The 48,031-nt window shown below is 49.2% G+C and carries 39 protein-coding genes and 1 pseudogene; 24 read left to right on the top strand and 16 right to left on the bottom strand.

Going from position 1 to position 48,031, the window contains the following annotated elements:
• Positions 1-242: 242 nt before the first annotated feature.
• From IEY34_RS29595 to IEY34_RS29585, 3 genes are read right to left on the bottom strand one after another with little or no spacing between them, the layout of a single operon-like run.
• The gene (locus IEY34_RS29595; RefSeq protein WP_189018880.1) at positions 243-1,250 is read right to left on the bottom strand and encodes a FecCD family ABC transporter permease; all 1,008 of its coding nucleotides are present in this window, start codon (positions 1,248-1,250) and stop codon (positions 243-245) included.
• On the bottom strand, positions 1,247-2,245 hold the full coding sequence (locus IEY34_RS29590; protein WP_189018878.1) for a FecCD family ABC transporter permease: 999 nt from the start codon (positions 2,243-2,245) through the stop codon (positions 1,247-1,249). The genes IEY34_RS29595 and IEY34_RS29590 overlap by 4 nt, the downstream gene beginning before the upstream one ends.
• Before the next feature lie 21 nt (positions 2,246-2,266).
• Positions 2,267-3,223, bottom strand: coding sequence for an iron-hydroxamate ABC transporter substrate-binding protein (locus tag IEY34_RS29585; RefSeq protein ID WP_189018876.1), 957 nt, complete (start codon positions 3,221-3,223; stop codon positions 2,267-2,269).
• A 265-nt stretch (positions 3,224-3,488) separates the two neighbouring features.
• Between IEY34_RS29585 and IEY34_RS29580 the strand changes: the two genes are divergently transcribed.
• The 5 genes from IEY34_RS29580 to IEY34_RS29560 all read left to right on the top strand — a co-directional run bounded on the left by IEY34_RS29580 (position 3,489) and on the right by IEY34_RS29560 (position 7,382).
• Positions 3,489-4,538 carry an NAD(P)/FAD-dependent oxidoreductase gene (locus tag IEY34_RS29580; RefSeq protein ID WP_189018874.1) on the top strand — a complete coding sequence of 350 codons (1,050 nt, stop codon included), beginning with the start codon at positions 3,489-3,491 and terminating at the stop codon, positions 4,536-4,538.
• Between the two features lie 78 nt (positions 4,539-4,616).
• Positions 4,617-5,408 carry an amino acid ABC transporter substrate-binding protein gene (locus IEY34_RS29575; protein ID WP_373291370.1) on the top strand — a complete coding sequence of 264 codons (792 nt, stop codon included), beginning with the start codon at positions 4,617-4,619 and terminating at the stop codon, positions 5,406-5,408.
• 11 nt (positions 5,409-5,419) lie between these two features.
• A complete protein-coding gene (locus tag IEY34_RS29570) occupies positions 5,420-6,100 on the top strand; it encodes an amino acid ABC transporter permease (RefSeq protein WP_189018906.1) in 681 nt (226 codons plus the stop codon).
• Positions 6,101-6,117: 17 nt separating this feature from the next.
• Complete coding sequence (locus IEY34_RS29565; RefSeq protein ID WP_189018870.1) at positions 6,118-6,867, top strand: amino acid ABC transporter ATP-binding protein; 750 nt, start codon at positions 6,118-6,120, stop codon at positions 6,865-6,867.
• 167 nt (positions 6,868-7,034) lie between these two features.
• Positions 7,035-7,382 (top strand): hypothetical protein, encoded by a 348-nt coding sequence (locus IEY34_RS29560; protein WP_189018868.1) that lies wholly within the window; start codon positions 7,035-7,037, stop codon positions 7,380-7,382.
• Positions 7,383-7,541: 159 nt separating this feature from the next.
• On the opposite strand, the gene IEY34_RS29555 is transcribed toward IEY34_RS29560, so the two are convergent.
• The gene (locus IEY34_RS29555) at positions 7,542-8,411 is read right to left on the bottom strand and encodes an arylamine N-acetyltransferase family protein (RefSeq protein WP_189018866.1); all 870 of its coding nucleotides are present in this window, start codon (positions 8,409-8,411) and stop codon (positions 7,542-7,544) included.
• 371 nt (positions 8,412-8,782) lie between these two features.
• Between IEY34_RS29555 and pdxR the strand changes: the two genes are divergently transcribed.
• Positions 8,783-10,216 carry a MocR-like pyridoxine biosynthesis transcription factor PdxR gene (gene pdxR, locus IEY34_RS29550; RefSeq protein ID WP_189018864.1) on the top strand — a complete coding sequence of 478 codons (1,434 nt, stop codon included), beginning with the start codon at positions 8,783-8,785 and terminating at the stop codon, positions 10,214-10,216.
• A gap of 101 nt (positions 10,217-10,317) precedes the next feature.
• Here the strand turns inward: pdxR and IEY34_RS29545 are convergent, their stop codons facing one another.
• Positions 10,318-10,737: a hypothetical protein gene (locus IEY34_RS29545; RefSeq protein ID WP_189018863.1), complete on the bottom strand. Its 420-nt coding sequence runs from the start codon at positions 10,735-10,737 to the stop codon at positions 10,318-10,320.
• 203 nt (positions 10,738-10,940) lie between these two features.
• Between IEY34_RS29545 and rlmN the strand changes: the two genes are divergently transcribed.
• The gene (rlmN, locus tag IEY34_RS29540; protein WP_189018861.1) at positions 10,941-12,023 is read left to right on the top strand and encodes a dual-specificity RNA methyltransferase RlmN; all 1,083 of its coding nucleotides are present in this window, start codon (positions 10,941-10,943) and stop codon (positions 12,021-12,023) included.
• Between the two features lie 97 nt (positions 12,024-12,120).
• On the opposite strand, the gene IEY34_RS29535 is transcribed toward rlmN, so the two are convergent.
• Positions 12,121-12,630 carry a hypothetical protein gene (locus tag IEY34_RS29535; RefSeq protein WP_189018904.1) on the bottom strand — a complete coding sequence of 170 codons (510 nt, stop codon included), beginning with the start codon at positions 12,628-12,630 and terminating at the stop codon, positions 12,121-12,123.
• 198 nt (positions 12,631-12,828) lie between these two features.
• Here IEY34_RS29535 and IEY34_RS29530 point away from each other — a divergent pair, with 198 nt between their 5' ends.
• Positions 12,829-13,485 (top strand): glycosyltransferase, encoded by a 657-nt coding sequence (locus IEY34_RS29530; RefSeq protein WP_189018844.1) that lies wholly within the window; start codon positions 12,829-12,831, stop codon positions 13,483-13,485.
• 51 nt (positions 13,486-13,536) lie between these two features.
• Here the strand turns inward: IEY34_RS29530 and thrC are convergent, their stop codons facing one another.
• Both thrC and IEY34_RS29520 read right to left on the bottom strand, forming a co-directional pair.
• Positions 13,537-14,925, bottom strand: coding sequence for a threonine synthase (gene thrC, locus IEY34_RS29525; RefSeq protein WP_189018841.1), 1,389 nt, complete (start codon positions 14,923-14,925; stop codon positions 13,537-13,539).
• 141 nt (positions 14,926-15,066) lie between these two features.
• The gene (locus tag IEY34_RS29520; protein WP_189018839.1) at positions 15,067-16,131 is read right to left on the bottom strand and encodes a copper amine oxidase N-terminal domain-containing protein; all 1,065 of its coding nucleotides are present in this window, start codon (positions 16,129-16,131) and stop codon (positions 15,067-15,069) included.
• Positions 16,132-16,302: 171 nt separating this feature from the next.
• Here IEY34_RS29520 and IEY34_RS29515 point away from each other — a divergent pair, with 171 nt between their 5' ends.
• The 9 genes from IEY34_RS29515 to IEY34_RS29475 all read left to right on the top strand — a co-directional run bounded on the left by IEY34_RS29515 (position 16,303) and on the right by IEY34_RS29475 (position 28,826).
• Positions 16,303-18,045: an ABC transporter ATP-binding protein gene (locus tag IEY34_RS29515; RefSeq protein ID WP_189018837.1), complete on the top strand. Its 1,743-nt coding sequence runs from the start codon at positions 16,303-16,305 to the stop codon at positions 18,043-18,045.
• 24 nt (positions 18,046-18,069) lie between these two features.
• Complete coding sequence (locus IEY34_RS29510; RefSeq protein ID WP_189018835.1) at positions 18,070-19,833, top strand: ABC transporter ATP-binding protein; 1,764 nt, start codon at positions 18,070-18,072, stop codon at positions 19,831-19,833.
• Positions 19,834-21,573: 1,740 nt separating this feature from the next.
• Positions 21,574-22,017, top strand: coding sequence for a MarR family winged helix-turn-helix transcriptional regulator (locus IEY34_RS29505; protein ID WP_189018833.1), 444 nt, complete (start codon positions 21,574-21,576; stop codon positions 22,015-22,017).
• Between the two features lie 83 nt (positions 22,018-22,100).
• Positions 22,101-22,502: a DoxX family protein gene (locus tag IEY34_RS29500; protein WP_189018831.1), complete on the top strand. Its 402-nt coding sequence runs from the start codon at positions 22,101-22,103 to the stop codon at positions 22,500-22,502.
• 76 nt (positions 22,503-22,578) lie between these two features.
• The gene (locus tag IEY34_RS29495) at positions 22,579-23,532 is read left to right on the top strand and encodes a ring-cleaving dioxygenase (protein ID WP_189018829.1); all 954 of its coding nucleotides are present in this window, start codon (positions 22,579-22,581) and stop codon (positions 23,530-23,532) included.
• Positions 23,532-24,140: an alpha/beta hydrolase gene (locus IEY34_RS29490; protein WP_189018902.1), complete on the top strand. Its 609-nt coding sequence runs from the start codon at positions 23,532-23,534 to the stop codon at positions 24,138-24,140. The genes IEY34_RS29495 and IEY34_RS29490 overlap by 1 nt, the downstream gene beginning before the upstream one ends.
• Positions 24,141-24,172: 32 nt before the next feature.
• Positions 24,173-24,784 (top strand): flavin reductase family protein, encoded by a 612-nt coding sequence (locus IEY34_RS29485; RefSeq protein WP_189018827.1) that lies wholly within the window; start codon positions 24,173-24,175, stop codon positions 24,782-24,784.
• A 997-nt stretch (positions 24,785-25,781) separates the two neighbouring features.
• Positions 25,782-27,677, top strand: coding sequence for a heparinase II/III domain-containing protein (locus IEY34_RS29480; protein ID WP_189018826.1), 1,896 nt, complete (start codon positions 25,782-25,784; stop codon positions 27,675-27,677).
• 21 nt (positions 27,678-27,698) lie between these two features.
• A complete protein-coding gene (locus tag IEY34_RS29475; RefSeq protein WP_189018824.1) occupies positions 27,699-28,826 on the top strand; it encodes a glycoside hydrolase family 88 protein in 1,128 nt (375 codons plus the stop codon).
• Between the two features lie 296 nt (positions 28,827-29,122).
• Here the strand turns inward: IEY34_RS29475 and IEY34_RS29470 are convergent, their stop codons facing one another.
• From IEY34_RS29470 to IEY34_RS29440, 7 genes are all read right to left on the bottom strand, one after another.
• Complete coding sequence (locus tag IEY34_RS29470) at positions 29,123-30,136, bottom strand: extracellular solute-binding protein (protein ID WP_189018822.1); 1,014 nt, start codon at positions 30,134-30,136, stop codon at positions 29,123-29,125.
• Positions 30,137-30,214: 78 nt separating this feature from the next.
• Positions 30,215-31,291 carry an ABC transporter ATP-binding protein gene (locus IEY34_RS29465; protein WP_229757905.1) on the bottom strand — a complete coding sequence of 359 codons (1,077 nt, stop codon included), beginning with the start codon at positions 31,289-31,291 and terminating at the stop codon, positions 30,215-30,217.
• A 48-nt stretch (positions 31,292-31,339) separates the two neighbouring features.
• Positions 31,340-32,998 carry an ABC transporter permease gene (locus tag IEY34_RS29460; RefSeq protein ID WP_189018820.1) on the bottom strand — a complete coding sequence of 553 codons (1,659 nt, stop codon included), beginning with the start codon at positions 32,996-32,998 and terminating at the stop codon, positions 31,340-31,342.
• A 92-nt stretch (positions 32,999-33,090) separates the two neighbouring features.
• On the bottom strand, positions 33,091-34,125 hold the full coding sequence (locus IEY34_RS29455) for an ABC transporter substrate-binding protein (protein WP_189018818.1): 1,035 nt from the start codon (positions 34,123-34,125) through the stop codon (positions 33,091-33,093).
• Between the two features lie 24 nt (positions 34,126-34,149).
• Positions 34,150-34,938 carry a DUF3919 family protein gene (locus tag IEY34_RS29450; RefSeq protein WP_189018816.1) on the bottom strand — a complete coding sequence of 263 codons (789 nt, stop codon included), beginning with the start codon at positions 34,936-34,938 and terminating at the stop codon, positions 34,150-34,152.
• Between the two features lie 43 nt (positions 34,939-34,981).
• The gene (locus IEY34_RS29445; protein ID WP_189018814.1) at positions 34,982-36,418 is read right to left on the bottom strand and encodes a HAMP domain-containing sensor histidine kinase; all 1,437 of its coding nucleotides are present in this window, start codon (positions 36,416-36,418) and stop codon (positions 34,982-34,984) included.
• 3 nt (positions 36,419-36,421) lie between these two features.
• The gene (locus IEY34_RS29440) at positions 36,422-37,096 is read right to left on the bottom strand and encodes a response regulator transcription factor (protein ID WP_189018812.1); all 675 of its coding nucleotides are present in this window, start codon (positions 37,094-37,096) and stop codon (positions 36,422-36,424) included.
• 227 nt (positions 37,097-37,323) lie between these two features.
• Here IEY34_RS29440 and IEY34_RS29435 point away from each other — a divergent pair, with 227 nt between their 5' ends.
• From IEY34_RS29435 to IEY34_RS29405, 7 genes and pseudogenes are all read left to right on the top strand, one after another.
• Positions 37,324-38,232, top strand: coding sequence for a polysaccharide deacetylase family protein (locus tag IEY34_RS29435; protein ID WP_189018810.1), 909 nt, complete (start codon positions 37,324-37,326; stop codon positions 38,230-38,232).
• Positions 38,233-38,404: 172 nt separating this feature from the next.
• On the top strand, positions 38,405-39,451 hold the full coding sequence (gene desA, locus IEY34_RS29430; RefSeq protein ID WP_189018808.1) for a Delta(5) desaturase DesA: 1,047 nt from the start codon (positions 38,405-38,407) through the stop codon (positions 39,449-39,451).
• Between the two features lie 130 nt (positions 39,452-39,581).
• Positions 39,582-40,175, top strand: coding sequence for a TetR/AcrR family transcriptional regulator (locus IEY34_RS29425; protein ID WP_189018806.1), 594 nt, complete (start codon positions 39,582-39,584; stop codon positions 40,173-40,175).
• A gap of 64 nt (positions 40,176-40,239) precedes the next feature.
• Positions 40,240-43,350 carry an MMPL/RND family transporter gene (locus tag IEY34_RS29420; protein ID WP_189018804.1) on the top strand — a complete coding sequence of 1,037 codons (3,111 nt, stop codon included), beginning with the start codon at positions 40,240-40,242 and terminating at the stop codon, positions 43,348-43,350.
• 1,025 nt (positions 43,351-44,375) lie between these two features.
• Positions 44,376-44,660, top strand: a pseudogene (locus IEY34_RS29415) (TetR/AcrR family transcriptional regulator); the annotation flags it as partial.
• Positions 44,661-44,820: 160 nt separating this feature from the next.
• The gene (locus IEY34_RS29410; RefSeq protein WP_189018801.1) at positions 44,821-45,783 is read left to right on the top strand and encodes an ABC transporter permease; all 963 of its coding nucleotides are present in this window, start codon (positions 44,821-44,823) and stop codon (positions 45,781-45,783) included.
• Between the two features lie 16 nt (positions 45,784-45,799).
• Positions 45,800-46,681, top strand: coding sequence for a carbohydrate ABC transporter permease (locus IEY34_RS29405; RefSeq protein WP_189018799.1), 882 nt, complete (start codon positions 45,800-45,802; stop codon positions 46,679-46,681).
• Between the two features lie 101 nt (positions 46,682-46,782).
• Here the strand turns inward: IEY34_RS29405 and IEY34_RS29400 are convergent, their stop codons facing one another.
• Entirely contained in the window at positions 46,783-47,829 is a 1,047-nt protein-coding gene (locus IEY34_RS29400) for a DUF7309 domain-containing protein (protein ID WP_189018797.1), read from the bottom strand.
• Between the last annotated feature and the right edge of the window lie 202 nt (positions 47,830-48,031).

Raw genomic sequence — 48,031 nt, 5'->3', positions numbered from 1 at the left:
TCGGTGCCGTCGGCGCAAATAGAAGTCCCCAAAGACTCCTAACAGCACCCAAATTGACATTTTGAGCGCGATAAGAGTCTTTAGGGGCCGTTATTCGCTCGAACATCGGGCAAATCGGTGCCGTCGGCGCAAATAGAAGTCCCCAAAGACTCCTAACAGCGCCAAAATTGACATTTCGAGGGCGATAAGAGTCTTTAGGGGCCGTTATTTGCCCGCGAACAGCGGGCTCAAGGGGCGCTTGGTTATTTTTTCAGCAGCAAATACATGAAGTAAGGCGCGCCAATCAAGGCAACCATGATCCCCGCAGGAATCCCATCGGTTCCAATGATATTGCGGCCGATGGTGTCCGCTAGCAGCAGGAGCCACCCGCCAAGCAAGATAGCAATCGGGATGAATAATTGATTCCTAGGCCCAACCAAGGCCTTGGCAATGTGTGGAGCCATTAGGCCAATGAAGGTAATGCCGCCTGTCACCGACACGGCAGATGCGGCCAGGGCAACGGCGGTTAAGAGCAGGATGATGCGCTCTTTTTCAACAGATACGCCTAAACCGACGGCCACAGGCTCGCCTAGTCCGAGCAGGTTTAAGCGATTCGCTTTATACAAGGTGAAAGGAATCAAGATCACAAGCCACGGAAGAATGGCCCAGACGAACGGCCAGTCCGTCCCCCAGATGTTCCCCGCCAACCATTTGGCGATGAAATCCACTTTGGACCGTTCCGCCGATGAGATGACAACAATCATAATGCCCGACAGCGCCAGGGAAAAGCCAACCCCGATAAGGACTAAACGAACGGGCTGCAGACCTGTTTGCCGACTATAGGAAAGAGCATATATGCAAGCTGCCGTAAGAATTGCCCCGACAAAAGCGACTAACGGAAGCAGATACACGAAAGTTCCTTCCTGGATCGGGAAAAAGAGGAAGAAAATCGCCACGGCGACGCCTGCGCCGGAATTAATCCCAATGATACCGGGATCAGCGAGATCATTGCGGGTAATACCTTGCAGTATCGCCCCCGACAAAGCCAGTGCCATGCCTGACAGCACGGTAATTGCGATCCGGGGTAAACGGATGGAGAAGAGGACGAACTCCTCCTTGAATGTTCCTTGACCGAGCAGCGTGGGGATCAATCTGTCGTAAGATAACGAAGAGTAGCCGAGCCCCATTCCGATTATGATCGTAACGAGGATGAGGGCTAAGCCGCCAAGAACGAGAAGCCTTTGTTTTCTAAGGATAGCGGGATGAATCATGGGAATGCTTTGCCCCCTCTACGTACGATAAACAGGAAGAAAGGCAGCCCTAACATAGCAACAATCGCCACGATAGGCGTCTCGTAAGGCGCATGGATCGTGCGAGCCAGGGTATCCGCCAACAGCATGAAGGCCGCTCCCAGAACGGCTGACATCGGAATGATGAAACGATAGTCAGTGCCAACGATGGCCCGAACAATATGCGGAATCATCAAGCCGATGAAAGCCATATTGCCAACCAAGGCTACAGATGCGCCGGCAAGCAGAATGATGACGATGAAGAGGATGGTCTTGATTTGTGCCGTTTTTTGTCCCAGACCAACAGCGACCTCTTCACTTAAACTTAGGACGGTTAGCTGCCTGGAGAGCAAGATCGAGATCACAGTCCCAAGGATAATGAAGGGAGCGATGACCTGCAACTGGCCCCAGGAGGTGCCGATTAATCCGCCAGCTGTCCACATGGAAACTTCTTTGGAAATTTTAAACGCGAGACCGATACCTTCGGCAATCGCATAGAGGAACGCGGAAACGGCAGAACCGGCCAATACGATGCGAATGGGGGACAAGCCCCCTTTTCTCATAGCGCCGATACCAAATACCAGGATAGCCCCAATGGCAGCTCCGATGAAGCACACAATCATGATTCCGAAGTAATTGGTGGATGGCAGGAAGGCCACCGTGAAGGCTAACGCAGCATTGGCACCAGCCGTTAACCCAAGTAGACCGGGGTCTGCCAGCGGGTTTCGGGTGATGCCCTGCATAATAGCGCCGGAGACGGCCAAGGCCGCCCCAACGAAAATCCCTGCAACTTCACGCGGTAAGCGCAATTCGCGAATAAGTGTAATTGTATCTCCAGTTGCTGAAGAGGTGAGGGCCAGCCAGACGTCTTTGACCGTTGCATCAGCGGCTCCGAATACCATGGCGATAACAAAGCTGCCCACGAACACGATAAGACTGACGATGAGTTTAAGCAGAAAAGGAACCGATTTGTTCATTCAAGAACTCTCCTTGCTGTGTTATTTACCGAGTAAGTTCTTGATAAAGAAATTCAATTGAAAATCAAGCGTGAGGGGATCATTGAAATAGAACTCTTTGGCGTTAGCTTCGTAAACGTGATTGTTTTTGGCAGCTGACGTATTTTTGTAAGTATCTGTTTTTTGGAAGCTGTTATCCGCATCCGGGTTTTTACTGAAGATGACATAATCGCCCATGTACTGCGGTAGAACTTCAGCGGATAAGGCGTAGTAGCCGTCTTTCAAAGCCATTTCTTTCACTTTGGCGGGCATCGCCAGTTTCATTTCTTGGTACAGGATCTCCGTGCCGCGTCCCCAGTTGTCGCCGAAAACATAAAGCTGCTTATCAAAGCTCTCAATAACAGAAATGGTTTTATCCGCACCGATTTTGGCTTTAATGTCTGTGCCTGCTTGTTGTGCGCGTTTTTTGAAGTCATCGATCCAAGCCGTTGCTTCTTTTTCTTTGTTCAGCAGCTTGCCGATTTCCAGATGTTGTTTCAAATAATCGACTTTTCCGTACGTGTAGGTAACGGTTGGGGCAATTTGTTTTAATTTATCTACATTCTTAATATTGGAAAGGCCGATGATGAGATCAGGTTTTAATTCAATGATTTTCTCCAAATTTTCATCCGTTACTTCTTGTACATCTTTGAGGGTGGTTTGAAAGTTCGGGTTCATTTTGGACCAGGAGTCCACACCGACAAGATTCACTTTAAGCGCCATGACATTACCGGCAAAAGAGGAAAGGACGATTACGCGCTGCGGATTGCCTGGCACTTCTACAGGACCATTCTCCGATTGGTAGGTAATTTTCGCTGGTTTGCTTTCAGCTTTGGCATCCGTTTTGGCCGTAGCTGCGGCTGATGGTTGGGGTGAAGCACTGTCTTTCGGTGCAGTGGAGGAGCAGGCGCTAATGGCTAGCACCAAGATGAGCAGGAATGGGAGCAGCAGTTTTTTCATAGGTGTAATCTCCTTTTAATAAATAATAGGTAACGCACATCGGTTTGTTGGTTCGAGAATCTCGTCCAATTGCCGGCCTTGACGGACCAAGCCAGCACCTCTATTTCCAATTAATGATAATGATTATCAGTATCACACTTGAAACACTCTAAGGTATTTCTAGTGCGGTTGTCAACAGGTTTTTGTTGTAAAAAGAAAAAAATACACGTATATTTAATGTGAGAATGATAATCAATTGCACCATTATATAAAGGAGTGGGAAAATTTGAACCCGTCAGAATTATTTGATGTAACGGTTATAGGAGGCGGCCCAGCAGGCCTTTACTCTACTTTTTATAGCGGTTTAAGAGAAATGAAGACCAAAATTATTGAGTATCAAGATCAGTTGGGCGGCAAAGTCCATGTCTATCCAGAGAAAATGATTTGGGATGTTGGCGGACATACACCGCTTCCCGGAGCGAAGCTGATTGAGAAATTGGTGGAGCAGGGGCTGACTTTCCAGCCAGAAGTCGTTTTGGGTGAAAAGGTGGAGTCGATCAGACGCAACGAAGAGGGCATTTTCGAATTGCTGGGGGCGTCGGGTAAGACACATTTCTCCAAAACTGTGATCGTCGCGGTGGGGGGAGGCATTCTCAATCCCAAAAAGCTGGAGATCGAAGGCGCAGAGCGCTACGAGGTCTCTAATTTGAACTATACGGTGAAATCGTTAGAGCATTTCAAAGGCAAAACCGTTATTATCTCAGGCGGGGGAAATTCGGCGATTGATTGGGCGAACGAGCTCGAACCCGTTGCCTCCAAAGTGTATTTAACATACCGTAAAGACGGTTTAGCAGGTCATGAGGCGCAAGCGAGGCAGTTGATGGAGAGTTCTGTGGAGTGTTTCTTTAACACCTCGATCAGCAAGCTGATTGCCGGAGCCAACCATGAAGCCATTGAGCGGGTGGAGCTGGTGAATTCGGATACGGGCGATATCTCCTATGTGGCTGTCGACGAAGTCATTATTAATCATGGTTATGAGCGGGACACTACCTTGCTGCAGAATAGTGAAGTGGCTATCGCGATCAAAGATGACTATTATATCGCGGGGAATGCAGCGAGTGAATCTTCTATTCCGGGCATTTATGCGGCGGGCGATATTCTGAGCCACGAAGGCAAGGTGCATTTAATTGCCGGGGCTTTCCAGGATGCAGCCAACGCGGTTAATAAAGCGAAAATGTTCATTCAGCCCGATGCCAAAGGATATGGCATGGTCTCTTCCCACAATGAATTGTTCAAGCAGCGCAATCGTGAATTAGTGAAACAAATGATGAACTAAATGGATTCTTAAAAATTGGATAGATGGGGAATAATACCTCTCGTACGGCCAAAATGCCTAGCTACGGGAGGTTATATGTTGAGGAAAATCATCACATTTACGTGTATTTTAATGGGTTTATTCGCTATTATCGGCTGCAGTTCGAACAAGGACCAGAACGCGGGAACCAGCAGCGCACCGTCCGGCAACGCCAAGGGAGAAATAACGATTGGAACCGAAGGAACCTATGCGCCATTTACTTTTCATGATAAAGGAGGGACGTTAACGGGATTTGATGTGGAAATTGCCCAGGAAGTCGCCAAACGCATGGGTGTAACTCCGAAGTTTATCGAAACCAAGTGGGACGGCATGAATGCCGGGCTGGATGCCAAGCGGTATGACATGGTGGCCAATGAAGTGGCAGTGCGCCCGGATCGGTTGGAGAAATACGATATGTCGGAGCCGTATATTGTGTCTCGGGCTGTGCTCGTCGTTCAAGCCAACAATACCGATATTACCTCGTTGGATGGCTTGAAGGGGAAAAAGGTAGGCCAATCGCTAGACAGCAATTATCGCAAAATTGCGGAGGAGCACGGGGCGGTTAACACCGTAGTCGAGGGCTTTAATCAGGCTATCGACCTGCTGACCTCCGGCCGGATCGACGCTACGCTGAACGATAGCCTCTCGTATCTGGATTTGAAAAAGCAGCGCCCCGAGCTGGCTATCAAAACGGTATACGAGGAGCCGAACGCGACAAGCAACGCTTTTTTGCTGCGCAAAGGCAGTACGGATCTGGTCGCCAAAGTGAATAAAGCGCTGGCCGATATGAAATCAGATGGCACCTACCTGCAGATTTCGCAAAAATGGTTCGCCTCTGATGTTTCGAAGTAAGGCATCTCATGATGACATCGGAACGAACGGCACGTATCTTAGGAATCCTTGGCGATTCCTTTTTCCCGATCCTGAAAGCCGGCTTAGCCTACACCATCCCGCTCACGCTGATCACATTTGTTCTAGGTCTAAGCTTGGCATTTCTAACCGCGCTCGCTCGCTTGTCCGGTTTTACACCTTTCGTTCTTCTGGCGAAATTGTATGTGTGGATCTTTCGCGGCACCCCGCTGCTGGTACAGTTATTTATCCTTTTCTACGGTTTTCCGAGCCTTGGAATCACGTTGGACCCTTTTCCAACAGCCATTATTGGCTTCACGCTGAATAAAGGCGCCTACAGCTCCGAGATTATCAGGGCCGCAATTCTATCCATTCCCAAGGGGCAGAGTGAGGCTGCCTATTCGATCGGCATGACCAAATGGCAGGCCATGCGGCGCATTATTCTTCCGCAAGCGGTGCGTGTCGCGATTCCCCCGCTAGGGAACTCTTTTATCAGCTTGATTAAAGATACATCGCTGGCGGCAACGATTACCGTGACGGAGCTATTCCAGAAAGGACAGCAGATCGCCGCGGTTACCTACGAGCCCCTATGGCTGTATATGGAAGTTGCAGCTATTTATCTGCTGTTCAGTACGGTGCTTTCCTACGCTCAGAACAGGCTGGAAAGACGATACGACCGCAGTGTGGCAACGTAGGAGGAGGGCAGCGAAGCATGATTCAATTAGAGCACCTACATAAACAGTTTCATGGCGTACCTGTGCTGAACGGTATCGATCTGATCATTGACAAAGGGAAAACCACGGTGATTATCGGCCCCTCGGGCTCCGGCAAAACAACACTGCTGCGCTGTCTGAATCTACTGGAAATCCCGGAGAAAGGGAAGCTGACAGTAGGGGATTCAAGAGTTGCTTTTAAGCCTGGCGAGAAGCTGGAGCACCGTACGATGATGGCGATTCGCAAACAGACCGGTATGGTTTTTCAGAACTATAATCTGTTTCCGCATCTCACAGCGTTAGGCAATCTAATGGAAGGACAAGTGATCGTGCAGAGGAAATCGGTGAAAGAAGCGAGAAGCGTTTCCTTGGCTCTTTTGGAGAAAGTGGGCTTGAGAGATCGCGCCGACAGCTATCCCCACGAATTGTCCGGCGGGCAGCAGCAGCGGGTTGGCATTGCTCGTGCTTTGGCTTTGAATCCGCAAGTGATCCTATTCGATGAACCCACGTCTGCCTTAGATCCAGAACTGGTGGGCGATGTGCTGCAAGTGATGAAGGACTTGGCCGCTGAAGGGATGACGATGATTATCGTTACGCATGAGATGGGATTCGCGAGAGAAGTGGCTGACCAAGTTGTCTTCATGGATCAAGGGATCATTGTAGAGCGTGGCGCTCCTGACGACGTCTTTGGCCGGTCGAGGAATGAGCGTACTTTGCAGTTTTTGAGGAAGATTCAAGGCGACGCTTGAGGGGTGATTATTTCCCGGGAAAAGATGACGTCCTATCGACTTACAAAAGATGACAAGAAGCCGCGAAATTCCCTAAAAAGATGTATTTCTCTCTTCCCTCTCTTCGACAGATATTACAAGCAGGGTGTTGTACCATTTGAGGTACATCATCTGGGAGGTGCCGTCATTTGGTTGATAAGATTACGAAAATTAGAGCGATCTGTTTCATTGACCGGGAGATTGAGCGAGTTTTGAAGGATTTGGAAGGCGGGTCGGTAACTAGAGATCAAGCGATAGGCAGCTTGAATACGATGTTCAACATTTCCTCTGGCATTGAGGATACGCAGCATATGCAGATGATATGCAGGATCATTACATACCTAAGAAGCACGAATATCTATGTGCAGGTAAAAAAAATGTACCTGAACCGCTATTTTCATGAGTCGGAATCGGTGCTAGTGGATAGTAAGGAACTGGAAAATGAAATGGAAATGAAAATGCCGCGAATCAATAGGTTGGAGAAAATAGTTCGCTAACCAGAAAAGGATCGTTCCATAGCCGCGAAGCGGTAGGGACGATCTTTTTGCTTTGTTGTGCGCTGCCCTGCGCCTAAGCAGCCCGCTCTAGCCCGCGCAGCTAGGTGCTGCTGTCTAGCGCACACGCAGCTCCGCTCGCGCTGCGGTGTGCCAAGCAGCCTAGACGCGTTCCTCGCGCTGCCTCTTCCAGACCTCATGCTCCGCATGGATTCTCTGCCACAACGCATCTCGCTCGTGGCTGCTATAGGCAACCAAATGCTCGCCAAACACGTCGCCCAGCACTTCCAGCCACTGTGACTGTGTAGTCAGCTCCGTCTTGCGGATTTGATCCAGCTCGCGCTGGTGCCAAACGCATCCGCGCAGTTCATTGCCGCCTGTGGCGTGCCGCTGCCGGAGAAGGAAAATGTTCATCCAAGGCGAGTCGGGGGATAAGCTGTAATGCGCATGCTGCGGTTTGAACACGTCGATTGTGCTCACAACCTCGGGAGCGTAGTCAACGCCGACATAGGGTCCAAGCTTATCATGTTCCAAACGCCAGCCATGGGGGACTACGCCAGATTCCATGACCGTATAGGTGAATGGTGCTTGATCATAGCGCCCGTACAGCCATGGAATCGGCTCATACGGCATATCGCCGAGCCCGACATCGATAATCCAGCGATCCTCTTCCTGCGGATCCGTCGCAAGGTCGACGGTGAGTCCAAGGTGGAAGGAATTAATCCGCGGCTCCTGGCCAAGCGGCTGTACGCCCGCGCGGTGCATGGAAATCTTGTAGCCCAGAGATTGAAGCAGCGTGCTGAAAGCGCCATTCAGATGAAAGCAATAGCCGCTGCGCCCGCCAAGCATCAACTGGATAGCCTCTTGGGTATCGATACTCACTGGTTTGCCTGCATAGATATCCAGCGTCTGCCATGAAATCCTATCGACATGTGCTTGGTGCAGCGCAAACAAGTAGTCTTTCGTTGGACTCTCGATATCGGACACACCTAGTCGGTGCAAATACGTTTTTATTTCGGATTGGGTTAACATCACTTTATTTCACCTCAGTAGTCTGCTGTCATTTTTTTAATGTTCCCATGAAGTGAACAATTGTCGCAGCTCCTCCACAATAACATCTTGATATTCCGTTCCTGCATTGTAGATAGCTGCGATCTTGTTACGAGCCTCTCCAGCGATTGTTGGAAGGACGCTTGGTTCCTCGTCATTCCGTCTATGAATTGCCTAGGCGTCAGGCCAAGTCCACTATGTTGTTTCAAGTTTAACGCAATGTTCATAGTTGCACATCCTTCTTTTTAGCTATTGTTTCAAACGATATATTCAATCTATACTATATCTGACCACTCATAAATGGTCAGATATCAACATTTACAAAAGACAGATGAAGAAGGCAGGGATGAAGAATGTTCGATATTTTACTTTCCGATCAGAGCCATGATCCGCTGTACCTGCAGCTATACACGCAAATTCGCCAGCAGATTCGCAGCGGTCTAATTACGAATGGCACTCGCATGCCTTCAGTAAGGTCGCTGCAGCTTCAGCTGAATATAAGTAAAACACCTATTGAGACGGCCTATCAGATGCTATCATCCGAGGGGTATGTGCGGAGTAAGCCGCGTTCTGGCTTGTACGCAATTAATCCTTATGAATACGGGCATGCTGCAGGGCCTGTCGCAGCCGAGCATAACCTTGCTGTTAATCTCCGGCCTGCAATCCATCCGACAACTTTGCCTAAAGCTAATATGGATTTCAACCCTACCCATTTGGACGCATCGCTATTTCCGCTTCGCATCTGGAAAAAGATGCTGCATGATGCGATGGAGAATTCCGCGGAGCTCCTTTGTCAATATGGCGACCCTCAAGGGGAGTACGCTTTCCGCGCTGTCATTGCGGATTATATCCGGCAAGCGAGAGGCGTTGTCTGCACGCCTGAGCAGATTGTTATCGGTACAGGCATCACCTACAGTATCGGCATTCTGACTAAGCTGCTTGCGGACGTTGCGCATATTGCGATGGAAGAACCGGGGTTTACCAAGGTTCGGGAGCATTTCAGATTAGACGGGTTTGCGATGACACCGATCTCTGTCCATGACCAGGGTCTTTGTTTGGAAGAATTGGAGAGCAGTGCGGCTCAAGCGGTGTATGTTACCCCTTCGCATCAGTTTCCTACCGGAAGTGTGATTCCTTACGCTGAGCGTGAGCGTTTGCTCAATTGGGCAAGCACTAGGAAGGCTTATATCATTGAAGACGATTATGACGGGGAATTCCGTTACTTGGGCAAGCCGATCCCTTCCCTGCAAAGTCTTGATCAGCATGGCAGGGTAATCTATATGGGGACGTTTTCCAAGGCATTCACACCGGCCTTGCGGATGAATTATATGGTCTTGCCGATGCCTCTAGTCAGTGAGATGGAACGTATGAACCATTTGCTCGCCAGTCCCTCGCGAATCGAGCAGTGGGCGATGCAATCTTTTATCGAGCAAGGACATTGGTATCGCCATATCCGGCGGATGCGCAATACGTATCGGAAGAAACACGATAGATTGATTGAGCTGCTGAGCCATCATTTTGCAGACCATATCGAAATTACCGGGCATAGCGCGGGGCTTCATATTCAAGTCAGCGTCAAAACGCATGTGAAAGCTGAGCAACTAGTTGAAATGGCCGCAGAACAAGGCGTTCAAATCTATGATTTACATCGTACCTGGATGCATCAAGCGAATAGGCCGACAGGTTATCCTAAGGTTTACTTGGGTTTTGGCGGTCTCAGCGAAAATGACTTGGAAAAGGGGATTATGCTGCTGTTCAAAGCGTGGTCCATATTATGGAGAGAATAACGGTTTTGATCGCATCTGTCGATGTGGCAAATTATCAGAGTAAGTCATACCTCACATAGCAAAGGCACCTCGCGATCGAACGATCTCAGAGGTGCTATTTGTTATACCAGGATGATCGCCTCAGCAAACCAGCTGAATGTAGTTGATTGTGCAGATGCACGATCTCCTACGGTTACGAAGGTACCTGTCAGGGTGATGCCGCTGTCTAGGGCTGATTTTTGTATATAGCCTTCATACAGCTGATTGTTTATACCGTTGATCGTGCCCCCTGGGATGTATCGGACAAAGGTTATTTTACCTGAACGTTTATCATACCAACCGCGGACAGGATTCGCGTGCACCGATCCCGTCACCAACCCGTTCCGGGAGACATGCGTGATGAGCGTTTCTCTGGAACCATTCGTGTGGAGGGTCCAAGCTGCTGTCATAATAGGAATTTGTGCGGAGCGCAAACGGCGTTGCTTTAAGTAGAATTCTTGCTTTTTGAAATAGATGGGGATGTTTTGCACCGTAAATGCCATTCTGCTCACCTCCTTCTTCTATATTTTATGTATCAGATGTGAAATCGATTGGATTGATAGATTAGTAGATGAGCGTATTTTTGATAAAAGGGAACGGCCCTTGTTTTCAAGAGCGATTTTTGGCACAATAATAAACAGATGGTATGCTTCGGCTGCTTAGTAGAATAGGACTGCAAGTGAAAGTCTTGAAAAGAGGAAAACCAATGAATAAACAATCCATTTATGGATTAACGTTTGATCAGCTGACCGCGTCGTTGGCAGAACATGGACATAGAAAATCGCGCGCTCTCCAAGTATGGGATGGACTATATCGGAAGCGGGTCACCGAATTCTCTGCGATGACGGATCTGAAACAAGACTGCCTGGACACTTTGGAAGCTCACTTCGTCACGGAAACATTGACCGAACATTTAAAACAAGAATCAGCGGATGGCACGATCAAGTTTCTTTTTAAGCTGTACGATGGCAATTTGATCGAAACCGTGCTGATGCGACATAAATATGGCTTGTCCGTCTGTGTAACCACGCAGGTCGGTTGTAATATCGGCTGCAGTTTCTGCGCGAGCGGACTGCTGGCCAAGAGCCGCGACCTTACCAGCGCGGAAATCGTGGAACAAATCATGAAAGTCCAATTTCATCTGGACCGCAAGGGTGAGAACGAAGCTGTCAGCCATATTGTCGTGATGGGGATTGGCGAGCCGTTCGATAATTTCACAAACATGGTCGATTTCATCCGGGTTGTGAAAGATCAAAAGGGCTTGGATATTGCCGCACGGCATATTACGGTATCCACCAGCGGTCTTGCTGATAAAATCAGGGAGTTCGCGGATTCCGACTTGAAGGTGAATTTGGCGATCTCTTTGCATGCCCCGACGAATGAGCTGCGGACGCGGATCATGAAGATTAACCGCGGTATTCCGATTGAGAAGCTGATGGCTGCGATTGAGTACTATCTAGAGAAGACGAACCGCAGAATTACGCTGGAGTACATTTTACTGAAGGATGTTAACGACGGCAGGGAGCACGCGCTTCAGCTTGCTGAGCTAATTCAGCATATCCGCCAGCTCGCTAACGTGAACCTGATTCCCTACAATCCGGTGGATGAGCACAGTCAATATCAGCGGAGTGAGCGGGAGTCCGTACGGGCTTTCTACGATACATTGAAAAAGCAAGGCATCAGCTGCAGCGTACGCCTGGAGCATGGAACAGATATTGATGCAGCTTGTGGACAATTGCGCAGCAAGCAGATCAAACGCTCCACAGAGGATAGTCTGGTTGTGGGCTAAATAAAGCGCAGAAGAACCCGCGGTGTCGGCATTTGGCCGAGCGGGTTCTTCTGCGTGGTTGGCTAAGCCTAATAGGAAAACCGTAGGAGCAAGCGTGCTAGTACGATTTTTGGCGGTTGCGCATAATCATCATCAAGCCGCCGGCTATAATGAGGACAATCGCGATAATCGATTGATTGTGGAACAGGGTGCCGAAGAGGGTGCCAATGGAGAAAATGGCGAAGAACAACAGCGACATCACGGTCAAAATGTTGATCGGAATGAGCAGCCATTTGTTACGGCCACCGAACCAATATAATTCGAACAAGCCGACAGCTACAGCGAGCATGAAGCCTGGCCAAGTGAGATGCCAGATATCGAACAAGGCGGAGAGTTGGCAAACGACCCCGGCTGTCAGTATGATGCCGCCAGGAACCAGCATGCCGACTCCTTTGCGCTGTAGGATGAAGAAGTACATCCAATGGAAAAAGATACCGACGGGAATGACGAACAATGTCGGCCAGAAATACTCGAAAATCGTTCCGGTCGAGAAGGTGTTTTCCCCTTTTAGAAACATAAAAATACCTAAAAGAATCAAGATAGGGCCTAGAAAGGCGCTTCGATTCATGTTCAACATCGTCAACTCCTATTCGTATAGTCGCGTAATCCATTACTTTAAGAATAGCATGACAGCAAGATCATGTCTTCCGACTTAGGGGAGAACGGATATCGGTCGGAGGGCTGATTTTTCGTGCATGAAAATTTGGTAGAGGCTAACAATAAACGGACTGTTCACCAAATCATGCCTTAAAAGGAGAAGATGTAGATGCAAGGCAAGTTCCTCAAGGTAACATTGTTATCAGTAGCAATTGCTTTAAGCGTTGCGCCCATGCAGGCGGAGGCCAAAATGGACGAGCATGCGGTCGTCAAGAAGCAAAAATACACGCAATCGATGGTCAATCTCAAGAATGATCTCAGGAGGCTATGGATTGAGCACGCTCTATGGACGAGAAACTACATTATCAGCGATATCGCTGGCCTCGAAGATCAAGAGAAAACGCTGAATAGGCTGCTCAAAAACCAGCAAGATATTGGCAATGCGTTCAAGCCTTATTACGGCGAAGCGGCCGGCAATCAGTTGGCAGAACTATTGAAGGAGCATATTCTGCTGGCAGGCAAAGTGCTGGATGCCGCCAAAACCAGCAACAAGGCTGATTTCGAGAAATATAATAAAGAGTGGTATCGCAACGCGGATGATCTCGCTGTATTCCTGAGCAAAGCCAACCCCTATTGGTCAGAGAAAGCGCTCAAGGATATCCTCTATAAGCATCTGGATATGATCACGATCGATGTGACGGCGAGGCTGAAAAAGGACTGGGATGCCGATATTGCTGAGTTCGATAAAGGCGTGGACCATCTGATTATGCTCGCTGATTTCCTCTCGGAAGGCGTCATTCAGCAGTTCCCCAAGCAGTTTAAATAACAAGAGGCTGTCCCCAAGGTATACAACCTTGAGGACAGCCTCTTCTATTAGTTAGAAAAATTTCACGAGCTGATCCTTGATCTCGTCGTTCGAACCGCCAACAACCGTTTGGAATTGGGGTTTATCGAATAGGGCTTGGATTTGCTCTGGATAGGTTTGCTTAATGCCACGCAGGCGGATCGACTCATCGAATTTAGCGGGATGAGCGGTGGACAGCGCCACCGTGACTTCGCCGTCAGCGACGATTTGATCGGCAGCGGCAACGCCGCAAGCCGTATGCGGATCTAACAAATACGCATATTTCTCATAGTAAGTGCTGATAGTATCCAAGCACTCTTCGTTCTGCACGCCATATGCGGCAAAATCAGCTTGCACGACTTGCAGCTTGTCGGCAGGGATAACGACGCGGCCTTCGGCTTTGAACTGATCCATGATGGCCGTAACAGCCTGAGCATCCTCACCGTACAGATAGAACAAGTAGCGCTCAAAGTTGCTGGCGACTTGGATATCCATGGACGGGCTGTAGGTGCCGCGGAATGCGCCTGGTTGGTAGACGCCCTCTCGCACGAAACGCTCGAGAATATTGTTTTCATTCGTAGCGAGAATGAGTTTATGAATCGGAAGCCCCATCTTCTGAGCCAGATATCCGGCAAAAATATCACCGAAGTTCCCTGTGGGCACACTGAAGTTGACCTTCTCGGCTTGATTGTCCTTCGCCAATTGGAAGTAGGCGTAGAAGTAATACACCGTTTGCGCCAAAATACGAGCGATATTGATCGAGTTAATCGCGCGCAAATGGTAGCGATGCTTGAACTCAACATCGGCAAAAAGCTCCTTGATGATGCGCTGGCAGTCATCGAAAGTGCCTTCAACTGCAAGATTCAGCACGTTGGCATCGTCAACCGTTGTCATTTGCAGTTCCTGTACTTGGCTTACCTTTTGGTGCGGGTGAAGGATGCAGATACGAATGCCCTCTTTGCCGCGCACGCCTTCAATGGCCGAAGCGCCGGTATCGCCGGATGTTGCCCCAAGAATATGGATGATGGAGTTCGTTTTCCGAGAAACATAGCCGTAGAGGTTGCCTAGAAATTGCAGGGCAATATCTTTGAACGCAAAAGTAGGTCCGTGGAACAGTTCCAACACATACGTGCCATCGTTCAAACGTTTAACAGGTGTTACCGCTTCGTCGCGGAATGTCGCGTAGCTGTCGTCAACAAGCTGTTTCAGCTCATCGCGCGGGATTTCGTTGTTTACATACAGGGAGAAGATTTCAAGCGCTAACTCCGAGTAGGACAGATTCTGCCACTGTTGCAGTGTTTCCTTTGAGAGCTGCGGGATCGTTTTTGGTACAAGCAAACCACCGTCGTTCGCCAAGCCCATCAGGATGGCGTCGATAAAGCCGAGGGGTTCTACTTTTCCACGCGTGCTAATGTATTCCATATGAGTCCCCTTATTCGAATGAATTTTCAGTTATTGTACCAAAAATCGAGCCATTTGGACAGTGTGATACCTTGGGATGCACAAAGAATAGCAAAAAGAAATCCTCCAGCAGAAGCGCGGAAGATTTCTCACATCATATGCTTATTCGGATTTAGCAGCTACAATGACTTTCCATGCGTTGCCAATCGGCGGCAAGCTTTTCGTCAAGGCAGGACCGTAGAATCCGATGACGTTTGCGCCCTTCACGAGTTTGGCTTGATCCACTTTGTCCCCGTTTTTATCAACAATAGCGGTGTCGTTGGTCAACTGCAGAACCACTTCACCTGGAGCCGTTTCTGTTAGTCCTGTCCCCTTGATCAGGATGCTTTTGTTGCCTTTATCATCTGTACGCACTTCTTCGACCACACCCGCTGTGCCAATAGTGCCAACGTGCTTGGCCTTGTCCAGTACAGTGACTTTGGAAGTAGGCGTTTGCGGCGGCAAGCTAAGCGTTGCGATCATCGAATGTTCAGCGGAGACGGTTAAACCGATATGAAGATCGGACAAACTAAGCTTCGTGCCATCCAACATTTGAAACTCTGTATCTTTGCTTACATTAAGAACGAGACCTTCTGTGTTGACACCTTGAATTTGAATGGAGGCATCATTGCCATTGGTACGGATGGACGTAATAACGCCAGTCGCTTGCACTTTCTTTTGGTCTTCAGACAGAGCTACGGATACCGAAGTTCCCTCTGTTTTCACCGTTCCATGCAGCACTTTGCTGACAAAGGAAGCAGGCACATAAAGCTTGTTATCCACGAGCTCAGGCGCCGTGCCGAGGGTTGTAAGCATTTTATTAATGGCATAGCGATCTTCGCCTGTTTTAACGGTTGTGAAGACATTGCCTTTATTCAAATCAACGGACATCGTGGCTTGGTTCCAAGTCAAGGTGAAGCCTAAGCTTTCTGTCACTGCGCGCAGCGGCAGCATGGGCTCTGTCGCGGTTGCTTTCAGGTAACCATGTTCATTAATAGCGCCGCCATTTACCTGAACAGTGATTGTGGAGGAAGCTGGCGCGTTGATAGGCATTATAGAAATTGGAGCATTGATGGGCATTATGGATATAGGTTGAGCTGTTTCATCCGTTGCCGCATAAGCTGCACTTGTTGTCATCATGGCGGTTAGGGAGAGAACAGCTAGCGTTTTTTTCATCGTAGATTTCATTGGTTTTAATTCCTTCCTGTATGTAAGTTTTGTAGGTTGTCTATCTCTTCTAACGAGGGGAGTCTGAGAAATGTTGCAGGAAAGATTCATTATAAAACGAGATAGGTAGTAGACTTCCCCAAGATGAACCGATAAAATCAGGAAGTACGCATATGGAAAGAGGTGGAAAGCTTGTCTTTTGTGATCAAATTGCAGTGGTTCTTCAAAGAAAGATGGAAATACTATGTGCTTGCTATTGGACTTTTGATCGGCGTTAATTTATTAGCAACGATTCCTCCTAAAATGATCGGAAATACCATTGACCATATTCGCAACGGAGATTTAACGCAAACCAGTTTGAGTCATACCGTGCTTTTACTTGTGGGGCTGTCTTTAGTGCTGTATGTGATGGCGTTTATCTGGATTACGACACTGTTCGGCAATTCTGCGCTGATTGAGAAGGTGCTTCGAGGTCGTTTATTAACGCATTTGACGAAAATGTCACCGGCTTTTTTTCAGCGCAACAGCACGGGACAGTTAATGGCTTTGGCAACGAATGATGTGCTGGCGATTGGTCAGACTGCTGGTTATGGCGTGATGACGCTTGTTCATACCCTGGTTGGCGCCTCCGTGGTCATTATCACCATGGTTTCTCTAATTAGTTACAAATTAATGCTAGCTGCGCTCATTCCACTGCCTTTTTTGGTGTTGGTTATTAATAAGCTGGGCAAAAGCGTGCGAACACGCTTCCTCGCGGCCCAAGCCTCTTTCGGCCAAATGAATGATCATGCGCTGGAGTCGATCTCGGGAATTCGAGTTCTGCGCTCCTATGTACAGGAGGACCATGATCTAACGGCGTTCGATAAAGTGACGTCCGACGTGATGAATAAGAACAGACGCGTTTCTATGTTAAATGCACTTTTTCAGCCGCTTACAACGTTGATTGTAGGATTAAGCTATTCGATTGGGATCGGCTATGGCTCCTATCTGGTCTTCCATCAGGAAATTACGCTGGGGCAGCTGATTTCTTTCAATATTTATCTCGGTATGCTGATCTGGCCGATGATTTCGTTCGGGGAGTTTATTAATGTTCTTCAGCGCGGAAGCGCCTCGGCAGACCGTTTGGATAAAGCTTTGACGCAGCAAGCGGATATCGTTGATGTGCCTAAGCCAATCGCCGTCCATAAACCGGAGAGTATTGAAATGAAGGGGTTAAGCTTCACGTATCCGACGGCTAATCACCCAAGTCTCGCGAATGTCTCCTTCCAACTGGAACGCGGGCAGACGTTAGGCATTGTTGGTCGCACGGGCAGTGGCAAAAGCACACTTCTCAAACAACTGCTGCGCCAGTTTCCGATTGAATCGGATAAGCTGCGCATCTCTGGTGTTTCTATTGAACAGATCTCTTTGGATCAAGTGAAGGGCTGGGTAGCCTATGTTCCTCAGGAGCACTTGCTGCTGTCCAAATCAATCCGTGATAACGTGGCGCTAGGCAAGCACGACGCTTCGCCGGAGGAGATTGCGAGAGCGATTGAGATGGCTTCTTTTACACAGGATATTAGCCAAATGCCGGAAGGCCTGGGGACCATTGTAGGTGAAAATGGTGTGATGCTATCCGGTGGGCAGAAGCAGCGTCTAGCGATTGCCAGAGCCCTGCTTATCAACTCTGAAATCCTCCTGCTGGACGATTCGCTGTCCGCGGTAGATGCTCGTACGGAGAATCGCATCTTGGGCCACATCCGCCAAGAACGCGCAGGCAAGACAACATTGATCACGACGCACCGCCTATCGGCTGTGAGCCACGCGAACTGGATTCTGGTGCTCGATGAAGGGCGGGTTCTTGAAGAAGGGACCCACGAACAGCTTATGCAGTTCGGCGGCTGGTATCGGGAACAATGGGAACGCCAACAGATGGAAGCGAGTCTGGAAGAATAACGGAGCGAAAGAAGGGAGGATGCCATGAGTCAACTTCAGCATCCACAACAACCAACAACGACGAGACGGCTGATTGCTTATGCACTCGTCTATAAATTCAGAATTATCGGCGCTATGCTTATTCTATGTTGTGCCGTAGGCGCCGAGCTTGCAGGGCCCTACATAACCAAAACCATTATTGATCAGCATCTCACACCTGACGTTAGCCAAATGGGACCCGTCTTGAAGCTGATTGGCCTCTATATGGGCCTGCTGCTCATAGCCAGCGTCTGCAACTACTCGCAGGCGTATCTGCTGCAATCCACAGCGCTGCAAATCATCAAGAATATGCGCATGGATTTAATGCGCCACATTCAGCGTATCAGCCTGCGCTACTTCGATAACACGCCGATCGGGCAAGTGGTATCGAGAATTGCCAACGATACAGAAGCTGTCCGGGACTTGTTCATGAGCTTCATGGCCACCTTCGTCGTCAGCATGATGCAGTTAGTCGGTATTTATGTGGCATTATTCATTTTGGATTGGAAGCTGGCCGCTTTTTGCTTAGTACTGCCGCCTATTTTTGTGCTGATTATGAGGATTCATTTGAAATATTCGAAGATTTTCATCACCATCATGCGAGCAAGGCTTAGCGATATGAATGCTATGATCAATGAATCGATTGTGGTGATGCCGATTATTCAAGCTTTTCGCCGCGAGAAAGTGACGTTGGAAGAATTCGAAGTCCTGAATAAGGATCGCTATGTGAATCAGGTCAAGCAGTTCCGCATCTACGCCCTATCCTCTCGAAATGTTGTAGGTACGATTGGGAGCTTAGTGACCGCGATGGTCATCTGGTATTTTGGCCATGCCTCGCTGCAAGCGGTGATTTCGTTTGGGGTTTTCTATGCCTTTATTGATTATCTGGGGCGGATTTTCCAACCGATTATTGGGATTTTCGATCAATTGACGAATGCGCAGCGCGCGTTTGTATCCGCAGATAAAGTATTCACGATTCTGGACATGGAAGGTCAGGACGTCGAGAAAGTTGAACGGACCGCGCGCCCGGAAGGCATAGTGAAATTCGAAAACGTTACTTTTGCTTATAAAGAAGGGGAGAATGTGCTCAAGCACATTTCATTCGAGGCCCGCAAAGGGGAGACGGTCGCTCTTGTCGGGCATACGGGATCTGGCAAAAGCTCGATCATGAACCTTCTGCTTGGCTTCTACGAGCCTGCTGAGGGCCGTATCACGATAGATGGCAACGACATCACACAGATGTCGAAGCAGGCGCTGCGCAAGGATATGGGGATTGTGCTGCAAGATCCGTTCCTATTCGCGGGGGACATCAAGTTCAATGTCAGCCTCTATGAGGAAGATATTTCACTGGATCGTGTGAAAAGCGCGCTGCGAGATGTCGGCGCAGCGACGTTCATCGAGCAGCTGCCTAACGGTTATGATGAGCAGGTCGTGGAGCGGGGCAGCACGCTGTCCTCCGGCCAAAGGCAGCTTATCTCCTTCGCGCGAGCGCTCGCGTTCGATCCGTCGATCCTCATCCTCGATGAGGCGACAGCGAGCATCGACAGCGAGACGGAGGGGCTCATCCAGCAGGCGCTCAAGGTCGTCAGCGAAGGGCGGACGACGCTCGTCATCGCGCACAGGCTGTCCACGATCCGCGATGCGGATCAGATTCTTGTGCTGCACCGCGGCGAGATCGCCGAGCGCGGCAATCATGACACGCTGATGGCGCTGGGCGGCCGCTACGCGAAGATGTATCAGCTGCAGAAAGGCGAGGCTGTTGTGGGGTGAATAGGCTGCGATAGGGCAGCCTTCCGAGCGGCCGCCGGGCGGCCGCGCGCACCAGCGGCGTTCGGGCCGCGCGCACCAGCGGCGTTCGGGCTGCGTGCATCAGCCGCACCCCCGAGCCCCCGCACAACCAATCTGTCATTCTAATGAACTGCATGATGCTTATACACGAAAAACTGGCTACTTTGAAGATCTAATGAACTGAGTTGGCGTTATCGAGCAAATTTTAGGCGGAATGGAGATCGTTTTACTTGAATAACGCATCGGGGATTCGTTAGATTTTTTAAATGCCCTATTTTGGGCAAATAAAGGGTATTGAGTTCGTAAAGGGAGCTTGCCTCAAGGTTCATTGACTTGCGGCAACACCTACTTTCCGCGCAACAGCAGAACAGCAGAACTGAGTGCCGTTGGCGGCCGCTCTGCCTTCCAGCTCCGCGCGTGAGCCCACCTCCGAGTCTCCGCGCGCCAGCCCCACGCCCGAGCCCCACGCCCGAGCCTCCGCAGCCGTGCGCCCCCGCAGCCCTGCAGCCCCGCACAACCAAATCTGTCATTCTAATGAACTGCATGATGCTTATACACGAAAAACTGGCTACTTTGAAGATCTAATGAACTGAGTTGGCGTTCTCGAGCAATTTATAGGCGGAATGGTGATCATTTTGCTTGAATAACGCATCGGGGATTCGTTAGATTTTTTAAATGCCCTATTTTGGGCAAATAAAGGGTATTGAGTTCGTAATGGGAGCTTGCCTCAAGGTTCATTGACTTGCGGCGACACCTACTTTCCGCGCAGAACAGCAGAACAGAGTGCCGCTGGCGGCCGCTCTGCCTTCCAGCTCCGCGCGTGAGCCCACCTCCGAGCCACCGCGCGCCAGCCCCACGCCCGAGCCTCCGCAGCCCCGCAGCCCCGCAGCCCCGCAGCCCCGCAGCCCCGCACAACCAATCTGTCATTCTAATGAACTGCATGATGCTTATACACGAAAAACTGGCTACTTTGAAGATCTAATGAACTGAGTTGGCGTTATTGAGCAAATTTTAGGCGGAATGGAGATCATTTTGCTTGAATAACGCATCGAGGATTCGTTAGATTTTTTAAATGCCCTATTTTGGGCAAATAAAGGGTATTGAGTTCGTAAGGGAGCTTGCCTCAAGGTTCATTGACTTGCGGCGACACCTACTTTCCGCGCAGAACAGCTGAACAGCAGAACAGCAGAACTGAGTGCCGCTGGCGGCCGCTCTGCCTTCCAGCTCCGCGCGTGAGCCCCACCTCCGAGCCCCGCGCGTGAGCCCCACCTCCGAGCCTCCGCGCGCCAGCCCCGCGCCAGCCCCACGCCAGCCCCACGCCAGCCCCACGCCCGAGCCCCCGCAGCCGTGCGCCCCCGCAGCCCTACGTCCCCGCACAACCAAATCTGTCATTCTAATGAACTGCATGATGCTTATACACGAAAAACTGGCTACTTTGAAGATCTAATGAACTGAGTTGGCGTTATCGAGCAAATTTTAGGCGGAATGGAGATCATTTTGCTTGAATAACGCATCGGGGATTCGTTAGATTTTTTAAATGCCCTATTTTGAGCAAGTAAAGGGTATTGAGTTCGTAAAGGGAACTTGCCTCAAAAGTTCATTATCTTTTGGGACAGTACTTTTTTATAAAATACCTGTTGACATTTATCTTTAAATAAAGTATCTTTAATTCAAGATAGTTGCAACGCAGACGACGAACACTAGGAAATGAGGTGAACGAAGATGAGTGAAGCAAGGAATGATTCTTTAGATCTTTACATTGCACTTTCCAGAGCCAGTGAATGGGTGAATGCCCACGGGGACCGCGATATTCGAAGACATGGTTTGAACCGCACCGAGTTCGGTGTGCTCGAACTTTTATATCATAAAGGTGCACAAGCGATTCAACAGATTGGCAGCAAGGTGCTGATGAGCAGCGGCAACATCACTTATGTCGTGGATAAACTCGAGAAGAAGGAGTTCGTGAAGCGCAAGACATCAACCGAGGACCGCAGGCTCATTTACGCAGAGATTACGGACAAAGGAAAGCAGTATATCGAAGATATTTTTCCTCAGCATACCTTGGTTATTGAGAACGCAGTAGCGGGTCTTACGCAGGAGGAAAAGAAGGTTGCCAGTCAATTATTGAAGAAGCTAGGCAAGTTTGCTCAGGATGGTTTTAAGTAGTTGCCCTCGTCAAGAGGCGTTAACTGCTTAACCTTTTATCAAATATCTTAAAATAAAGATTCTTAAAATGGAGGAGAAAGATCATGAGTATCGCATTGGGACTTTTAGTTATTAGACTGGTTGTAGGATTAAGTTTTGTAGGGCATGGGGCACAGAAGCTGTTCGGTTGGTTCGGAGGCTACGGGCCCAAAGGAACCGGTGGTTGGATGGAGTCCATTGGCATTAAACCCGGTGTTGCAATGGCTGTCATCGCTGGATTGATGGAATTTGTCGGCGGTCTATTGTTCGCTGCTGGATTAGGAACGGTTGTCGCCGCGGCGCTGATTGCCATGACGATGATCGTCTCGATTGTCAAAATACACGGCAAGAATGGCTATTGGGCTACAGCCGGCGGTTACGAATATAACATGCTGTTGCTTGCCATTGCAGTAGCTGTTGCCATCATGGGCGCAGGTACTTACTCGATTGACGCGCTGCTCAACTAATTCCCGTTGGGTCTGGACATAACTAAAACTTAAATATTGTCATTCAAACAAACTAAATTCTAAGGAGCTGGATATCATGACACAACAACAAACTGCAGGGATTCACCATATAACCGCTTTCGTACAAAACGCACAGGAAACCGTAGACTTCTACGCGGGGATCCTCGGACTTCGCATGATCAAAAAAACAATCAATTTTGACGCACCGGAAGTGTACCATCTGTATTTTGGCAATGAAGCTGGAAGTCCCGGTACCATCATCACCTTCTTCCCTTGGGCTCATTCCCGCAAAGGACGCATAGGCGGCGGTCAAGTCGGCATTACGACATACGCTGTGCCTACTGGCAGCCTGTCTTTCTGGGAAGATCGGTTGACACAGTTCAGCATCGCTTTTGAAAAAACAGTCAGATTCAACGAGACATACCTGCAATTCGAGGACCGCGACGGCCTCAAAATAGAGATCGTTGAACGCGAACAAGGAGCGCTGAGCCAGTGGTCATTCGGCGGTGTGCCTGTGGAGAAAGCGATCAAAGGCTTCGGCGGCGCTGTTCTATACAGTACGGCTCCCGACAAAACTTCACAGCTGCTTGAGCAGGTCATGGGCCTTACGAAAGTTGGGCAAGAGGGAGCTTATGCCCGCTTTACGTCCTTCGGTGATCTGGGCAACGTGATTGATATCAATGTGACTCCGATGGCCTACGGTGTGGGCGGAGCAGGTACGGTCCACCATATTGCATGGCGCGCCAAAGATGATCAAGAGCACGCTCTCTGGAGAGCGCATGTGCAAGCGAATGGTTTCCAACCTACGCCTATTGTGGATCGTCAATACTTCAACGCGATCTACTTCCGTGAAGAAGGCGGCATTCTCTTCGAGATTGCTACGGATCCTCCAGGCTTTGCTCGTGACGAACAACCGGAAGCGCTGGGTGAAAAATTGATGCTGCCGGAATGGTTCGAAGAGAACCGTGCCCAAATTGAAAGCAATCTGCCACCGATTGCAGTGCGCGTATTGGAGGCGAATCAACAATGATGAAGCATATTTATCAGCAAGGAACGGATGCAGCGGCTCCGGTACTCGTGCTCTTTCACGGAACGGGAGGCACCGAGCGTGACCTCTTGCCCTTGGCTCAAGCGATAGCACCGACTTCGTCGGTGCTCAGCGTGAGAGGCAATGTGCTCGAGAATGGCATGCCGCGGTTTTTCCGCAGGCTGGCAGAGGGGATTTTCGATGAGGAAGATCTCATCTTCCGCACGAAGGAAGTGAACGACTTCCTAGACGAGGCAGCCGTGGAATATGGCTTTGACCGCCGCAACCTCTTAGCGATCGGCTACTCCAACGGCGCCAACATCGCCGGAAGCCTGCTGTTCCATTACCCGGATGCGCTGCGGGGGGCGATTTTGCACCATCCGATGGTGCCGCGGCGCGGCGTCCATCTGCCGGATCTGACGGGAACCCCGATCTTCATCGGGGCGGGGAAGAACGACCCGATTTGTTCCCCGCAGGAGACCGAAGAATTAAGTCAACTGCTGAGTGCAGCAGGGGCAGCTGTGGAGATCCACTGGGAGCAAGCGGGGCATCAACTGACACGCTCGGAAGTGGATGCGGCGGCGGTGTGGTATCAGTCTCATTTTGCATAAATCATCAGGTGAAAAGGGGGGGCGGAATGCTCATGATTCCTATAGATCCTACCAATCAGAGTGAAAGGGAGAATTATAAGCTCCTAATTGGCAGTATTATTCCAAGGCCGATCGCATTCGTCACCTCCCTGTCCACAGCGGGTGTGCTGAATGCGGCTCCGTACAGCTACTTCACAATTGTTACGGCTAATCCACCGATGGTAGCTATCTCAGTTCAAAGAAAGCAGGGCGTACGCAAGGATACCTCGCGCAACGCAGTGGATACGGGCGCTTTCGTCGTTCATATCTCTGACGAGTCTTATATAGAGCAGATTAATCAGACTGCTGCTGCGCTGCTGCCGGACGAAAGCGAAGTTGCTTTGGCAGGTCTTACGCCGGCAGCTAGCGTGAAGATCGCTGTGCCTGGCATCGCAGAGGCCAAGATTCGGATGGAATGCGTGCTGGAGCAAGCCATTCCAGTGGGCGGCAGCGAAGGGGTTCCGGCGGCTGACTTATTAATTGGCCGAGTCGTGCAATTTCATATTGACGAGTCGTTATATGAGCAAGGTCGTATCGACGCCGAAAAACTTCAGCCTGTGAGTCGGTTAGCCGGCAATTCCTATGCGAAATTGGGCGAGCAGTTTGAGATCGATCGACCTGTGTAATAGATGGAAGCTCTTCGAGCCTGTATCGATGAGCATAGAATAGAGCCTGTCCCGGTTGAAAAAACTGGGGGCAGCCTCTTATTTTGCGTGCAGAGTGTGTAGTGTATATCTATATTCCATAAGGCAGCTGCGGGTGCTTATTTGTGCGAATGGCTGCTGTTCTGGAGGATAAGCAAGCTGGGAGTGCTTATTGTTAGCCTCTTCCAGTTTCGATCCACCTCAGCCCTGCCTACTCAGGTACCTATCCGCGACGGACGAACTGATGGAAAATAACAGGGCTGCTCCTATAAAAAATGAATAAAGTAGGACCGCAAATTCTGAAAAGAAAAATTCTGATCTTCCTAAATAGCCAAAACCACCAAACATAAAAGGGACCATAGCAGCTGAAAACAAGCTAAACACTATTAACATAACTGTCTTTATTAATGTATTTACTATGATTGAACGAACCCTGAATAGGCGAAGAAATAGGATTATTACAAAATAAATCGGAAGAGCAAAGAATAAAAAAAAGAGGGTTACCCAGGGATATAGTAGATCGATCTCACTTTTTTCAGGTATTGCAAGTAGATTCTGTGTTGTTTTGTAAAATAGAACTCCGGAAAAGTAGCTTATGACGACAATTAGGGTATAAATCAAAAATCGTTGCATTGCTAGCTAAACTCCTTCCGTAAGACTAACTTTTAATTATGTGATCAAACTCTTTGGATACTATAAATTCCATTTTAACATATTATAGTAATTTTTTATCAAAAGCGCTGAATGAAGAATAGACGTTATGATCAAAAACTCGCAAGACCGCACACAAAAAATTATTGATTCAGCTAAGAAGTAGTTTCTGATATAGTCAAAATAGCTTAGATAAGTTGGGTTGTCCCTAAGGTCGTAAGATCTTGAGGGCAGCCCTGCCTGTTTCCCCATTAAGAGCCGCTAAGAAGCGTACACGACTGAGGGCAGATGCCTTCACATTTCATTCAGGAAAGTGGGTCGTAATACAGTGAATGTACCAACTGGGAACTTGGAAAGCTTGAAGACTGCCTTGCGGAATGTGAGTATGGAGCCATTGCAGCTGCTGTTAAACGGAGAAGCGCCGGAGCAAGTGAAGGCGCGTTTGCTGCAAGGCAGACACGGTGCGGAGTTGGTGGAGGAGATTCGGGCAGAGGGAAGCAAGCTGCTGGAGACATCGATGCCAGAGCTCAGCTACGCCTTGTTTCGCTTATACGCGGACAAGGGCTCGCGAATTGAATACGAGCAAGTATATTTCCGTCGTCGGAATCGCTTGACGACATTTGGTCTGTTAGCTTGGTTAGAAGAGGAGAAGGGCGTCTATACAGAAGCTCTTATGAATACAATTTGGTCCATCTTGGACGAGTATACGTGGTGTTTGCCGGCACATATTATGCAGGGGCCGGAGATGCGCGAACAAGGTGCTGAGGCAATAACGGGGAGTCCAAGTCCAGAAGGACTCAGCCGAGGTGCCGAGGAAGCTTTCACGATTGATCTGTTCTCCGCGGAGACCGCCTTCGCGCTGAGTGAAATCAGTGTGCTGCTCGGCGAAGCGCTGCCTGCTCTGCTTCGCGTGAGGATTCGCGAAGAGGTGCTGCGCCGCGTGCTGCGGCCGCTGATGACGCAGGCTCCCAGCAGGTGGGAGACGCAGACGCACAACTGGGCCTCTGTCTGCGGAGGCTCCATTGCCGCGGCAGCGATCTATCTGCTGCCGGATGAGGCTGAGCTAGCCGCGGTCCTGACGCGCGTGTTCCCTGCGCTGGCCTCGTACCTGAGCGGCTTCGAGGAAGACGGTGCCTGTACCGAAGGGTACATGTACTGGCAGTACGGTTTCGGCTACTTCACGTATGCCGCTGATTTGATTAAACAGCGAACCGGCGGTGCCGTGGACTGGTTCCAAGATGATAAGGTACGGCAGATAGCTTTGTTCCAACAGAAATGCTTCATGGATGGACGGAAGGTTGTGAATTTCTCCGACTCCCATTGGCAGGCGGGCATCTTCATGGGCCTCAGCAGCTATCTGAAACAGCTTTATCCGGAGATTGAGCATCCGGAGCTTTCCTTGCGCGCTGGCTTTAGGGATGACCACTGCAGCCGCTGGGCACCCGCGCTGCGGAACTTGTTATGGTCGCGCGAGGATGCGGGAGGCAGTCCGTGGCCGACAGCGTCTTATTATTTACCCGATGCGCAGTGGCTCATCTCCAAACAAATTCAGCCTGCAGGCACGTTCGTCTTTGCAGCCAAAGGCGGCCATAATGATGAGCCGCACAATCATAATGATCTTGGCAATTTCCTGGTGTACGCCCAAGGAGAGACGCTGCTTGCCGATTTGGGGAGCGGCCGCTATACGCGCGCGTATTTTGGGCCGGAACGCTACGAGATTCTGTGCAATGGGTCGCAGGGACATTCCGTTCCGATCCTCGATGGCTTGTACCAGCAAGCTGGGGCGGACTATCGGGCGAAAGTGCTCGAGAGCAGCCAAACCGACGCGCAGGATGTGTTTGTAGTGGACATTGCTGGAGCCTATGGCTTAGCTAAGCTGCAAGAACTAGTGCGACGCTTCACGTGGAGCAAGACAGTTCCGCCGACGCTGGAGGTGTCGGACAGCTTTCTTTATGCGGAAGCGCCGGAAAGCGTTGTGGAGCGCTTCCTATCATGGCATTCTCCGCGGCAGCTGGAGGATGGGCGGATCTTGATCGCGCCAACGAATGAGGCGCGGCTGTACATGACTTACGACCAGAGTCAATTCGATTGGTCAGTCCAGACGTTCATCCACGATGATCATTACGAGAATCGACGTGAGTGCTATGCCCTTGATTTCACATGGAAGTTAAGTCAGCAGGGAAATTTAAGCGTTTCAACTACATTTCAATTTACGTTCGAATAATGAGGCAGGGAGTGAGCTTGCATGAGTATACAGGCTGGTTGGGCGCAGGAAGCTTGGCAGAAGACTGCTGCCAAGGTTGCAAGAACAAGTAAACGAATCGGGGACGGTTTCCCGCATGCCAGTGTGCAGGGCAAATACAAGCTGGAACCTGCCTACTGGTGGACAGCCGGTTTCTGGCCTGGTCTGCTCTGGCTGTTGTATCGCGAGAACAAGAACGAACAGCTGAAGCTGCTCGCCGAGTCCTGTGAGCAGCAGCTCGATCAGGTCATTGCGGATTACTACCGCTTAGACCATGATATTGGCTTCATGTGGACACTGACGAGCGTTGCGCGCTACAAGCTGCTGGGCGCGGAGGATTCCAAGCGTCGCGGCCTGCTCGCCGCGAATCTGCTGGCTGCACGGTTCAACGTGCAGGGGAACTTCATTCGCGCCTGGAATCCTTGGCGCGAAGGGGAAGACAATGCCGGCTGGGCCATCATCGATTGCCTGATGAACCTGCCGCTGCTGCATTGGGCCTCCGATACGACTGGAGACCCGCGGTACAAGCAGATCGCCGTGCGGCATGCCGACATGGCGTTGGAGCACTTCATCCGTCCGGATGGCTCCGTCAACCATATCGTGATCTTCGATCCGCACACGGGCGAGCAGCTCGAAGTGAATGGCGGGCAGGGCTTCGCCCCTGACTCCGCTTGGTCGCGCGGCACGGTGTGGGCGATCTACGGCATGGCTTTGAGTCATCTCCATACGGGAGATGAACGATACTTGCATGGCGCTAAGCGTGCTGCGCATTTCTTCTTGGCCAACTTGCCGGAGGATCATGTGCCGCATTGGGACTTCCGATTGCCGGATGATGTAACGGCCTACCGTGACTCCTCGGCTGGCGCTTGCGCGGCCTGCGGCTTGCTGCTGCTCGCTGATCAAGTCGGCGATCAGGAAAGCGCCCTCTACCGCCAGGCGGGCGAGAGAATTCTACATTCGCTGTACGTAAACTACGGCGATTGGGACTCAGAAACCGAAGAGGGGCTGATCCTTCATGGGACGAGCCATTACCCAGAGGGCAAGAATATCGATGTGCCGCTCATCTACGGGGACTATTACTTCGTAGAAGGGCTATCCCGTTTGCTCGGGCATGGTGAGCTGTTCTGGTAGAGTAAAAAAGCTGAGCGCGTATCCATAGGTTTTGCCTCCTGATAAGAGTCTCCAAGGGCTTCTATTTGTGTAAAATAGCGACTTTTAGCGCAAATAAGAGCTCCCAGAGGCTCCTATTGCTTCATTGGGGGGGAGTTTAGGTGTGGTTTCGCCGGAGATAAGAGTCTTTGGGGTCTGCTATTCATGAAAAGTCCCCGCTTTTTGTGCAAATAGGAGCTGCTAAAGACTCTTATTTGCACATTTGCACATCTGGAAATCTGGAAATCTGCATCACATTTATACAAGGGGGAGAGCTGCTACTCAATCGCATCCCGCCAACCGCTCAGCAATTTCTCATGCTGCTGCGCGGCTAGATCAAAGCGGTACGTAGCCAGGAGATTCTCCAGCTTCACGGGAGCAAGGAGCGGGTTTACCGGAATATTGGGGGTCACCGGGAAGGAGAAAGCCGTGTTCATATAATCGGTCTGAATTTCCTGGGACAGCATGAAATCCACGAGCTGCTTGGCTGCTGCGGGGTTGTTCCCTCCCTTGAGGATCGAGACGGCTCCGATCTCCCAACCGGCTTGAGGCGGAATGAACGAGCGGATGTTATAGCCCGAATTTTTGAAGCGCAGCTGGTCGCTCAGGAAGGAGACGGCGGCGGCCATCTCGCCCTCTGCCAGATGCTGTGCGCTCGTGTTGCCAGCGAACGTCATCGAAGCGCTTTGCTTCTTGAGCGCCTGCATCAGCTCGATCGCTTCACGGTCTCCGCGCTGCTGCGCGAGCGAGGCGAGCAGCGTATAGCCTGTTCCTGACGTCTCGGGATCAGGAATCTCGATCTTGCCCTTGAGCTCAGGGCGAAGCAAATCCTCATACCGCTGCGGCAGCGGCAGTGCTGCGAGCTGAGGGTCCTGCTGCCAAACGGTTTGGTTCACGCCAATGGCTAAAGCGCCCATGTACATGCCAGTCCAGTAGCCATGGCTATCCTTGTATTTGGCGGGAATGCTGCCTGCGGCGGCGGAGGAATAGCGCAAGGATTTGCTTTTGTTTTTGAGCTGCTCGTGCAGGTCGGCGGGTCCGCCTAGCACTACGTCGATGCCGGTTTTGCCCAGTGTCAGCAGATGATAACTCGCTTCGCCGCTGGACATCCGGATGATATCATAGGGCTGATCCGTCTTCTTTTTGAAAGTTTCGAGCAGAATTCGCCCAGCGTCCTCCTGAAAGATGACATAGACCTTCAAGGGCTGATTGCTCTTCTTCTCCCCCAGAACGAGAAAGCCAAGGATCACCCCAACACCAACCATAAGCACGAGCAGGCCTTTTTTCCACATGATGCCATTCCCCCCTGAACAGCCAAAAAAGGAAACCAAAGTTCCCCTTTTCAGCAAGCTGCTATTCTTATTTATTTCCTATTCGCTAATCTTGATTAAATGGATTTTATCATCGGCGGCGCTGATCTTAACATTCCCTTGGAATCGGGTTAAACCGATATCATACGCGTCGACAATCCATTCTTTCATATTATCATCCAGAATAAAATACCGTTCCTTCTCGCCGAGGAACATCGATGACTTCACGAAGCCGCTTACGGCGAATTCGCCAGGTTCACTTGCATTAATGCGCATGGATTCCGGGCGGATGCTGAGCAGCACCTTCTCGCCGGGCGTTACAACTTCATCGATGCCTACACTAGCCGTGCGGCCGCTGCCGTACTCGACAACGGCCTTGCCATTCGCAGATTCAAGGACAATGGCATCTACGAAGTTGGTCGTGCCGATAAAGTCAGCCACATAGGGCGTGCGAGGCTTGTAATAGATTTCGTGCGGTGTGCCGTATTGATCAATCGCGCCTTTGTTGAACACAACGATGTGATCGGACATCGACAGCGCCTCAAGCTGGTCATGCGTTACATAGATCACTGTCAGACCAAGCTCCTGCTGAATGCTCCGCAATTCCACGCGGACTTCTTCACGCAGCTTCGCATCCAGATTACTGAGCGGTTCATCGAGCAGGATGATTGGCGAATTCATGACCAGCGCGCGCGCCATAGCTACACGCTGCTGCTGCCCCCCGGACATCTCATGCGGATAGCGCTCTTCCAGTCCGGTTAATTTGACTTTCGCCATGGCGGACTTCACGCGCTCCTGCACTTCGGCTTCGGGGCGCTTCTGAATATCCAGCCCATAAGCGACATTGTCGAACACAGTCATGTGCGGGAATAGGGCATATTCCTGAAACACCATCGGTGTTCCGCGCTTGTAGGGCGGCAGATCGTTGACGAGTTGGCCATCAATCCAAATTTCCCCCTCATCCACCGTGTAGAAGCCAGCGATCGAGCGCAGCAGTGTTGTTTTCCCGCATCCGCTGGGTCCGAGGAAGGTAATGAACTTCCCGCGTTCAATTTGCAAATCGATCTGTTTGAGAACGTGATTGCTGCCAAATACTTTACTGACATTTTTTAAATCCAACAATATGTTTGAACTCATGATTTCTCACTCCTTAAAGCTTATCTTCAAATCGTTCATCTGAAACGGTTAGAAATCGAATATTTTGACCTTCGAGCGGAAAATGAGTTTCATGACACCAAGCGTAGCCAGTGTTGTCCCCATCAAGCCGACGGCAACAGCGGCCGCCCAGTAATAGGTTCCTGTTTCTGCATAGTTGAAGATAGAGACGGCGGCGACCACCCATTTGGGCGTAATGAGAAAGACGATCGTACTTAATGTGTTCATATTTTTCATAAAGGCATAGACGAAGTTGGCGACGATGGTCTTTTGCAGCATTGGGATTACGATAGTTGTCAGTGTGCGGCGGCTGTCGGCCCCCAGATTCGTTGCGGCTTCCTCAATCGATTTGTCCACCTGCTTGAAGGAAGCGGTAAGACCTCGATAACCGACCGGCATCTGCTTGAGCAGCATGGCCACAATAATCAGGACGGCTGATCCTTGCAGCATGATAGGTCCATTGCTGAAAGCGACGATCAAAGCCAAGCCTACGAACGTACCTGGCAAAGCAATCGGGAGTACGGCTGTGAAGTCCAGTATTTTCTTGCCGGGAAATGGTTTGCGGACTACGACATAAGCCAGCACAAGGGCGAAGCCAACAGCCAGAATGGAGCTGATCAGCGATAGCACCAAGCTGTTGAGGACAGCCGGACTGGATGGATTGAACACGATTTTGAATATATGATCGAGTGTAAACGTATTGTCCCGACCGAAGTTTTTGGTGAAAGCGAACAAAATGGTAATTGCAAACATGGACAAGATGAAGAGCGCCATGATGCTGTTGAAAATAAACAGAATGACATCTGTCTTGCGGGAAGTTTTCACCCGATTAAGTCCGGAAACCGGCTTTCCTGTGATGGTGGAATAGGAACCTTTGGACAATAATCGGCTTTGAATCACGAAGACCAGCAGGGCAGGGATGACCAGAATGAGACCCATGACGGACGCGAGGCCCGGTTCGTTATTAATGATTTCTCCATAGATTTCAACAGCCAAGAGAGAATAATTGCCCCCAATCAGCTTGGGATTTCCGAAGTCGGCAAAACAGTTGATAGCCACCAATAAGAAGGCGTTAATTACACCAGGCAGTGCTAATTTAAACGTAATTGTTCGAAAAAGCTTGAAGCCGCGGGCACCCAGGTTCTGGGCTGCGATTTCCAAATTCGGCGAAATAGAGCGAAGAACACCTGTAATGGTCATATAAGCAAGCGGGAAATAGGAAATCGTTTGGACGATCCAGAGACCTGGTAATCCGTATAAATCGAGCTCGACATTAAACCATGCTTTCAAGGTTTGCGAGACCATGCCGCCTCGGCCGAAGAGCAGCAGGAACGCTAGACCGGTCATGACGGATGGCGCCAGAATCGGCAGGAATGCGATAAAGCGGAAGAACTTTTTCCCGGCAATGTTGCTGTAATGAATCGAATACGCATAGATAAAGCCGCAAACGGTTGCGGTTAGCGCCGATAGGGAGGAACTGACGACTGTATTCAGCAGAGCGGTGCCATACCGGCTTTTGCTGAAGAAAGTGGTCCAATCCGTGGCTCCAGGAAGAGCGATAACGTAGATGAGCGGATAGATGACGAAGAGACAGAGAACAGCGAAACTGATAAGCACAAGGATCAGCGAGGATGGATCTTTCACCAGTCTGCCGATCGATGAACCCATACCCTTTTTTTCTATGATCATAAGGGGTTCACGACCACCTTCCAAAATTCATTGTGTAGGATGGCATGGGCAGGCCAGACAGGCCTGCTCCAATACCCTGTAACCGCTTACTATTATTTGAGGTTTTTCAGCGCGTCTTGCAGTTCTTTACGCTGTTCGGCAGCTTTCCACAAGCTGTAGGTTGTGTTGTATTTCGTTGTTTTGATATCAATTCCGCCTTTGGGAATTGGTACCGTAGGTTTCACAGAGCTTGCAAAAGCAGATTCGGTATAAAGCAAGCCAGGCTCATTCGTTAACATGAAATCCATGAGTTTTTTGGCGCCTGCGGTGTTAGCGCCACCTTTGACGATCGCAAGTCCGCCTACTTCATAGCCAGCGGCTTCAGGAACGATACTGATAATCGGGTTGCCTTGATTTTTCATTTTTAATTGGTCACCCAGGAAGGTAATGCCAATCGTGTATTCGCCTTTAGCTGCTTTCTGAATCGGCTCGATGCCGGATTTCGGTCTTTCTTTCAAGTTTGGCAGCAGTTTGGCGACATATTTCAGCATCTCTTCTTTGCCCCAAACTTGGGCTAGCGAGGCCACTGCTGTGTAGGCTGTGCCGGATGTAGCCGGGTCGGACATGCCGATTTCGCCTTTGAATTTCGGATCAAGAAGCTCTTGGAACGTCTGCGGGTAAGGAGCTGTGGCATATTTCTCTTTCCAGCGCTGCTCATTGATTCCAATCGCAATCGGATTCAAGTAAAACCCTGTCCAAGCGCCTTCTTTGTCTTTCATATTGTCAGGAATATCCTTGGCATTCGGTGAAATGTACGTTTCCAGCGCGCCAGCTTTTTTCAGCACTTCATGCGAATCAGCGGGACCGCCCATCAGGAAGTCGGCCTGCGGCTTGCCCATTTCATTCTGCACGCGAGTTACCGCCTCGCCGCTTGGCAGACGAAGAACGTCGTAGTCGATGCCGGTTTCTGCTTTGAATTTATCCAGGATTTTACGAGCTTCTTCCTCTTGGAAAATGGAGTAAACCGTAATCTTGCCTTTGGATTTCCCTCCAAATACACCGGATTTGTACAGGAAGAATCCTGCTACCAGGACGACAACAATGATCGATAGGATCATAACGGAACTATTGCTTTTCTTTCTAGCCATTTCATCAACCATCCCCTCAATAGGTTAGGAGGCATCACTTAACTTGAAATAGGCTTTATGGTTGGTCTCATCCAGCAAATCGAATACGATGAAGTAAGCGTTATCATATCGATCAACATGCAGCCAATGCTTCCCCTTCACTAATTCGTCGGTTAATTGTACGACATAGTGGGAACTGGGTTGTTCGGCCAAGAAATCGAAGTGACTGAAATCAATCAGCCTGACAGATGATCGCATCTGCCTCGTAAGCGCTGCTCGATCAGTATCGGAGAGCGCTGTGAGAAGACCATCATCCTGCAAACGGAACACCTGGTGGCTGCGGTTCGCGATGGCGCCGGCAACCGTATCCGTGGTCAGCGTTTTGTCGATGAGCATGTTCTGCAGCTTCCGAATTTCTGCGCTAATGTCCAGGGAGTTGACCCAGTCCGACCCAAAGCGAAAGCCGCTCGTTCCGATTTGGAAGGGGATATCCTCCTGATCCAAATAAGCAATCGAGCCCGTCAACAGCAGTCGTGAAGCGTTTGCACGAGTTTGCTGCGTGCCCCCGCTCAAGATTCGGGTGAACGATGCTTTCCAAGCGATCAGCTCTTTGGGATCGTCAATCGATATGGTGCCAATTCCCGGGTAGGTCACATTCATACGCATGGGAACACCATCGAACATATCCCGGCTGTTTACTTCTTTGGGTACGATACGCACTTCATCGACACCGATGCGGAATACATAAGCAAAAATGGCGATTAACGTACAACCGATCACGATTTGCAATAAGATGAGACGCATCCATGAAAGCCCTTTCTTCTCCTCTTGCATGTAGACTACTCTCCTTTTATCTCAGAAAAATCATCGATTTGTATCAATTTTGTAACAGAACGGGAAAGGGCACCGGTTCGATTGGGAATTGGAGAACGACTTCCGTTCCGCTTCCTTCACGGCTGTGCACGATGATATCGCCGCCTTGCAGCTCCATAAGCTGCTTGCATAGCAGCAAGCCAAGGCCGTGGGATTGCGGGGAAATAGGTCGAGTTTGCTTGTGTTCGGTCGCTACGAACAGGGTACTTGTATCCTGCTCATTCATTCCTTTGCCGTTATCGATGATGCGCACAAGACATTGATATTCTTGCTGCTCCAATCGAATGGTCAGTTCCGTACATTCACTGTGCTTGATTGCATTCTCAATGACATTGAACAGCACCTGCTGGGTGCGCTTAGGATCGACGTAAACCTCGCAGGGCGCAACATGGATCGTCGTCATAATCGATGACTTATGCAGGGTTGGCTCCAGAATGCGCAGACTGTCCGTGAGAATGGCAGCCAGATCGGTCCGTTCGACTTGGACACGCCAAGCCTCATCGCCTTTGAGCGAGGATTGGAGCAGTTCCTCCACCATTTGCAGAAGACGCGTGCTTTCCTTGCGGATATAGACATTGCACGTTCGAATATCATCGGTGCGCTCCATTTTGTCGATCAAATCGGAGAAGCCAATAATCGACGTTAGCGGCGTTTTGAGCTCATGAGTGACATTATCGTAAAATTTCTTCTGCTTGCTCTGCTCGTAATGCAGCAGTTCGATATGCTCTTGCAGCGCTTCCGACATTTGGTTGAAGTCGTCAGCCAGTTCGCGGACCTCATCTTGGCTGCGGACCACAATTTTGCGGCTGAAATCGCCGATCGTGACCAGCTTCAACGCCTGCTGGAGCGCATGCAGAGGTTTCATGATAAAGAAAGAGAACGAGTAGCTCGCCAGCAGGGCGATGAGCAAACAGCCGAGGGCAACGCCAATAAACCAGGTACGCATCTCTGAGAGCGTCTCTTCGTGCTTGTTCAGATCAAGGAGGTAGCGGAACCCGCCCACGGTCTTGCCTTCATAGGTGAAGGGAGAGGCATAGATAAGGATCTTGCTGGTTTCCCCTTCGGTAATGACGGTGGCAGTTTGTCCAGCCAAGGCAGCGTCGATATCGCTTCGTTTAATCAAATCCTCTTTGTTGCCGCTGTCCCCGATAATCGTTCCTTCAGGATCAAACAACTGGACCTGAAAGTTGCTGTTTGCCGCCAGATGGGAGGCGATCAGCGGGGCATAGGCACCGGAAAACAACTGCTCGATGCTTATTTTCTTATCGTTCACAATTTTCAGAGCTTCAATGCGATGCAGCGCATAATACTGATCCAAAGTTTGGGTGTCCCGCTCAATCATGCTTTTACTCAGCGTATAATTCACAACTACATACATCGCGGCCAGCAGCATAACGATGGTGATGGTGTGTTGTATGAACAGTTTGTTGCGCAGTTTCATCGCTTAAACCTCCAACTTGTAGCCCATGCCGTGAACCGTGGCGAGCACATGGTCGTAAGGTTTGATTTTCTCGCGCAGACGATTCACCATCATATCGACAGACCGCGTCTGTCCGTAATACTCGAAGCCCCATACTTGGTCCAAAATATGCTCCCTAGTGAACACTTTCTTAGGGTTCTTGCACAAAAGCCAGAGGAAATCAAACTCCTTGCTGGTCGTTTTGACGAGTTTTCCGGCTATAGTCACAGACCGCTCGTTCCGATCGATCTCGATGAGGCCAACCTCAAGAACATCCATCGTTAGCGAGGCTGTATCCGGTGTCATTCGCCGCATAACAGCGCGAATTCGCATAATCAGCTCGCGCGTCTCGAACGGCTTGGTCAAGTAATCATCGGCTCCGAGCTGGAAGCCTAATATTTTATCATTCATCTCATTCTTTGCCGTTAGCACGATGACCGGAATTTCTTTGTAGGCCGTTTGCAGCGTCTTCAATAGTTCGAAACCGGACTGATCAGGCAGCATAAGGTCGAGCAAAATTAAATCGATGTGCTGGGAGCTCAATTCATGGAGACCGGCTGCAACAGTACCCGCCACCATGGGGTGGAAACCTTCAACCTCAAGGCTTAGCTTGAGCAGCATCTGAATGCTGGAATCGTCTTCAATAATTAAGATATTCATAGGGAAATTCCTTTCCGCGGGCAGTAGGTTTCTAGTTGCATATCCTACCAAAAAGATTAACTAGTCCGCAACAAATAATTGATGTGATAAAAGCTTACATAAAGCGAAAAAGGTGAGCGATGTAAATTCTGCAAATATTGTCGAACCAGTACAACTTTTTATAGGCAGCACGCGTCTATTCTTACATGAATAAGGCCGCTAAGAGCGCATAAAGGAAGGTTTTTGTCATGAAAGTGCAAGTAATGACGCAACGCAAACAACATTGGGTAATAGGTATCACTTTTTGCGGCATGGTTAGTATAGCTCTTATTAATTTTACAGTGACGGGAAGTGTTCTCCCGTTCCCTAGCAAATCGCCGGTTATAAGCAAGCAGCAGCCTCACGAGGAAACCGCATCTACGGGTGCAGCTCCTGCCGGGCCGTCTGCCGCTTCGATCGAAATGAAACCGCAAGAAGCCAGACATTCTCTGAATACCGCCGATGCTCAAATCTCAACGGGGGTGAGTGGGAAACTGTCACAAACGCAGCCGTTAAAAGCAGCCAAACAGGTTGCCATCACATTCGACGATGGACCGGACGGTAAGTACACGCCGCAGATTTTGGATATTTTGAAAGAGAATGATGTCAAAGCCACCTTTTTTGTCGTTGGTGACCAAGTCAGTAAATTTCCCGATGTGCTTAAGCAAATTCATGAGGAGGGTCATGTTATCGGCAATCATTCATGGGACCATGCGGATTTAACCAAACTCTCGTCCGTTCGTATAGAGCAGGAACTGAATCAAACGGAAGACTGGATCATGCAGACGATCGGTATGGGCTCCTCGCTGTTTAGGGCACCCTACGGAGCTGTTTCTCCACCCGTGAAGAAGGCCGTGGAACAGTCTGGACGCTCATTGGTCGGTTGGGACGTGGACCCCAAGGATTGGGCAGGCACTCCTTCAAAGGATATTATTCAAAACATAAAAACGCATGTTAAGGACGGCAACATCATATTGCTGCACAGCTTTGGGGGCAAAAAAGGGAAGCTGGACAACACGGTTGAAGCCCTTCCCGGCATTATCGCGTATTTGAAAAAGGAGAAATTCGACATTGTGACCGTTCCCGAAATGAAAACACGAATGAAAAATGTCCCTTAAATATAAATATGACTTATATTACATTTTACAAAAAGCGCTTTCCAATTTATGATGGTAGAGCGGTGTAATATTTCTTCTCGCATTAGGGAACTTTATTTGATTCGCAACGTACTACAACAGTTGACAATAATTACATCCGGCACGAAGCGGAAAGAAGGAGTTCTAACTGAATATGAAGCATGAGGAAAAAGGTGGGTGGCGAGCTGACATCGCACCTTACGAAAGACCACATATGAAGCATAGTGTGTGGCAAATTATTAATACACTGGTACCCTTTCTTGTCTTGTGGTACTTCGCTTTCTTGAGTCTTTCGGTTTCAATCTGGCTTACGTTCGCGTTAGACATTATTGCCGCAGGTTTTTTGATCCGAATCTTTATTATTTTCCATGATTGCTGCCACAAATCTTTTTTCAAAAATAAAGTCGCGAATGAAATTGTCGGGACAATAACTGGTATTTTAACGTTTTGTCCGTATCATCAATGGCGCTATACGCATTCCGTTCACCATGCTTCCAGTGGGAATCTGGATCGTAGAGGGGTTGGCGATATTTGGACGCTTACCGTTGACGAATATATGGCTTCCTCATGGGGCCGCAGATTGTACTACCGTATTTATCGGCATCCGCTGATCATGTTTATTGTTGGACCGATCTACATCTTCCTGATTGATTATCGTTTTAACCGCAAGCGCGCGGGAATGAAAGAGCGCATTAATACGTATATCACGAATGTAGGTATTGTTGGCGGCATCGCTTTGCTGTGCTGGGCGATTGGTTGGCAATCTGTTTTACTCATCCAAGGTCCAATGTTTTTTGTATCGGGTATGGCTGGCATTTGGTTGTTTTACGTACAGCATAACTATGAAGACACGTACTATGAGAATGAGGGCGAATGGGATTACGTCAAGGCTGCGATGCATGGCAGTTCCTTCTATAAGCTGCCGCGCGTGCTGCACTGGATTACCGGCAACATCGGTTTCCACCATATTCATCATTTGAGCCCGCGGGTACCGAATTATTATTTGGAGAAGGTTCACAACAAGAATGAAGAGCTGCGCAAGGTACAGACAATTACACTGCTGACCAGCTTGGAATCGCTGAAATTCCGAATTTGGAACGAAGAAACGAAGAAGTTCATTCAATTCAAGGATTTGAAGCGTTTCAGAACGAAGCCGAGCAGTGCTCCAGAAGTATTGAAAGTGAAACCAACAGTGGAATAAATCATATGTGTGCTGTATAAAACCTAGCCGAAAGCTAGGTTTTTCTTTTTTTGTTGTGCCAAAGTTGCAACTCTGAGATGGGCGCGGTATAATGCTCATATTCCAATAAAAGTGAACGGGTGTTTATTATATGCAGGTGCTTAAAGATGATGTGAAAAATAGTATTCGCCAAGCAGCTCTTTCCGAGTTCAAAAAGCACGGATACTTAAAAGCTTCTATGCGTCATATTGCAGATGCGGCAGGGATAACGCCAGGTAACATTTATCGGTATTTTGAGAGCAAAGATGATCTGTTCGATGCATTGATTCATCCAATCTATGAGCAGTTCAATACGTACATCTTGGAAATTAAGGACGAAGTCGAAAGCACGCTTTGCAAGGAAGCTTCCGATCATTTGAATATACTGCGCAAAGTTGATGCGACGATCATACGGCTTTTCAAAGAATCGAGCATCGAGTTGACCATTCTTCTTAATTTGAGCGAAGGCTCTCGATTTGAACCTGTGAAGCAGGAGTTGATTACCTTGGTGTATCAAATTCTGGAGAAAGTGTTACCTAATGAACAACCTACGACTCAGATGTTCGCTGCGACCCTGATTGAGGGCGTAAGCCTTATTCTTCGCGACCACGAGGATAGCGATACCATTAAGATGTTGGTCGATGAACTGTTATATCTATATTCTGCTGGTATTTCTGAGAAAATTAAGCTTTTGAGTCTGGCTTAATTTTTTTTGACTTAATAATGAACACTTGTTTACTAAAATGATCCCGCAAGGAGGCAAGCAAGACATGAAACAAATTATTAAATGGCGCTGGACCATTCTCGCTGTATGGTTGGTCTTAACCGTAGTTCTCACGGTCGTTCAGCCAGATGTGAATGCGATTCTGGGCCTTAGAGGTCAGGACCCGCTGGCCAAAGACAGCCCATCCAAGGTGGCAACGTCCATTTTGAAGAAGATGAATGGGGTAGAAGGAACGAGTGATATTGTCGTATTCCATAACCCTGATAAGCTGACCGAAGCAGATATGAAAGGCATCGAGTCGGGCATTGCCAATATGAAGGCGCACCAAGCTGAGCTTGGGTTCGATCAATTGCTCGATCCATTTTCCCTGCCGGACGCGAAGTCTTCCCTCATTTCTGAGGATCAGACGACTTTGATGGCAAGCTTTAGCCTGGATAAAAGAGGCCGTCATGTCGAGGAGATAGGCAAGCAATTCGATGAAGTGCTCAAAGATGTGAAGGTCCAGTACTACTTATCAGGTGAGGATTTCATCCAGGATGATTACATCAAAGCTTCCGAATCCGGCGTGGAAAAAAGCGCGGCGCTTACGGTTATTTTCATCTTAGCCGTGCTGGTCATTATGTTCCGTTCGGTTGTTATTCCCCTTGTATCGCTGCTTGCAGTAGGGATCTCCTACCTGGTTTCCATGGGGATCGCCGCGCAGTTAATTGATAAGTTTGATTTCCCCGTGACTAGCGTGACGCAGATGCTGTTGATTCTGATTCTGTTCGGGATTGGGACCGACTATAACATCCTGCTGTTCAATCGCTTCAAAGAAGAGTTATCCCACGGATTGTCCGTGGACGAAGCCATTGTTGTCACCTATAAAACAGCAGGAAAAACGATTTTTTACAGTATTCTAACGGTATTTATTGCTTTCGCGAGTTTAACTTTCTCGGACTTTGGGATTTATAAATCCGGAAATGTGGTTGCTATCGGTACCGCGGTGCTATTGCTTGAAATTTGGACGGTAACGCCGTTCCTCATGAAAACATTAGGCAACAAGCTGTTTTGGCCCTCCAAAGGAGCAGCAACTGGACATAAGGAAAGTAAATTCTGGGCGAAACTTACGGGTATTGCCGTCAAAAGTCCAGTCATTACAACCCTATTGATTGTCATCGTCATGATCCCGATTATTCTTTCTAATCATCAGAAATTGTCCTTTGATCAGTTGAAAGAATTAGGCAATGGCCACGATTCTACGAAAGGGTTCAGCCTTGTAGCGGATCATTTCAGCAGAGGTCAGGCACTGCCGACGATGGTCGTTATTGAGAATGACAAAGAATTGAACAATAATGACGGATTAGCTGCGATTGATAAATTAACGGATAAATTGAAAAGTATTCCCGGCGTAGATAAGGTGTCGAGTGTGACACAGCCGCAATCGAAGCCGATTGATAATTTCTATATTTCAACGCAGACGACAACGGTAGCTGAGGGAATTACCGCTTCACAAAAAGGCGTTAATCAAATCCAAAATGGTATTAACCAAATGGAGAGCAAGCTCGTTAGCCCGGATTTCTCCAGCACGGATCAGCTTGTCTCCGGTACTGGCAAAGTGCAGGATGGCTACGTGCAGATCACAACGGCGCTGAATCAGGTTGCCAAAGGCATCTCGCAAGGTGCGGATGGTGCCGGAAATTTGAACGCGGGGATCACAGGTTTGAAAGATGGCATGGCACAAGTTGATGCCAATACAGCCAAGATCAGCAGCGGGCTGACGCAGCTGCAGCAAGGCTATACCGCGCTGACGGACGGCTATGCGCAGGTCGAGGGGCAGGTTCCGGCCATTCAGCAGGGGCTGACCGGGATGAACGGGTTAATCAGTCTGCTGGGCGGGAAATACACGCAGCTGACGACCGACGCTGACTATGTGAAGCTCAAGCAGACGGGGGAAGGGCTGGAATCCGGCCTCGCCCAGTTGGGGGGCGGATTGCATGAGCTTGGCGTGAATGCCGCCAAGCTGAACAGCTCTTTCGCAGAAGCGGCGAAAGGGTTGGAGCAGATCAGCGGCGCGCAAGCGAAGCTGACGGAGGGCTTGACTGGCCTGCAGAGCGGCTCCGCGGAGCTGGCCAAGGGCTTAGTGCAAGGCAGCGCAGGCAGCCGCGAGATCGCCGCGAACATGGCGAAGCTGAATGCAGCGCTGGGCAGTGTCAAGGACGGTCAGCAGAAGCTGAACGAGGGCTTGTCGGGTCTGGCTGGCGGCATGAGCCAGCTGAAGGACGGCCTCGGCGCGAGCGGCAACGGACTGGGTGACGTGTCCGAAGGGCTCGGCAAAACGAGCCAGTTCCTGACACAGCTGAACAGCTCGAAGACGTTCTTCATCCCGAAAGAAGCGCTCACGAGTACGGATTTCGCGAAGTCGTTGGACAACTACATGTCCAAAGATCGCAAAATCACGAAACTGATCGTGATTCTCAAGGATGATCCGTATTCATCGGCGGCGATGGACACGATTGAACGTATCAACACCGAGCTTTCCGCTGGCTTGAAAGGGAGCGTGCTTGAGAACGCGAAGGCAGGAGCTTCCGGTCCGAGCTCCACAACATACGATACGAACAAAGCGCAGCTTAAATCGTTCAACAGTACAGCGATCATCGTGGTTATCGGTGTATTCATCGTCTTGCTGTTTGTGATTCGGTCGTTCTGGCCAGCTGTGTACATCATTCTGTCGCTTCTTGCTTCTTATTACGCGGCTATGACCGTTACGAATATTGTAACGGAGAAAATTATCGGGGCAGACGGCGTGTCTTCCTTCGTACCGTTCTTCTCCTTCATCATCATCATCGCCGTCGGTGTCGATTACAGCATCTTCCTGATGATGCGGTACAAAGAGCTTGGCGATATGTCGCCGACGAAGGCCATTGTGCAGGCCTCCAAGCACATCGGTGGCGTCGTCATCTCGGCGATGATCATCTTGGGCGGCACGTTCGCAACGCTAGTGCCGTCTGGCCTGGTCTTGCTGATCGAGCTGGCCGTCGCGGTGATTGTTGGTCTTGTATTGCTGTGCTTCATCCTGCTGCCGATGCTGCTGCCAGCTTTGCTGGCGATGCCTGAGGCGCTTCGGGCGAAGCGTAGAGCCTTGAAGAAGCTGTCCGTGGAGAGCAACTCAGCTTAGTATGGCTGGGACTTCGGGACTGTCCCAGAAGGGGACGGAACTGCGCAAATTCGATAGGGTAATCACTGTTATTAGATTTAGGCACGGCAGATAGGAACATAGACGAGGCTGATCTCCAGGTTTGAACCTGAGACAGCCTCGTTTCTTATTTACTAGTGTACATTAACGCTGAAAAACAGCGTTAATGCCGGAGTGTGGAGGAAAAGCAGCACATTAACGTTGCAAAACAACCTCTCAGCAGGAAAACGCCCCACCAAATAGCCTAATGGTGAAGTTAAAGCTGAAAAACAGCGTTAAGGCTGGAGTGTGGAGAAAAAGCAGCACATTAACGCTGAAACACAATCTCTCAGCAGGAAAACGCCCTACCAAGTAGCCTAATGGCGAAGTTAACGCTGAAAAACAGTGTTAAAGCCGGAGTGTGGAGAAAAAGCAGCCCATTAACGGGATTTCAATGGTCCAATCAAACAGCCGTATAGGCGGCCAAATTCACGATTACATTGGATTTATCCAATGTAATAAGATTCCTCATGTTGTCTGGCATGGAATCTTGAAGTTAGCTAGTTTAGACAGATGGTTGGGAGAACGCCGAGAGTAGCTGCAAGGGAAAGTAGCTGAAATACGCGGACTTTGCGGCAGCACGTCCAAAGTCTAAGGAACGCCTCACGTTATTGATTGGATAAATCTAATCCAGCAGCCCGATGGGCGGCTAAATTCACCATTACATTGGATTTATCCAATGTAATAAGATTCTTCCACTGTTGTCTGGTATGGTATGGAATCTTGAAGTTAGCTAGTTTAGACAGATGGTTGGGAGAACGCCGAGAGTAGCTGCAAGGGAAAGTAGCTGAAATACGCGGACTGTGCGGCAGCACGTCCAATGTCTAAGGAACGCCTCACGTTATTGATTGGATAAATCCAATCAAACAGCCGTATAGGCGGCAGACTTGAGGATTTCAATTACATTAACGCTGAAAAACAGCGTTATCGTTAGCGGCAGGAGCAGCTAGTATGCTATAAATAACTATATGAATACTACAAATCGAACGATTGTTAGTCGCCGCTCACGACCGGCCAAAGCGCCGTTGAGTAAAGAAGTTATTATCAAGACGGCATTAGAGTTGCTGAGGAAGGAAGGCTCTTCCGGGCTAAGCATGCGAAAAATCGCTAAAGTGCTGGATACAGGCCCTTCGTCCCTCTATGTGTATGTAACCAATCTTCAAGAATTGAACGATTATGTGTTGGATCTGGGTTTAGAAGAGGTCCCATTACCTGATGTGTATAACGATGAGAATAAGGCTTTCCCCTTAGTAGGGAAAGGCCTTATTTGCGTAGGAAGAAGAGGCTTCCCTCCCTCTTTTTCTACCTAAAAAAAACACAAGTCAGTGAAAAGGCATTCCATTGTTGGAAGCGCTTTAGGGAGGTAGGATAGAACTATAACATCGACGAGAATGAAGTGAGGGGGGCCAGAGAATGGCGGTCAACGCACAAGCTGTGAAGCAAGTGAGACAAGGCGCACAGGTCAGCAAGGGTAAAGGCTTTCTACGAAAGCTTTGGAAGTATAGGGCGTTATATCTGATTTCGGTTCCGGGTATTTTGTATTTTATTATTTTCAAATATGTACCGTTGCTTGGGTCTGTCATTGCATTCCAGGATTACAACATTTTCGATGGCTTTACCGGGAGCAAGTGGGTCGGGTTCGAGCATTTTGCCCGGATGTTTGCCCATTACGATTTCTTGAAAATTTTGAAGAATACGATGCTGATTGGGATCTATGATCTCGTGCTGGCTTTCCCCGCGCCTATTGTTCTGGCTCTGCTGCTGAATGAGCTAAGAGTCGTCCTCTACAAACGTATTCTGCAAACTGTGGTGTACATGCCCCACTTCCTTTCGTGGGTCATTGTAAGCGGTATCGCAATTGGTATTCTTTCTCCGTCTACGGGGGCTGTGAATCATTTCATTACGATGCTTGGTTTCGATCCTGTGTACTTCTTGGGGGAAGAGTCGTGGATTCGTACGGTATTGATTACGTCGGGAATTTGGCGAGACTCCGGTTATGGGACGATCATCTATTTGGCCGCATTAGCAGGGATTAATCCCGATTTATACGAGGCTTCTGAGGTAGATGGCGCCAACCGCTGGAGACAAACCATTGCCATCACGCTGCCGTCGCTGCTGCCAACGATCATGATTTTGTTCTTGCTGCATATCGGGAAGTTCCTGGATTTCGGTTTTGAACGTGTTTACGTGTTCTTGAACCCTTTGAATAAAGAAAATGGCGAAATTCTAGATACGTATATTTATACCGCTGGGTTATTGAATCAACAGTTCAGCTATACAACGGCGATTGGCCTGTTTAAAGCCCTCGTTGGGGTCATGCTCATCGTCATCGGAAACATCATGAGTAAGAAAACTACTGGTGAAAGCCTGTACTAAGACGGAGGTGAACGCTATGAATCGCAAGCCGACTGCCGGCTGGCAAACGTTTAATGTTTTTAATGTGCTTTTTCTGACACTCTTATCGCTAGCGATGCTCCTGCCGTTCTTAAACGTGCTGGCTCAATCCTTTAGTTCGTCGGAAGCCATTGTAACGGGGAAAGTCCTGTTCTTTCCTGTAGAATTTACGTCAATCAACTATCAATATGTGTTCAGTGACGCGGCGATTTGGCGGTCTTTTGGAGTTACGGTCTACATTACAATTGTAGGTACGCTCATCAACTTGATTGCCACAGCATCGCTGGCTTATCCGGTTTCTCGCCCTGAATATGCGGGCCGCAACGGGATTGTCATCATGGTACTGATCACAATGGTTTTCAGTGCGCCGCTGATTCCCAACTTTATTTTGATGAAAAATTTGCACCTGACGAATTCCCTTTGGGCTTTGCTGCTTCCGGGAGCCATCAGTGCCTTTAACTTCTTCGTGATGCGGTCGTTCTTCCTGCAACTTCCGAGTGAATTAATTGACTCCGGGCGTATGGATGGCTGCTCGGAGCTGCGCATGATCTGGAGCATTGTCCTGCCGTTGTCTAAACCGGTGATGGCTTCCTTGGGGATTTTCTATGCTGTGGGCCACTGGAATACGTATCAAAGTGCGTTATACTATATTAACAAACCAGCGCTGTGGCCGCTTCAGGTGAAGCTGCGTCAGTTGATCGCGTCGGAGGACATCAGCATCGACCCGAACTCTTCGCAGTTCAGCGGGCTGGCTCACATGGATCCAGAAGGGATCAAAATGGCGACAATTATCATTGCCACAATTCCAATTATTCTGATCTACCCGTTCTTGCAGCGTCATTTTGTTAAAGGGATGATGGTGGGTTCGGTTAAATCGTAATGGAAAGAAGGAACTGTCCTCTTGGGGATAGTTCCTTTTTAGGGTTTATTATAAGTGGGAAATAGGGCTGCTGAAGTTGTTATTTACAGAAAGTAGATTTCCTATAAAGAATCTTCGATCTCGTCGAAAGCCATGTGAAGCTCAGGCAAATTGAAATTTAATTTCACTGTAATGCCCAGCTTATCGGCACTTTCATTTAGAGCAAAAAATGCCTTATTGGAACGTACGTAGATCGATTTTGGCTTATAGCCAGACGTCTTGATCAGATTAAGCAGTTGTTCCACAAAGTTTTGGGCAAAGTCTGGGTTATCCGATAATTCGCTAGTCAATATAAGACCAGTTGAAGCACTCATCCATAGACTCAATCGAGGATAGCTTCCTCGTTCCCCCTTTTCGCCAAATGCGTGGGAAATGTATTGAAAGTCGGAATGCCAGATCTCTGTTGATGTCTTCAAACTTTTGCCTAATTGGCGAAGTTGCAGTTCGTTAGGATATACATAAGGGGTTAGAAATTCCCCCTCTTCCAGCCAAGGAAGCCAAGTATCTGACCAAGTAACACCGGAGTTGGTGGCCTTCGGAATGCGATGCAGGCGTTTTTCACCAGTCCCTTCATCCGTTTGGTCATGTTCAAAGTACAATTCATGATTCTCTCGGAAACGATCTGCTACAAGCATGGTTTGCTCTAGGGCAGCTATAAGAAATCTCACTTCTCGACCATTAGGCAGCGCGGGTAGGAAGCCAGGTTCAAAGCTGCGGAATTGCGGCCAGGCGTGAGCACCGCGAAATTTATAACCAAGATCACGGATTATTTGGAGATCATCTTTGTGCATCCGATCGCGATTCTCAAAACTAACGGTGACTGCACACATCGATCTAGCTAATTCTAGCCGATCATCACTAAGATAATCAGTAACGCCGCTCAATTCCTGCAGGAATAATCTTCCATTCGGTCCTGTATAAACATTGAGACCATAACTGAACTTGCCTGCCCCAAACACGACACAGCAACCAAGCTCGCTGCTCTCGGGATCGGTTATCAGAAAGTAATCATCATCCTCCATCCAATTCCAAGGGGCCTGTTTTTTAAATTGATTTGTTACTTCAAAAAGCTGCTGCCATTCTTCCTTAGTTGCTTGTAAGTTAGTCATTTCCAAACCTCCAGCTATTATTAATTTTATTATGTAGCGATCCTTTTTATTTGACAAGCCTTATTGAACCCAACCTAAAAAAACTACGACAGTATAATTAACTAACCGTTCAATAAATCCCATTTTTGCTCTAAATCATTGAGGTAACCTTCGGTATTGCGATTAAATTTCTTGCGTAATATAACGCTGGTTAAACGCTGAT

It is taken from the genome of Paenibacillus marchantiophytorum (assembly GCF_014640555.1).
Classification (GTDB): domain Bacteria; phylum Bacillota; class Bacilli; order Paenibacillales; family NBRC-103111; genus Paenibacillus_E; species Paenibacillus_E marchantiophytorum.
The sequence above is the reverse complement of the archived record's forward strand: the minus strand, read 5'-3'. Positions and strand labels throughout refer to the sequence as shown.

Excerpts from the sequence above, each read along its gene's own strand:
- IEY34_RS29595 (WP_189018880.1), bottom strand. The coding sequence starts at position 1,250 with ATGATTCATCCCGCTATCCTTAGAAAACAAAGGCTTCTCGTTCTTGGC.
- IEY34_RS29590 (WP_189018878.1), bottom strand. The coding sequence starts at position 2,245 with ATGAACAAATCGGTTCCTTTTCTGCTTAAACTCATCGTCAGTCTTATC.
- IEY34_RS29585 (WP_189018876.1), bottom strand. The coding sequence starts at position 3,223 with ATGAAAAAACTGCTGCTCCCATTCCTGCTCATCTTGGTGCTAGCCATT.
- IEY34_RS29570 (WP_189018906.1), top strand. The coding sequence starts at position 5,420 with ATGACATCGGAACGAACGGCACGTATCTTAGGAATCCTTGGCGATTCC.
- IEY34_RS29565 (WP_189018870.1), top strand. The coding sequence starts at position 6,118 with ATGATTCAATTAGAGCACCTACATAAACAGTTTCATGGCGTACCTGTG.
- IEY34_RS29555 (WP_189018866.1), bottom strand. The coding sequence starts at position 8,411 with ATGTTAACCCAATCCGAAATAAAAACGTATTTGCACCGACTAGGTGTG.
- pdxR (WP_189018864.1), top strand. The coding sequence starts at position 8,783 with ATGTTCGATATTTTACTTTCCGATCAGAGCCATGATCCGCTGTACCTG.
- IEY34_RS29545 (WP_189018863.1), bottom strand. The coding sequence starts at position 10,737 with ATGGCATTTACGGTGCAAAACATCCCCATCTATTTCAAAAAGCAAGAA.
- rlmN (WP_189018861.1), top strand. The coding sequence starts at position 10,941 with ATGAATAAACAATCCATTTATGGATTAACGTTTGATCAGCTGACCGCG.
- IEY34_RS29535 (WP_189018904.1), bottom strand. The coding sequence starts at position 12,630 with ATGAATCGAAGCGCCTTTCTAGGCCCTATCTTGATTCTTTTAGGTATT.
- IEY34_RS29530 (WP_189018844.1), top strand. The coding sequence starts at position 12,829 with ATGCAAGGCAAGTTCCTCAAGGTAACATTGTTATCAGTAGCAATTGCT.
- thrC (WP_189018841.1), bottom strand. The coding sequence starts at position 14,925 with ATGGAATACATTAGCACGCGTGGAAAAGTAGAACCCCTCGGCTTTATC.
- IEY34_RS29520 (WP_189018839.1), bottom strand. The coding sequence starts at position 16,131 with ATGAAATCTACGATGAAAAAAACGCTAGCTGTTCTCTCCCTAACCGCC.
- IEY34_RS29510 (WP_189018835.1), top strand. The coding sequence starts at position 18,070 with ATGAGTCAACTTCAGCATCCACAACAACCAACAACGACGAGACGGCTG.
- IEY34_RS29505 (WP_189018833.1), top strand. The coding sequence starts at position 21,574 with ATGAGTGAAGCAAGGAATGATTCTTTAGATCTTTACATTGCACTTTCC.
- IEY34_RS29500 (WP_189018831.1), top strand. The coding sequence starts at position 22,101 with ATGAGTATCGCATTGGGACTTTTAGTTATTAGACTGGTTGTAGGATTA.
- IEY34_RS29495 (WP_189018829.1), top strand. The coding sequence starts at position 22,579 with ATGACACAACAACAAACTGCAGGGATTCACCATATAACCGCTTTCGTA.
- IEY34_RS29490 (WP_189018902.1), top strand. The coding sequence starts at position 23,532 with ATGAAGCATATTTATCAGCAAGGAACGGATGCAGCGGCTCCGGTACTC.
- IEY34_RS29485 (WP_189018827.1), top strand. The coding sequence starts at position 24,173 with ATGATTCCTATAGATCCTACCAATCAGAGTGAAAGGGAGAATTATAAG.
- IEY34_RS29475 (WP_189018824.1), top strand. The coding sequence starts at position 27,699 with ATGAGTATACAGGCTGGTTGGGCGCAGGAAGCTTGGCAGAAGACTGCT.
- IEY34_RS29470 (WP_189018822.1), bottom strand. The coding sequence starts at position 30,136 with ATGTGGAAAAAAGGCCTGCTCGTGCTTATGGTTGGTGTTGGGGTGATC.
- IEY34_RS29465 (WP_229757905.1), bottom strand. The coding sequence starts at position 31,291 with ATGAGTTCAAACATATTGTTGGATTTAAAAAATGTCAGTAAAGTATTT.
- IEY34_RS29460 (WP_189018820.1), bottom strand. The coding sequence starts at position 32,998 with ATGATCATAGAAAAAAAGGGTATGGGTTCATCGATCGGCAGACTGGTG.
- IEY34_RS29455 (WP_189018818.1), bottom strand. The coding sequence starts at position 34,125 with ATGGCTAGAAAGAAAAGCAATAGTTCCGTTATGATCCTATCGATCATT.
- IEY34_RS29450 (WP_189018816.1), bottom strand. The coding sequence starts at position 34,938 with ATGCAAGAGGAGAAGAAAGGGCTTTCATGGATGCGTCTCATCTTATTG.
- IEY34_RS29445 (WP_189018814.1), bottom strand. The coding sequence starts at position 36,418 with ATGAAACTGCGCAACAAACTGTTCATACAACACACCATCACCATCGTT.
- IEY34_RS29440 (WP_189018812.1), bottom strand. The coding sequence starts at position 37,096 with ATGAATATCTTAATTATTGAAGACGATTCCAGCATTCAGATGCTGCTC.
- IEY34_RS29435 (WP_189018810.1), top strand. The coding sequence starts at position 37,324 with ATGAAAGTGCAAGTAATGACGCAACGCAAACAACATTGGGTAATAGGT.
- desA (WP_189018808.1), top strand. The coding sequence starts at position 38,405 with ATGAAGCATGAGGAAAAAGGTGGGTGGCGAGCTGACATCGCACCTTAC.
- IEY34_RS29425 (WP_189018806.1), top strand. The coding sequence starts at position 39,582 with ATGCAGGTGCTTAAAGATGATGTGAAAAATAGTATTCGCCAAGCAGCT.
- IEY34_RS29420 (WP_189018804.1), top strand. The coding sequence starts at position 40,240 with ATGAAACAAATTATTAAATGGCGCTGGACCATTCTCGCTGTATGGTTG.
- IEY34_RS29410 (WP_189018801.1), top strand. The coding sequence starts at position 44,821 with ATGGCGGTCAACGCACAAGCTGTGAAGCAAGTGAGACAAGGCGCACAG.
- IEY34_RS29405 (WP_189018799.1), top strand. The coding sequence starts at position 45,800 with ATGAATCGCAAGCCGACTGCCGGCTGGCAAACGTTTAATGTTTTTAAT.
- IEY34_RS29400 (WP_189018797.1), bottom strand. The coding sequence starts at position 47,829 with ATGACTAACTTACAAGCAACTAAGGAAGAATGGCAGCAGCTTTTTGAA.